Origin of the sequence: Prosthecobacter sp. (assembly GCF_044378005.1) — a bacterium.
Taxonomy (GTDB): Bacteria; Verrucomicrobiota; Verrucomicrobiia; order Verrucomicrobiales; family Verrucomicrobiaceae; genus Prosthecobacter.
Map to the genome: position 1 here is coordinate 1 of NZ_JBILYB010000029.1, position 51,443 is coordinate 51,443.

General features: G+C 59.3%; 50 protein-coding genes. 3 read left to right on the forward strand and 47 right to left on the reverse strand.

What is annotated here, in order from left to right:
- From AC6FTP_RS08290 to AC6FTP_RS08505, 44 genes are all read right to left on the reverse strand, one after another.
- Positions 1–292: glycosyltransferase (locus AC6FTP_RS08290; RefSeq protein ID WP_497206440.1), on the reverse strand; the 292-nt coding region annotated here is incomplete at its 3' end.
- On the reverse strand, positions 289–921 hold the full coding sequence (locus AC6FTP_RS08295; RefSeq protein WP_497206441.1) for a class I SAM-dependent methyltransferase: 633 nt from the start codon (positions 919–921) through the stop codon (positions 289–291). The genes AC6FTP_RS08290 and AC6FTP_RS08295, both read right to left, overlap by 4 nt.
- On the reverse strand, positions 918–2,108 hold the full coding sequence (locus tag AC6FTP_RS08300) for a glycosyltransferase (RefSeq protein ID WP_497206442.1): 1,191 nt from the start codon (positions 2,106–2,108) through the stop codon (positions 918–920). The genes AC6FTP_RS08295 and AC6FTP_RS08300 overlap by 4 nt, the downstream gene beginning before the upstream one ends.
- On the reverse strand, positions 2,108–3,898 hold the full coding sequence (gene asnB, locus AC6FTP_RS08305) for an asparagine synthase (glutamine-hydrolyzing) (protein ID WP_497206443.1): 1,791 nt from the start codon (positions 3,896–3,898) through the stop codon (positions 2,108–2,110). Before asnB ends, AC6FTP_RS08300 begins: the two co-directional genes overlap by 1 nt.
- Positions 3,899–3,902: 4 nt before the next feature.
- The gene (locus tag AC6FTP_RS08310) at positions 3,903–5,015 is read right to left on the reverse strand and encodes a glycosyltransferase (RefSeq protein ID WP_497206444.1); all 1,113 of its coding nucleotides are present in this window, start codon (positions 5,013–5,015) and stop codon (positions 3,903–3,905) included.
- 30 nt (positions 5,016–5,045) lie between these two features.
- On the reverse strand, positions 5,046–5,243 hold the full coding sequence (locus tag AC6FTP_RS08315) for a DUF5989 family protein (protein ID WP_497206445.1): 198 nt from the start codon (positions 5,241–5,243) through the stop codon (positions 5,046–5,048).
- 17 nt (positions 5,244–5,260) lie between these two features.
- Positions 5,261–5,701 carry an SxtJ family membrane protein gene (locus tag AC6FTP_RS08320; protein ID WP_497206446.1) on the reverse strand — a complete coding sequence of 147 codons (441 nt, stop codon included), beginning with the start codon at positions 5,699–5,701 and terminating at the stop codon, positions 5,261–5,263.
- Positions 5,702–5,722: 21 nt separating this feature from the next.
- Positions 5,723–6,787 (reverse strand): SGNH/GDSL hydrolase family protein, encoded by a 1,065-nt coding sequence (locus AC6FTP_RS08325; protein ID WP_497206447.1) that lies wholly within the window; start codon positions 6,785–6,787, stop codon positions 5,723–5,725.
- A 2-nt stretch (positions 6,788–6,789) separates the two neighbouring features.
- The gene (locus AC6FTP_RS08330) at positions 6,790–8,634 is read right to left on the reverse strand and encodes a carbamoyltransferase family protein (RefSeq protein WP_497206448.1); all 1,845 of its coding nucleotides are present in this window, start codon (positions 8,632–8,634) and stop codon (positions 6,790–6,792) included.
- Between the two features lie 8 nt (positions 8,635–8,642).
- Entirely contained in the window at positions 8,643–9,746 is a 1,104-nt protein-coding gene (locus AC6FTP_RS08335; RefSeq protein WP_497206449.1) for an SGNH/GDSL hydrolase family protein, read from the reverse strand.
- A 47-nt stretch (positions 9,747–9,793) separates the two neighbouring features.
- Positions 9,794–11,221 carry a hypothetical protein gene (locus tag AC6FTP_RS08340; RefSeq protein WP_497206450.1) on the reverse strand — a complete coding sequence of 476 codons (1,428 nt, stop codon included), beginning with the start codon at positions 11,219–11,221 and terminating at the stop codon, positions 9,794–9,796.
- Between the two features lie 98 nt (positions 11,222–11,319).
- Positions 11,320–12,519 carry a glycosyltransferase family 4 protein gene (locus tag AC6FTP_RS08345; RefSeq protein ID WP_497206451.1) on the reverse strand — a complete coding sequence of 400 codons (1,200 nt, stop codon included), beginning with the start codon at positions 12,517–12,519 and terminating at the stop codon, positions 11,320–11,322.
- Positions 12,520–12,536: 17 nt separating this feature from the next.
- Positions 12,537–14,231: an asparagine synthetase B family protein gene (locus AC6FTP_RS08350; RefSeq protein WP_497206452.1), complete on the reverse strand. Its 1,695-nt coding sequence runs from the start codon at positions 14,229–14,231 to the stop codon at positions 12,537–12,539.
- 14 nt (positions 14,232–14,245) lie between these two features.
- Entirely contained in the window at positions 14,246–15,274 is a 1,029-nt protein-coding gene (locus AC6FTP_RS08355; RefSeq protein ID WP_497206453.1) for a CgeB family protein, read from the reverse strand.
- Positions 15,274–16,467 carry a glycosyltransferase family 4 protein gene (locus AC6FTP_RS08360; RefSeq protein WP_497206454.1) on the reverse strand — a complete coding sequence of 398 codons (1,194 nt, stop codon included), beginning with the start codon at positions 16,465–16,467 and terminating at the stop codon, positions 15,274–15,276. Before AC6FTP_RS08360 ends, AC6FTP_RS08355 begins: the two co-directional genes overlap by 1 nt.
- On the reverse strand, positions 16,464–17,234 hold the full coding sequence (locus AC6FTP_RS08365; RefSeq protein WP_497206455.1) for an FkbM family methyltransferase: 771 nt from the start codon (positions 17,232–17,234) through the stop codon (positions 16,464–16,466). Before AC6FTP_RS08365 ends, AC6FTP_RS08360 begins: the two co-directional genes overlap by 4 nt.
- Entirely contained in the window at positions 17,231–19,336 is a 2,106-nt protein-coding gene (locus tag AC6FTP_RS08370; protein ID WP_497206456.1) for a glycosyltransferase, read from the reverse strand. Before AC6FTP_RS08370 ends, AC6FTP_RS08365 begins: the two co-directional genes overlap by 4 nt.
- 16 nt (positions 19,337–19,352) lie before the next feature.
- A complete protein-coding gene (locus tag AC6FTP_RS08375) occupies positions 19,353–20,201 on the reverse strand; it encodes an FkbM family methyltransferase (RefSeq protein WP_497206457.1) in 849 nt (282 codons plus the stop codon).
- Entirely contained in the window at positions 20,201–21,520 is a 1,320-nt protein-coding gene (locus tag AC6FTP_RS08380) for a glycosyltransferase (protein ID WP_497206458.1), read from the reverse strand. The genes AC6FTP_RS08375 and AC6FTP_RS08380 overlap by 1 nt, the downstream gene beginning before the upstream one ends.
- Before the next feature lie 27 nt (positions 21,521–21,547).
- Positions 21,548–22,360 carry an FkbM family methyltransferase gene (locus AC6FTP_RS08385; protein ID WP_497206459.1) on the reverse strand — a complete coding sequence of 271 codons (813 nt, stop codon included), beginning with the start codon at positions 22,358–22,360 and terminating at the stop codon, positions 21,548–21,550.
- On the reverse strand, positions 22,357–23,301 hold the full coding sequence (locus AC6FTP_RS08390; protein WP_497206460.1) for a hypothetical protein: 945 nt from the start codon (positions 23,299–23,301) through the stop codon (positions 22,357–22,359). Before AC6FTP_RS08390 ends, AC6FTP_RS08385 begins: the two co-directional genes overlap by 4 nt.
- Before the next feature lie 42 nt (positions 23,302–23,343).
- Positions 23,344–23,982 carry a methyltransferase domain-containing protein gene (locus tag AC6FTP_RS08395; protein WP_497206461.1) on the reverse strand — a complete coding sequence of 213 codons (639 nt, stop codon included), beginning with the start codon at positions 23,980–23,982 and terminating at the stop codon, positions 23,344–23,346.
- Positions 23,983–24,026: 44 nt separating this feature from the next.
- Positions 24,027–24,893: a class I SAM-dependent methyltransferase gene (locus AC6FTP_RS08400; protein ID WP_497206462.1), complete on the reverse strand. Its 867-nt coding sequence runs from the start codon at positions 24,891–24,893 to the stop codon at positions 24,027–24,029.
- Positions 24,894–24,902: 9 nt separating this feature from the next.
- Positions 24,903–25,082, reverse strand: a complete 180-nt coding sequence (locus AC6FTP_RS08405) for a hypothetical protein (protein WP_497206463.1) — start codon at positions 25,080–25,082, stop codon at positions 24,903–24,905.
- Between the two features lie 4 nt (positions 25,083–25,086).
- Positions 25,087–26,250: an MBOAT family O-acyltransferase gene (locus tag AC6FTP_RS08410; RefSeq protein WP_497206464.1), complete on the reverse strand. Its 1,164-nt coding sequence runs from the start codon at positions 26,248–26,250 to the stop codon at positions 25,087–25,089.
- Positions 26,247–27,257 (reverse strand): acyltransferase family protein, encoded by a 1,011-nt coding sequence (locus AC6FTP_RS08415; RefSeq protein WP_497206465.1) that lies wholly within the window; start codon positions 27,255–27,257, stop codon positions 26,247–26,249. Before AC6FTP_RS08415 ends, AC6FTP_RS08410 begins: the two co-directional genes overlap by 4 nt.
- Positions 27,254–28,216, reverse strand: coding sequence for a glycosyltransferase family 2 protein (locus AC6FTP_RS08420; RefSeq protein WP_497206466.1), 963 nt, complete (start codon positions 28,214–28,216; stop codon positions 27,254–27,256). The genes AC6FTP_RS08415 and AC6FTP_RS08420 overlap by 4 nt, the downstream gene beginning before the upstream one ends.
- Positions 28,213–29,124: an FkbM family methyltransferase gene (locus tag AC6FTP_RS08425; protein WP_497206467.1), complete on the reverse strand. Its 912-nt coding sequence runs from the start codon at positions 29,122–29,124 to the stop codon at positions 28,213–28,215. The genes AC6FTP_RS08420 and AC6FTP_RS08425 overlap by 4 nt, the downstream gene beginning before the upstream one ends.
- Positions 29,121–30,317 (reverse strand): DegT/DnrJ/EryC1/StrS family aminotransferase, encoded by a 1,197-nt coding sequence (locus AC6FTP_RS08430; RefSeq protein WP_497206468.1) that lies wholly within the window; start codon positions 30,315–30,317, stop codon positions 29,121–29,123. The genes AC6FTP_RS08425 and AC6FTP_RS08430 overlap by 4 nt, the downstream gene beginning before the upstream one ends.
- 2 nt (positions 30,318–30,319) lie before the next feature.
- Entirely contained in the window at positions 30,320–30,877 is a 558-nt protein-coding gene (locus AC6FTP_RS08435; protein ID WP_497206469.1) for an acyltransferase, read from the reverse strand.
- Between the two features lie 53 nt (positions 30,878–30,930).
- Positions 30,931–32,028 carry an acyltransferase family protein gene (locus AC6FTP_RS08440; protein ID WP_497206470.1) on the reverse strand — a complete coding sequence of 366 codons (1,098 nt, stop codon included), beginning with the start codon at positions 32,026–32,028 and terminating at the stop codon, positions 30,931–30,933.
- A complete protein-coding gene (locus AC6FTP_RS08445) occupies positions 32,028–34,220 on the reverse strand; it encodes an NAD-dependent epimerase/dehydratase family protein (RefSeq protein WP_497206471.1) in 2,193 nt (730 codons plus the stop codon). Before AC6FTP_RS08445 ends, AC6FTP_RS08440 begins: the two co-directional genes overlap by 1 nt.
- An 11-nt stretch (positions 34,221–34,231) precedes the next feature.
- A complete protein-coding gene (locus tag AC6FTP_RS08450; RefSeq protein ID WP_497206472.1) occupies positions 34,232–35,764 on the reverse strand; it encodes an oligosaccharide flippase family protein in 1,533 nt (510 codons plus the stop codon).
- A gap of 25 nt (positions 35,765–35,789) precedes the next feature.
- Positions 35,790–36,464: a CmcI family methyltransferase gene (locus AC6FTP_RS08455; protein ID WP_497206473.1), complete on the reverse strand. Its 675-nt coding sequence runs from the start codon at positions 36,462–36,464 to the stop codon at positions 35,790–35,792.
- Positions 36,461–37,669, reverse strand: a complete 1,209-nt coding sequence (locus AC6FTP_RS08460; protein ID WP_497206474.1) for an ABC transporter ATP-binding protein — start codon at positions 37,667–37,669, stop codon at positions 36,461–36,463. Before AC6FTP_RS08460 ends, AC6FTP_RS08455 begins: the two co-directional genes overlap by 4 nt.
- Before the next feature lie 17 nt (positions 37,670–37,686).
- Positions 37,687–38,436, reverse strand: coding sequence for a class I SAM-dependent methyltransferase (locus tag AC6FTP_RS08465; protein WP_497206475.1), 750 nt, complete (start codon positions 38,434–38,436; stop codon positions 37,687–37,689).
- Positions 38,436–39,233, reverse strand: coding sequence for a TylF/MycF/NovP-related O-methyltransferase (locus AC6FTP_RS08470; RefSeq protein ID WP_497206476.1), 798 nt, complete (start codon positions 39,231–39,233; stop codon positions 38,436–38,438). The genes AC6FTP_RS08465 and AC6FTP_RS08470 overlap by 1 nt, the downstream gene beginning before the upstream one ends.
- The gene (locus AC6FTP_RS08475; protein ID WP_497206477.1) at positions 39,227–40,372 is read right to left on the reverse strand and encodes a glycosyltransferase; all 1,146 of its coding nucleotides are present in this window, start codon (positions 40,370–40,372) and stop codon (positions 39,227–39,229) included. The genes AC6FTP_RS08470 and AC6FTP_RS08475 overlap by 7 nt, the downstream gene beginning before the upstream one ends.
- 21 nt (positions 40,373–40,393) lie before the next feature.
- Positions 40,394–41,416 (reverse strand): glycosyltransferase family 4 protein, encoded by a 1,023-nt coding sequence (locus AC6FTP_RS08480; RefSeq protein WP_497206478.1) that lies wholly within the window; start codon positions 41,414–41,416, stop codon positions 40,394–40,396.
- Positions 41,413–42,339 carry a class I SAM-dependent methyltransferase gene (locus AC6FTP_RS08485; protein ID WP_497206479.1) on the reverse strand — a complete coding sequence of 309 codons (927 nt, stop codon included), beginning with the start codon at positions 42,337–42,339 and terminating at the stop codon, positions 41,413–41,415. The genes AC6FTP_RS08480 and AC6FTP_RS08485 overlap by 4 nt, the downstream gene beginning before the upstream one ends.
- A 4-nt stretch (positions 42,340–42,343) precedes the next feature.
- Positions 42,344–43,171, reverse strand: a complete 828-nt coding sequence (locus AC6FTP_RS08490) for an ABC transporter permease (RefSeq protein ID WP_497206480.1) — start codon at positions 43,169–43,171, stop codon at positions 42,344–42,346.
- Complete coding sequence (rfbB, locus tag AC6FTP_RS08495; protein WP_497206481.1) at positions 43,168–44,181, reverse strand: dTDP-glucose 4,6-dehydratase; 1,014 nt, start codon at positions 44,179–44,181, stop codon at positions 43,168–43,170. The genes AC6FTP_RS08490 and rfbB overlap by 4 nt, the downstream gene beginning before the upstream one ends.
- Positions 44,182–44,189: 8 nt before the next feature.
- The gene (rfbA, locus tag AC6FTP_RS08500) at positions 44,190–45,077 is read right to left on the reverse strand and encodes a glucose-1-phosphate thymidylyltransferase RfbA (protein WP_497206482.1); all 888 of its coding nucleotides are present in this window, start codon (positions 45,075–45,077) and stop codon (positions 44,190–44,192) included.
- Positions 45,078–45,083: 6 nt separating this feature from the next.
- Positions 45,084–46,826 carry a carbamoyltransferase family protein gene (locus tag AC6FTP_RS08505; RefSeq protein ID WP_497206483.1) on the reverse strand — a complete coding sequence of 581 codons (1,743 nt, stop codon included), beginning with the start codon at positions 46,824–46,826 and terminating at the stop codon, positions 45,084–45,086.
- A 230-nt stretch (positions 46,827–47,056) separates the two neighbouring features.
- Here AC6FTP_RS08505 and AC6FTP_RS08510 point away from each other — a divergent pair, with 230 nt between their 5' ends.
- Both AC6FTP_RS08510 and AC6FTP_RS08515 read left to right on the forward strand, forming a co-directional pair.
- The gene (locus tag AC6FTP_RS08510) at positions 47,057–47,305 is read left to right on the forward strand and encodes a glutaredoxin family protein (RefSeq protein ID WP_497206484.1); all 249 of its coding nucleotides are present in this window, start codon (positions 47,057–47,059) and stop codon (positions 47,303–47,305) included.
- Complete coding sequence (locus AC6FTP_RS08515; protein ID WP_497206485.1) at positions 47,302–48,549, forward strand: phospholipase D-like domain-containing protein; 1,248 nt, start codon at positions 47,302–47,304, stop codon at positions 48,547–48,549. Before AC6FTP_RS08510 ends, AC6FTP_RS08515 begins: the two co-directional genes overlap by 4 nt.
- A gap of 72 nt (positions 48,550–48,621) precedes the next feature.
- On the opposite strand, the gene AC6FTP_RS08520 is transcribed toward AC6FTP_RS08515, so the two are convergent.
- From AC6FTP_RS08520 to AC6FTP_RS08530, 3 genes are all read right to left on the reverse strand, one after another.
- The gene (locus AC6FTP_RS08520) at positions 48,622–49,044 is read right to left on the reverse strand and encodes a hypothetical protein (protein WP_497206486.1); all 423 of its coding nucleotides are present in this window, start codon (positions 49,042–49,044) and stop codon (positions 48,622–48,624) included.
- The gene (locus AC6FTP_RS08525) at positions 48,959–49,234 is read right to left on the reverse strand and encodes a c-type cytochrome domain-containing protein (protein WP_497206487.1); all 276 of its coding nucleotides are present in this window, start codon (positions 49,232–49,234) and stop codon (positions 48,959–48,961) included. The genes AC6FTP_RS08520 and AC6FTP_RS08525 overlap by 86 nt, the downstream gene beginning before the upstream one ends.
- Positions 49,235–49,301: 67 nt before the next feature.
- On the reverse strand, positions 49,302–50,276 hold the full coding sequence (locus AC6FTP_RS08530) for a C-terminal binding protein (protein ID WP_497206488.1): 975 nt from the start codon (positions 50,274–50,276) through the stop codon (positions 49,302–49,304).
- Between the two features lie 58 nt (positions 50,277–50,334).
- Here AC6FTP_RS08530 and AC6FTP_RS08535 point away from each other — a divergent pair, with 58 nt between their 5' ends.
- On the forward strand, positions 50,335–51,219 hold the full coding sequence (locus tag AC6FTP_RS08535; RefSeq protein ID WP_497206489.1) for a GH25 family lysozyme: 885 nt from the start codon (positions 50,335–50,337) through the stop codon (positions 51,217–51,219).
- Positions 51,220–51,443: the final 224 nt, after the last annotated feature.

A 51,443-nucleotide genomic window follows, 5' to 3' on the forward strand; every position in this document is an offset into this window, starting at 1 on the left:
GCTTCAACTCCACTTCAAAACCCACGCCAAGGACATAATCCGCATCAAGCGCCAGCACCCAGTCGGAGCGGCAGGCATCCACGCCGAAGTTCCACTGCGTCGTGTGATCATCGAAGGCGCGGACTTCAAAGCGCACATTCGGAAACTGCGCCGCGATCTCATGCGTAGCATCCGTGCTGCCGCTGTCCAACACCACGACTTCACGCGCCCAGGTCAGCCGCGCCAGTGTGCGCGACAGATTCGGAGCCTCATTGTAGGTGAGGACGAGGGGCGTGATGTCATCGAGCTTCATGCCTTGGGTTTGTCCACACTGACGATCATGGTCATCCACAGCCAGGGCAGACGTCCGGCACCACGAAACTGCATGTTTTGAAAACCAGCCTCGGACAGCAGCTTCCACAGCGTCGCGCGGCTCCAGAGCTTGATGTGGCCACCATCCCAAAGCGGGTCCCAATGCTTGTCCCAGCCGCCGGTGAGGGCGATGGCGAGGTTCTTCAAGTAACCGTGATAAGGCGTGGTGCAGATGAACCGACCGCCCGGTTTCAGCGCGGCAAAGGCACCCTTCACATAAGGACGCGGTGCGTAGAGATGCTCCACGACCTCCGTGCTCACGATCACATCAAAGGGCTCCACACCAAGGTTCTCCAGGATGTGGTCATCGGCTCCCATCACCTCAAAGCGAGCGCCTGGATGCGAACGCCGCGCGATCTCAATGCCCGAAAGACTGAGGTCGATGCCCGTGACCTCGCAGCCCTTCGCAAGGAATTGCCCGCAGGTGTAGCCATTGCCGCAGCCCACATCCAACACACGCAATCCCGGCTTGATCTCACCCACGAGGTCAAAGACATGCGGCATGAAGTGGCGATGCATGTGGGATGCCTGGGAATCGTGAAACTGGTAGTCGCTGCCTTCAATGCTCATGCGTGATTGGTTTGGGAAGAGGAAAGTTGATCGTAGAGCTTCAGCAGTCGCACTGCCATGACTTCGCTAGAGTAATTTTGCGCCGCCGCACGCGCACTGGTGGAGAATCTGTGCCGCAAGCTGCCATCTTTGATGAGTCGCACGCATTCGCGGGCAAGAGTATCAGCATCATCCACGGGCGTGCGGATGACTGCGTCACGGCAAACTTCATCGCAAGCGAGAGCCACGCCTGGAGTCGTCACGCAGGGCAGCCCCGCAGCCATCGCCTCAAGAAGGGCGATGCCGAAATTCTCCGAACGCGATGGCAGAACGAAGAGATCAGCACCAGCCAGAGCCGCCAGCTTCCGTGTGCCCGATACATGCCCGGTCCAAATGACCGACGGCTCGATGCCAAGCTGCTTCGATTGTTGCTGCAATGATTGCTGAAGCGCCGCATCTCCATCACCAGCCACCATGAGCAGCGTCTCCGGGCACTCGCGATGAACCTTTTCAAAAGCCTCCAGCAGGACGGGCAGCCCCTTCTTTTCATCCAGACGCGAGAGAAACAAAATCACCATCTTCCCCTCTGCCTGCGGCCATTCACGAGCCAGTGCTTCACGCGGTGGGAGTGAGCTGAAGCTCGTGAGATCAATGCCCAGCGGCAACACCACAGGCGGCGGAGTTAGCCCGAGAGGCGCAGCTTCGGCAGCTTCCTGATCACTCGTGTAGTGGATGGCCGCCGCGCGATTCAGCGCAGGTTTGTCGAGCAGGCCAAAGGACAATGCCTTCACCCAGCGGCGACGATTCTTCATGCCCCAGGCATTCAGCACACCGAGCGGACGCACGATGTAAGGCACGCGAGCCAGTCTGGCAGCCAAGGCTCCAGCCAGTGTGGAGAAGGAGAAGACGGTGTGAATGTGGACCACGTCATACTCCCGCGCATGACGGCAAAGCCAGCGCAGCAGTGGCAGCGAGACTTTATAAAACTCCGTCTGCTTCGGGAAGTAGAACACGCGAAAACCATCCGCATGAGTCACGGGCACACCATGGGTAACGCCACTGATCCGACGACCCGTGCCATCATCATCCGTGCATGCCACATCCACACTCACGCCAGCCTGCGCCAACCCACGCGCCATCTCAGGCAGCGCCTTGCTCGGTCCGCCCTGCGAGGGCGAGAGCGATGGGATGACATGCAGGACCTTCATCAGCGAATCCCCAGACTCTTGAGACAATGCTGGAGCACAAAGACGCTCCACTTCTGATACCAGTTCGGCATCGAGACAGGCGCACCAGCCGAGGCTTTTTTGAAAGCATCCCCCCACTCGCTGCCGAGCCACTTTTGATACGGGAAGAGAAATCCCCGCTTCTTCTGATTCACCACCCACTCCGGCACCTCCGGCACGGCATCCGTCAGCAGCGCTTTGTGTCCGCGCATCCGCTGTGCCGCTGGGATCTGAGTTACCTGCTCCACAAGCATTCGGTCCACGAAAGGCACCCGCAACTCCAAGCCATGTGCCATACTCATGACATCGCTGTCACGCAGAAGCTGGTTCCGCATGTAGCGGGTGAGTTCGAGTTCGCTGATGCGGTTCGCTGTTCCCGGTTCGCTGTTCTCTGTTGTCTGATCCAACTGAGAACTGAGAACTGAGAACTGAGAACCACTTCCCGAAATCCACCGCGTGAGAACCTCCGCCTCCCCCTTCGAGAAAATCCCCCTAAGCGCGCCAAACGCATCCTCCACCGCCCCTGGAGAACGCAGGAAGTCCGCCAGCCGACGATGCTGCGGCTTGCCATACGGCAGCAGGCCCATCATGCCGGGAAGCCGCCGCAGGATGGGATGCCAGCGGAGCATTTTCGGGATCTTCGTAAAGCTGGAGTAGCCGCCGAACAGCTCATCGCCCCCGAGACCACTGAGCACGACCTTCATGCCATGCTCTCGGGCCAGCGAGGAGACGGTGAACGTGTTCAATCCGTCGATGGTCGGTTGGTCGAGGTGCCCGAGGAAGCGCTCGAAGAGCCCACGCGCCACGCCAGCATCCAGCCGCATCTCATGATGCTCCGAGCCGAAATGCTCCGCCGTGCGTCGGGCGATGGCGCTCTCGTCCGCCGCCTCGTCATCGACGGCGATGGAGAAGGTGCGGATGCCCTGATGCCCGGTCTCATTCGCTAAAGCCAGCAGCGCTGTGGAGTCGATGCCACCGCTCAGGAAGATACCCACCGGCACATCACTGACGAAGTGATGCCGCACGCTATCAATCAAAGCCTCACGCGTGTGAGCCACGGGATCTGCGATGGCGGTGCTGAAGTTGAAATCGAGCTGCCAAAATGGTCGGCACACAGGCTCTGCGTTCGGTTTCCATATCACGAGATGCCCCGCATCCAGCATCCGCACCTCATTCACCAAAGTCATCGGCTCCGGCACCGTGCCTGTCTCGAAATAGCGCTGCACAGCGGCGGCATCCAGCGTGGGCTGGAAGAGGCCGCTGGTGGTCAGCGGTCGCAGCTCAGACGCGAAGGCCAGCGAGCCTGCCGCTTCATGAAAATAGAGAGGTTTGATACCGAGCGGATCACGCGCCAGCAGCGCCTGCTGCTTGTCCTCATCCCAAATACAGAAGGCGAACATGCCGCGCAATCTCTCCACCATTGCCTCGCCTTCATCTTCATAGAGGCGGAGCAGCACCTCCGTGTCGGATTGGGTGCGGAAGCTGATGCCGCGACGCTCCAGTCGAGCACGCAGCTCGCGGAAGTTGTAGATCTCCCCATTGAAGCAAATGGCCCGCCGACCATCACGGGAAACCATCGGCTGATGCCCCCCCGGCGAGAGATCGAGAATGGACAGCCGCGTATGCGCCAGCCCGATACTGCCCTTCGAATTCAGCCAAAGCCCCGAGTCATCCGGCCCTCGATGATGCAGCGCGATCTGCATCCGAAACAGCCGCTGCCGCAGCACATCCGCGTCAGGAGAGCTTTTGAGGATGCCAGCGATGCCACACATGAGTTTAGGAGGGTAGCAGCTCGCGCAAAGCCTGCTGCAAGTAGCCACGGAAGGCTTGCTGCCCGTAAAGCTTCACCACTTCACGATGCAGCGTCTCCGGCTCATGCAGCCAGGGTTTGTCATGCTGACGGCGGAAGAAGCTCAGAATGGCGGATGCAATCTGGGCGATGTCTCGCGGCGGGACGATGAATCCAAGCCTGCCGTGGTCGATGGCCTCAGGTGAAGCGTCCGCATTTCCGACGAGGCATGGGCGACCACAGGCAAGGGATTCGAGATAGACGATGCCGAATCCTTCGCCTGTGCTCGGCATGACATAAAGATCGGCAAGGCGGTAGTGGTCGGCGAGTTCGGCTTCGGGAATGAAGCCGGTGAAGGTGACGTGCTTCTCCAGGCCCAGCTCAGCGCAGAGCTGGCGGAGACGCGGCTCATCGTCGCCACGGCCACCGATGATGTAATGCAGATCAGGCAATTCGCGGACCAAGGATGGCATCGCCCGCAGCACTTGGTCCTGACCTTTGTAGCGCTCGCTGGCCGAGAGTCGTCCTACGGTGAGGATGACGGGCTGATCTGGCTTCAAACCATAGCGCTGGAGCAATGCAGCTGACTTCGGCCCTGGGGTGAAGTTTTCCTCACGAAAGGTATCTGGCACGACACGCATCCGAGACATGGGCACGTGAGCCTCTCGGTGGATGACATCACGAGTGAAAGCACTCACTGGCAAAATGCCCGTGGCCTGACGAAGAGCTGCGCCGAAGCGTCCGCCCATCAGTCCCCATGTCTCGATACCATGCGCGGCGGTGAGACAGGGAATGCCGAGTCGGGTGAGCGGTGCCAGCGCCTTCATGAAATGCGGATGAGTGGCGAAGATGAAATCAGGTCGCTCTCGCAGCGCCCACGCAAGTCCAGCAGCGGCAAAGGCGAGTGTGTGCAGTTTCCCACGCCAGCGACCAAAGGCATGAAGCCCGGTGTCTGGGTCGGACTGCGCATCGTTCTTGCTGAAGATGCGCAGTCGAGCCTGCGGGTAGATCTCACGCAGCGCCTGCACGCAGCAGGCGGAGTAATGCTGGATGCCTCCAGTTTCCTCGATGCCGCTGACCCAGAGGTGGATGGATTTCATGCGCTGCCGGATCTGCCAGTCATCACTGGATCAGAAGAGCGTGTAGATGAATGGAGCTGCTGCGGTGCCTCCGAGGATGAGGAGGAGGCCGATGCTCAGCAGCACGAGAAGCAATGGGATGAGCCAGAATTTTTTGTTGTGCTTCAGGAAGTGGACGAACTCGGAGATCAGGCCGGATTGGCCGGACTTTCCAGCTTGTTCGAAGGCGTTGTTTTTATCTTCACTCATGGCGGATGGCTTGGGGTTTAGAATTGATGGAAGTAGCGGCGGGGATCGGTCGGCTGACCGGCATCGAGCCAGTAGGTGGTGGCTTCTTTGTCGAGAGTCTTGCGGATGGGCTTCTTCCCGCAGGCTCGGAGGATCAAGCCGAGACCGGTGACAAAAATGTAGTAAACAGCAGAGAGGATGACATTCCCCATCACGAGGCCGATGCAGCAAGCGAAGCAATACCACACGACATAGAAGGGCCGGGCGATGACGGGCAGGATGAAAAACAGCACCCCCAGGCCTGCACCGATGCCAGCAACTTTCGCTGCGGTTTCCAGATGCCATTCTCCAGAGCTGTATCTGCCGATGATGAGCCAGAAGAGCGCAAGGCACGGGAAGCCGATGATGAGGCTTTTGCCGAACGAGCGACGCTCGGCAGTGTCGGGGTTCCAGTTTACTTCTTTGAATGGATTGATCACGGTTGGAAATGTGGGCGGAGTTTAATCAGAACGCAAGGCAGCGAGAGGCTCAAGTAAGGGACTGAGATGAGGCCAGGTGATGTCGGCAAAAAGGGCGTGGCCTGCTTCATTGAAATGCAGATCCACGGGAATGCGGAAGGGGGCGAGGTCACCTTTGGCGGCGGCTTTCAACTCAGCAGACATGTCCACGAAGGGCACACCGAGGCTGGCGAAGAAGGCCGGTGCGGCGGTGACAAAGGCGCGGTTCATGTCGTCTTCTTTGTCTCCGATCTTTGGCGACCAATGAACCTCGCCGAGACCGACGTTGATGACGATGAGCTTGGCTTGATGCTGCTGGCACCATCGATTCAATCGAGTGAAGAGCGCCTGGGCTAGGCGAACTCCATCGGTGACAGCTTTCTCATCGGGTGATGCGGCTGGAGCAGACTCGTGTCCAGCATTGAGGGCTGCACGTCGGGCAAGTTGGAGGAGGTGGCAGTGCTCCAGCATCCATTGATAGGCCGGCAGCTTTCTGACGATCTGCTTGAGCAGTCGCTCGGAGTTTTGGCGTGGTGCTGGCTTGAGTGTGGCTTCATCCTGCCAGGTCCAAAGTCCACCTTCTTGGCTGCGGCGGATGTCATCGAAGTTCAGAAAGACGACGACGGCTCTGGGAGCCAAGGTTTGACCAAACTCCTCGACGAATGAGACATACTGCGCCGTGCCCCAGCCTCCGGCACCGCCATTGAGGAACTCGCAGTTCTTGGCGCGTGCGGCGAGCTGTGAGACGAAGCATCTCTCCTCTTCCACGAGCCAGCCGAAGGTGTATGAGTCGCCCACGCAGAGAACGCGAGGCTTGCCATGGCCGAGAGGACCTCCGCGCAGGTGTTGATCATTGATCCGGTAGCTGACGACGCGCTCGCCAAACTGATGCTGGGCGACTCGGCCTGCGTCGTTGATGCGGTTTCCTGCGGGTGAAGTGACACGCCAGGCGCCGCTGAGGTTTTGCGGAGCGATGCAGCGCACGGCGAACTCGCCGATGAGTAGGGCGATCACGAGAGTCACGGCAACGAGTGCCGCCTTCGCGATCATGGCGCGGACTTTGCCCATGTTTAATCCAGACTGAAGCTCTCCATGTACTTCTTCCGCGTCGCTTCATCGAGTTGCGGCTGGTCTTCGCGAAGCAGAACGGCGTTTTCCAGCACGAGTACATCCATGTCGCAGGCGAGGAAGCAGCGGTAGGCGTCCTCGGGCGAACAAACGATGGGCTCGCCACGCACGTTGAAGCTGGTGTTGATGATGACGGAGCAGCCGGTCTGGCGCTTGAACTCCTTGATGAGGCGATAGTAACGACCATGGCGCTCTTCATCCACGGTCTGCACGCGGGCGCTCATATCGACATGGGTCACGGCGGGGATGGTGGAGCGCGGGACGTTCACGCGCTTGCGCAGATCAGGGTCCTTCATGAGCGCGGCCTGCTCGGGCGCGAGATCGATGTGCAGTTCCTTTTTCACCGGAGCCACCATGAGCATGTAGGGGGAGTCGCGATCATGGTCAAAGTAGTCCTGCACATCTTCACGCAGCACGCAGGGGGCGAAGGGGCGGAAGGACTCGCGGAACTTCACACGCACGTTCATCTGCGACTGCATCTGCACATTGCGCGGATCACCGATGATGCTGCGGCAGCCAAGTGCTCGCGGGCCGAACTCCATGCGCCCCTGGAACCAGCCAACGACTTTGCCTGCGGCCATGTGGCTGGCGACGTTTTGAAGAAGCTCGGGCTCGGCCTCAAAGTAGGTGTGAGTGATCTTCCGCTCATCAAGGAAGGCGCGGACCTCGGTGTTCGACCATTTCGGGCCGAGGAGTGAGCCTTTGATGGAATCCCGTCCGCCGGGTGAGCGCGGGTTGTCCAGCAAATGATAGTGAGTGAAGAGCGCCGCACCGAGAGCGCCACCAGCATCACCGGAAGCGGGAGTGACGAAGATGTCCTCAAAGATGCCAGAGCGGAGCAGTTTGCCATTGGCGACGCAGTTCAGCGCGACACCACCAGCGAGGCATAGATACTTCGCCCCAGTGAGTTCTTTGGCATGACGCGCCATGCGCAGGACAGCTTCTTCGGTGACTTTTTGCACGGAGGCGGCGAGGTCCATCTCACGCTGGGTGATGGCGCTCTCGGCCTTGCGGGCAGGGCCGCCGAAGAGTTCGGCGAACTTGTCGCAGGTCATGGTGAGGCCTTCGCAAAAGCTGAAATAGCTCATGTCCATGGCCATGGAGCCGTCGGCTTTGAGGTCGATGAGTTTCTCCAGGATGAGGTCCGCATACTTGGGCTCACCATAGGGGGCGAGGCCCATGAGCTTGTACTCACCGGAGTTCACGCGGAAGCCGCAGAAGTAGGTGAAGGCGCTGTAGAGCAGACCGAGCGAGTGTGGGAAGTGCAGGGCTTTGATCAGCTTGATCTTGTTCCCCTTGCCGTGGCCGATGGTGGCGGTGTCCCACTCGCCCACTCCATCAAGCGTGAGGATGGCGGCTTCATCATACGGCGATGGGAAGAAGGTGCTGGCTGCGTGGGACTCGTGATGGCTGGTGAAGGCGATGGGCTTTTTATAGCGGCCTTTGAGCGCCTTGCGGATCTCGCGCGGGAGATGGAGTTTTGTTTTCAGCCAAAGCGGCATGGCCATCATGAACGAACGCAGCCCGGCAGGTGCATAGGCGAGGTAGGTTTCGAGCAGGCGGTCGAACTTGAGCAGCGGCTTGTCGTAAAAGACCACGTAGTCGATCTGCTCCGGCGTGAGTCCAGCCTCGCGCAGGCAGTAATCGACCGCATTCGTGGGGAACTCGTGGTCGTGCTTGATGCGGGTGAAGCGCTCTTCCTGCGCTGCGGCGACGATGTCACCATCGACCACCAAGGCGGCGGCACTGTCGTGATAGAAGGCGGAAATACCGAGGATCGTAGGCATGGGAAAAATCAAGGAGCGACTGGTGCGCTCGACTTCGAAGCAGGGAGGGAAAGAAGGGTCTTTTTCAACTCCTCGGCCATCACATCAGCACCCAGGCTGGTGACGTGGACGCCGGAGGAGATGAAGCACTCTTTGCGTTTCGGATGAGCTTCGATGACAGACGCGGCATCGCAGACGGCGACGCCTTCTTCACGCGCGATCTGAGCTACTCGCTCGCGCCATTCACGAATGCCGAAGCGCTTGTACCAATCGTTGTCGCCATTGTCGCCAAAACGAAGGACCACAGGCGTGGCCCCTTGTTCACGGATGAAGGCGATGTAGGCGCGGAGGGAGTGATCCAAATTCGCCATGACATAGGGATGCTGGGAGGGGTGATTCACCGGACGCTCCACGATGTCTTCGACGTGGTAGGCGGCGGTCGCCTGCTGCTCGAACATGCGCTTGATGTAATAATCCCAAACACGGACCAAGGCGCTGTTGCGCTTCCAGAAGCGGGCTTGGTCGAGTTTCTTCGCGGGCTCGCCCCACTTCTTCTCCTTGAGCAGGCGATCCAGAGCCCCTGGTTCGTTGTTTTCAAACTGCTCCGCCGACATGCCTTCGTTCACGCCGGTGAAGATGACGACGACATCAGGTTTAAGCTGTGGGATGACCCTCTTTCCCAGAATGAACTCATGGCAGAGGGAGAAGCAGATTTGTCCGCCATTAAGCACCTGATCCTTCTCGTGGCCGGAAAGCTGACGGAGCTTGTTTTGCAGCACCGTGGGCCAGGCGTCGTCCGTTTCGAGATTGTAGCAGAACGTGGTGGAGCCGCCTGAGCAGTAGATGCGGGTGGAGCCTGGGGGCTTGACGTCCGGCACGTCCTCACGATTACGCAGGCCGAAGTTATTGAGGATGCTGTTCGAGTTGTAACCGTGAGGCCGATGAGTAGCACCGAGCTCCGCGTCCCCCACGTAAATACCGTAGCTCTTGCCGGGCACGCCATGCTTCATATGCATGACCACCCGAGCGGCGATCTCCCCAGCGAGGAGCAGCCCGACGATGATGATGGCAATGGCGGCGGCGGCAAAGAGGAGTTTTTTGCGCAGGGTCAGGATTGGAGCTGTACGAGACATGGTGAAACGGGCTGCCACGCTTGGGCGCGGTCTGGGTATTGGGAAAACTAGGCTCGACGCGAGTGGCCACGCCTCACCGCCCAGGGACGGGCAAGAGGAGGAGTTCCTGCCCGGGCGGCATCCTCGGCCGTGGTGTAATAGGCAGCGAAGAAAACCCGGTGAATGGCAGTGACGAACACAAAGGCGGCAGCCATGCTCGCCACAGCAGTGGCGACGTTGCCCGCGACATTGAGCAATCCTGTGGCGGGCAAAAGCCACCGCCCAAAACTCCAGTAGTCTCCAGAGGCGAGGTATTGCCCGGCGCGCAGATCAAACCAACGCAACATGAACCCGATCACGAACACGCCGGTAAACACGCACCAGCGGCCATAATTGATGAAGAATTCCATGATGTGCCCGATGCCCACGCTGGTTCCTTTGGGGAAGGTCAGACCTGTGAAGTGAGCCACCATGCCGCTGGAGCCCGCCATGCTCGGTTTGTCCGGCCATAGAACACGCGGAATCCACGCGGTGGCGGCCACCCAGAGGGTGTATCCCCTGGCAAACTCAACTCTCCCGCGCCCAATGTAGCCCGCACTCACGCCGACGAGATGATTTTGATTCAGCCGAATATCCAAGGCCTCCAGATGATAGTTGTTCGTGAGATCCAACAGTTCGAAGTTAGTTGCCAGATTGGCGATCTGATCAAAACGCGAAGACATCTGCTGCTGGCTCCACACCGATTCGCGGATGGCATTGCGTTCGCGCATGTAGTTCACATAGACGGACATACCGCCATACATGAAAAAAAAGAGCACCACAATGGCCAGCCACCTGGGACGGTAGAAGGACATTACAAACATCCAGACCGTAATCACACTGGCCGTGCCGAAACTCATGAATCCGAGGAAAATGAGGGTGATGAAAGGGAAGGCGATGGAGGAGCCGATCAGCCACCAGTAAAAGCGCACACGATCCCCAGCTATCCACGCCTGCCAGCAAGCAGCGCAGACAGCCACCATCGAGAGTGACACTCCCGATGAGCCGATACTGCCAAGACTTGGGATCAAGCGCATCACGGGGGTTAGCACAAAGAAGAAAAGAAGAGACATGACCAGGAGAGTCCCCGGTAGTTTCGAGTTGATGACGGGCATCAGGCGCAGCGCCTGAAGACGAACTTTGGTGCCGATGCATGGAGTCGCAAAAAACCAACTGAGCACGAGCCCAAGCAATCCAATGGTGGTGATTTCAAAGCCCATCTGAGTCGCCTTCAGAGAGGCTTGATTGTCGATCAGGACTTGAGATTTTGGCTGATAACCCGGCATGGCATAGGCGATGGCTCCAGGCACATAAAGGAGCGATGTCGCGAAAGCGTAGCAGAGGGGCAGACCCACTCCAGGCCGCTTGCTGTACCATGTGGCCAATAGCAGGATGAAGCTTAAACCTGCCCATATGTAGAGCAGCGTTTGGAGGGATTCCTTGGAGATGGGGAGCATCAGGAGAAAATTGGGAAGATGCGGACGGTACGGGTTTGGCGGGAAAAGGGCAATCTGCTTTTCCCGTGCTCTAATCGAAATAGGACGGGGCAGAGTGCTCAGACAGACCGTCCGTGACTGCTGCCGACCTGTCTGCAATGCTGCACAAAATCTGCCGCCGCATCCTGCCAGTCACGCGAATCAGTCATAGGGTCTGACTGGCACAGCATGTCGGCGGCTTCGGATCTGTGAGACTCGATCCAGCAAAGTTTTTGCGCCAAGGCTGCGGCATCTCGAGCGGGAAGAATCCAACCACCCTCACCATCACGCATGACATCCGCAGCACCGGAATTCGGGGTGGCTAGCACGAGCAATCCTGCCGCTGCAGCCTGGGGAAGCACGGCAGCGAGGCCTTCTTCGATGGAGGGCAGGACAAACACATCCGCCCAGGCGTAGTGATCCTGCAATTCACTTTGGGAAACTCGCGGGATGAACTCGATTCTCCCTCGTGCTTTTTCAGCCAAGGGTGCCGCTTCATTGGCCACCGTGCCGACGAAGCGAAACTGAAAACGATCCTGCGGCAGTGCATCAGCCATCGCGACGAGGTCGAGAGCGCCTTTGCGATGGGAAAAGGTGCCCACGTTCAGCACTCGCAGAGGTGCACCGGAGAGCAGCCTCTGCTGCCGTGCCTGAACGATTCCGGGTGTGGCGGCGAAGTCAGCCACATGCACGGCGGAGACCATGAGCCGCACTTTTTCTGGCGGCAACCCGGCTTCGAGGAAAGTCTGTCTGGAGAAGCTGGAGAGGACGATGATGGCATCAGCGAGAGCATACTCGCGCTCCTCCCGGCGCATGATGGCCTCACTGGGTTTGCCGATGGCGCATCCGGTGCGGGCCTCTTCCTCATGCAGGAGATGCCATTGCTTTCGGATGTGCGTGGAACCACGAGCCACGAGCCGCGCTCCGGACACACGTTCACGCTCCAGATACTCTTTGGACACACTGCTCCAGGTGTAGGTGGCATCCCAGCGCTCAGCGGTGAGACGGCGTGCCAGCCAGGAGCCAAACCAGCCATGCATGAGCCCATCGAGACCGGGCACCTTCTCGAAAAGACGCAGCCTTTCAGCCAGACGCACCGCCATTCCATGCAGGGGAAACCCACGCACCCGTGCTGCAGGAATGCCGAAACGAGCAGCGATAAAGGCCGGATAGTTGGTGAACACCGTCACGTCATGCCCCAGTTCCAGCAGGCCCGCCGCCAGACCAAAAGCATGAAAGCGCCCATGGACGCCAATGCCGATTTTGAGCAGCTTTCCCATCAGTGTTCCTGACTCACTCAGAGGCGGTTACGAGTCTTGAAACGGCTCCACGCCAGGAGCTTCCATACCACAGGGAAATGCTGGAAGATTTCACGGGCAGTCCAGGCTGAGGCTTTCTTGCAAAGGACTGGTGGCAAGTGCTCTGCGAAGCGTTCCTGACTTTCCACGAGGATCGCCTCCCGCAGGCCGGAGTAGTTCGCCACCAGCCAGAGGTAGCGCAGATTCATGGTGAAGCCGAGCTTCGGACGCTGGACGAACCAGGACGGCCAGCCATGCAGCAGGCGCTTGAGCAGAGGCTTCAGCACCGGGTCCACCGCCAGCATCGAGTAGGGCAGACTGCGTGCGTAGGATACGAGATCCCAGTCCAGTAGCGGGCACCGCATTTCCACACCCTGCTCAGCCGAGGCCCGGTCCACTTTGGTGAAAGAGTGCCCCACCAGATGGTCCGTGGACATGGATCGGCCCCAGGCACTCATCCATGACGGCAGTTCCGGCCCGCAGGGGACATGAACACCACAGCTTGCATCCGGGTCGGCACTCGCCGCCATCTCCTCATGAAGCCAGCGTTGCGGAGTCGAATAACCGAGGAAAAATTCATCGCCCCCCTCTCCAGAGATCAAGATCAGGCTATGATCAGAGACCGCATGCACCAAACGCCACAAGGGGAAGAATGAGATCATGCCCAGGGGCTCATCCTGAATGTCGAGACAGTCGATGATCGACGAGGAGAGGGCGCGGAGTTCAGGCCTGATGACCTCGATCTTCTTCCCGAGGCGCCAAGCTGCATAGCGCGCATAGCGCTCATCATTGGTGAGCGGCACCAGCGCCCCCAGCGTCAGCACCTTGAGCGGTCTCTCCAGTCCTCCGCGCCTTTCGATGCGGGCGGCCATCATCGTCACCACCGTGGAGTCGATCCCTCCTGAGCAGAGCACCGCCGGGCTGGGATTGTCCTGCAGGCGACGATTCACCGCACGCTCCAGGAGACCGTCGAGAGTTCGCACCACTTCGTCGAAATTCTCCCCGTCATACACTCGCTCCGGCTTCGGGCACTGACGACGGCGGCTGACTTCGTTCCCTGCCCAGTCCAGTTCCACGATCTCTCCGGGCAGCACAGGCTTCACCTCTTCCCACACCGCTAGATCCGGGCGAATAAAGCCTTCTCTCCAATAGCTGTCTGCCGCCACCTGAGACACACTCCGAGTACCTCCACAGACGAGCGACATCGCCTGAAGACTGGAGCCGAAGCAGACCTGCCCCTCCCACCTTGCCAGATAGAGCGGCTTCTTCCCCACGGTATCGCGGGCCAGCCAGATCCGCCGGGCTCGAGTGTCCACCAGCGACAGGGTAAACATGCCTTTCAGCAGGGAAAAACCCTCCACACCATGCAGCGCGTAGGCCGCGAGAATGACTTCCGTGTCAGACTCGGTGCGGAAAGGGTAGGCCGCGAGTTCACGGCGCAGTTCGCGGAAATTGTAGATCTCGCCGTTGAAGATCAGTACGAGCCCGCGCGCTTCATCCAGCATCGGCTGAGTCGCTCGCGGGTCAGAGTCCACGATCGCCAGCCGGGTGTGCAGCAGCTCGACTGCCTTATCCTCCGAGCGCCAGACCCGGTGCGAATCAGGCCCACGACGGCCTAGAAAATTCAATCCAAGTTCAATGTCTCCTCCCGAGCTGGAAGTGGCGGTTTTGATTCTACCGAGGATGGCGCACATGAGTAAAAGGGGGGCTAGACAAGGCAAGGCGTCAAAACATGACGGATGACTTCAAGCCTTTCAGCATATGTATTGCCACAGGACACTACTTTTTGACGAGCTTTTTGACGTAGAAACTCGCACTCTCCATCTGTCATGGCCAGCGCCACACTAGCCCTGCCAGCCAAATCAGCCACTTGAGTAAAGTAGAACACCGCGTCCCCGTCCGGGCCGTAGAGCACCTGGTGATCCGGTGTGTCCTCCACCAGCAGCAGACCTCCGATCGCCGGCATCTCGTAGCTGCGCATCGAGTGCCCGTCCCGGTTCGCCCGGCGGACGAGGCAGAGATTCGCCCCGGCAGCAGCCACGATCTTCCGGCAGGTCTCCGCATCCGCATGACCGTGAGCGTAGGCGGCCAGATCGGGCTGTTCCTTCCAATATCCACCCCACAATCCGACCGGAACCCCGGCCTGGACGAGGGCACGCACCATCGCCACCCGGTCAGCATCCGCTCCGCCGATGAAGGCCACCAAGCCAGACCACCGACTTCGCTCCTCAGCACTGAGGCTCGCCGGAGGATGATGATCTTCCGGTGCATAGGCAAAAGGCAGATAGGACAAGCTTTGCACCCAATGCGCCCGCAGGTCGGCCTCATTGGCATGTCTCGGCGTGAAGACATGCCGGTAGCGCGGCAGTGCCCGCATGAACCACGGGGCGCGATGCTGGCGATTCCAAGGATCATCCGTCAGGAAATTGGCCACCGGAATACCCAGCGCGGCGATCTCTTTCAAAGCCGCCTCACTCACCGGGGCGATGCCTGTGACGAGCACCCAGTCAGGCCTGAACACCCGGCAGCGCTCGACCACCGCTGCACTAAAAGCGCCGAGCCGAGCAGGGCGATGCCCCAGCAGATGCCAGCAGGCGCGCCGCACCCAGACAGGGGCCGCATAGGCCTCGGCGAGGTCCATGAGCACCACCTCCCAGGAGAGGCTTTTCGCTGCGTTCAGGAAATGCAGCCCGACATGAGTCGGCTGTGGATTCCCAATGATGAGGAGGCGCGGCATCAGGGTCTCGATTTTTTCGTCACCAGCGCCCATGCCTGATTCAGGCCCTCAGCCGCATTGGTGATGGTGTAGTGCCCGACTTTCTCGCGGCAGCGCTGCCGCACAACGCTGCGGTCTTCCAAACTCCAGAGGGCGCAGCGCACCAAGGCGGCAGCGAGAGAACGACCATCTCCTGCCCGACACACCTCACCCGTCTCACCAGAGATCACCAGATCAGGCGCACAACCCACCGCATCACTGACCACCGCAGGCACACCGTGATGGAGGGCATCATTCACCACGAGGCCCCAAGTCTCCAACTCAAGACTGGGCAGCACCAAAACATCCGCCGCGTGGTACCAGGCACTGAGCCCAGACTGATTCACGAAGCCAGTGAAGTGGCAGCACACAACGGGAGCCTGCGCACAGTCCGTCTCCAGTGCTTCACGCCGCTCTCCCGCGCCGACGAAGACCAGATGCAGCCGTGCACGCAAAGCCTCGGGCAAGGCCCGGATTGCCGCTGGCAGGAGATCCACCCCTTTGCGCAGCGAGAGCTTCCCCGAAAACATCAGCACCCACGCATCATCGGGGATCCCTGCACTCCTCCGCGTCTCCGCGCGCAGAGTGGCACGCACCTCTTCCCCCGTCTGAAAAGCACTCGCATCCACGCAGTAGGGTGAGCGGATGAGACGGTCCGCAGACACACCGAGCCGCTGATAATGCCTGAGCGAGTTCTCACCCAGGTAGAGGCATGCTGCGCAGCGCCGGTAGAGACGGCGCAGCATCACATCCCGCAGCAGCGCACGCCACCACACACGCTTCGAGTGCGGCGCATCACTCGTCTCACCACGGAAGATCAGTGGCACCTTGTTTTTCATCGCCCAGCACAGCGCGGCACGATCCAGCGGATGATGATATCCCAGCGCCAGAAGTGCCGTGGGTTGCATGGCGTCCAACGCCGTCTCCAGTCCAGAAGCAGTGACACTTTCATAGTCAGCCGCCGCAGGCTGGAGCACCTGAGAGGGATAGCCCGCCAGCAGGTCCGCCTCCCACTGGAAGGATGCACCGAACTCCCGGTCCCGATACCCGCGCACGCTGAAGTCACCGCCGTAAATGACATGCAGCGGCACCCCACCGACTTCGTGGGCATAACGCCAAACCGGCGCGTGATACTGCACCGGATGCGTTTCGACGATGGTGAGTGAATGCTTCACTGCGGGATGGCGTGGAGGGTACCCCAGACGCCCTCGGGGTCAGGCCAGGGGCTGTCGAGATGCGTGATGGGAGAGCCATCGACACGCTGGATTCGGTAATTCCACCCTATCAGAAGGCGAGCCACCTCCATGTCCTGCTCGGGATTGTGGAGTTCCACCACGAGATGCGGGCGAAACCTGGCAATGGTCTTCTCTGCACCTTTGAGTAGGCGGCCTTCTGCACCTTCGACATCCACTTTAATGAGTCGCAATGAAGCCACTCCATTCCCCTCCATCAACTCATCCAGAGTCAGGCATGGTACGCTGATTTGAGTGCCAGCACTTTGGTCATGCGTTCCGCTGACATGGCTCGTCTTCGAGTTTTCCCCGAGCACAAAAGGGATCTCCCCCGCCCTGTCGAGCAGGCCACAGGCATGTATGCTGACTTGACGGAGTTGATTCCGATCGACATGCCAGCGCAGCTCCTCCACGACCTGCGGATGTGGCTCAAAGGCGTGAACCCTGCCCGTGGCACCCGTGAGCTTCGCGAGATAGAGAGTATGGACACCCCAGTTTGCCCCGGCATCCACCACCGTGTCTCCAGGCCTCACGACGGCGGCATAGATACGCTGGTTATCCTGTTCGTTGCCGGAGTAAAGTGCCGCCAGCCCCGTGTTGTCACTGCACTTGAACCACATGCCCTTCATCGGGCCGGTGAGGATGCGGTGGGCCGTCCCTGGACGATACCAGGTGGTCGAGAGTATTTTTTTGATAAGACCAAAGATCATGAGCTTGAGGTAGAGTCCGGTTGTTGCTGGATCAGTGCCAGCACAGGTGCGAATTGCTTTTCATAGTTCCACTCATCCCTGACGAGTCGATGTCCGCGCAGGCCCATTTCAGCCACCTCTTCGCGGTGATCGGCCATCCAGCGGAAGACATCGGCAAGACGTGCCGCGTCATTGATCGGGCAGGTCTTCGCGCAGCCCGTTTCGACGTACATCCGCTCCCACTCAGGGTCTGGTGGCACGATGAGGGCGATGCCCTGACTGAGATAATCAAAGGGCTTGTTCGAGGCACCCGCCATGTGCTGCATGTTAATGTCACCCTCATGAATGCGCAGCATGCAGAGGCCCACATGACACTCGGAGCCCAGACGCATGAGGTCTGCACGCTGAGGGATGGCACCCAGATACTCAAAGCGGTCCGCCACGCCGAGTTCCTGGGCTCTGGCGGCCAGCTTCTTCGCATAGTCGAGATGTCCGGCAGGCAGGTATCCCATCAGCCGCACTTGCACATCACGGCCACTGGCGGCGATGGCCTCCAGCACATAGGTGCCAAAGCGGTCGGGGACGATGGAGCCGTGGTAGAGTACCTTGAGGGGGCCGCCCATGCTTCGTGAGGGCATCACGGCGGGCACTTCATCCTCACCGGGGCAGTTCCAGACACAGAAGCTCTGTCCACACGTGTCCGTAGCCTGAGTGAAAGTGTCCAGGCGCTGTTGGTTCGGCAGGATGACGATGTCGGCACCACGCCCGAGCTGGAGGCGGGTGCGCAGCACATGCCTGAGGATGCGCGACTCCTTCATCATCCCCGGAGTTGGCGAGTCGTGCTCATGGTAGATCACCCGGCAGCGGGTCAGACGACGGATGAGTTCTGCCGCAGGCGTGGACAATGCATCCGAGGCATAGATCCATTGTGGACGCCAGCGCAGGACCCTCACCAGACACCAGAAGGTGAAAAAAACGTAGTGCAGCTTTTGAGTCAAACCCGGCTCCCGGTATTTGATGCGCCGCACATGCACACGCGGATGTGGAGCAAATTCCAGACTCACTGGACCGCTGCCCGTCAGCCCGCAAAACTCCACCTCCCAGCCTTCACGCGCAAACATCCGCGCGCTATGCTCCAGAGGCGGGTAGGAGCCTGGATTCGTGTATTGAATGTAGAGCACGCGCCGCCCGCGAGACCCTGGCGTGACTTGCAGTTTTCTGTCTCCGGCGCTGCAGTTCTCCTCCGCCAGTTGGAACCGCTGCTCCTGACAGCGGTGATGGCGCCAGACCTCCAGCATCGAATATCGCCGTTTGTGCGGGTGGTAGGAGATGGCGTTTGGAAGACTCTGGGCCAGCTCACGCAGCAGGACACGATAGGGGATCTCCTTCCGATGCCGCAAGACATGGCGCAGGGCTCGCACCCATCCCCAGGGCTGGGCGATGTATGGGAAGCGCAGGTAGGCCAGCAGCACTTCATTGCGAATCCATGGCAGCACCGTGTGCTCGTGATCCGCGTAGGGCCGGTCATGCCAGGCACGCATCCAAGGGCAGGAGAGGATCTCGAATCCGGCAGCATGAATCTGCAAAGACAGGTCCGCCTCTTCGACTCCATAAGCTGCCGGCACCGGCACGTAGCCGGGCAGTTGCAGATAGTGTGAGCGCCGGTGCACCGAGGCGCTGCCCTCAAACGAGCGTCCGGTCGATGCCTCCCACATCGGTCCCAGCACAGGCTTCTCCCGCAAATAAACTGCCGGGGACATCACAGCGACCCCAGGGAAAGCCTCCATCACCCTCATCGCCTGGGCGAAGTACTCGCGGTCCAGCGGCCAGGAGTCATCATCGAAACTGGCAATGATCTCACAGGCTGCCTCGTGAAACAGGCGATGCCTCCCGCCTCCAGGCCCCAGATTTTCCGTGGACGTGATCACCCGCACACTGACCGGAAGCCCCTGATAGACTTCTGGCGGCACCTGCCAGCCGCCATCCGCATGGACCAAGATTTCCTGCGGCAAGGGAACACAGCCACAGACGCGACGCAGTGTTTCACGCAGGGAGTCGGCATTTCCATACGCGGGTATGGCCACTGAAACGGGCACTGTCATCATTTCAGTCATCTTTGACATTCTTCATCTAAGTTAATCAGTTCGGTGTTGGCTTGAAGGCCACAAACTCTGCGCCGCCGCTCGTCTGCACAGGATGGGGATTCCGCTCTCCTCGAGCCCAGTCCTCCAGAGGCACGGTGATGTATCCCAGCTCATGCAAAAAGCGCTGCGCATCTCCTGGCACGGCCAGCGCGTTCGACTCCGCCCAGTCATTGAACTCAAAAAAGATGACCGGAGCTGGGGTCATCGCGAGCAGACGGCGCGCACCCCGGAACACACCCAACTCGAAGCCCTCCACATCCACCTTGATCGCATCCACCCGCGCCAACCCCATCTGCTCAGCCGCATCATCCAGTGAGATCGACTTCACCACCGCCGCGCTGCTGCCAAAGCGGTTCGCCAGAGAACCCATGCCAAACTTTGTCTCCGGCGCATCAAAGAAGCTCATCTCATCGCCTGAGCGTTCGGTGACGGCACGGTGAAACAGCATCAGCCCCGCGCTCGGTTGAGCCTGAGCATTCCGCTCCAGGCAGGAGAAAATGCGCGGAGACGCCTCAAAGGCTGCCACCCTGCCTCCGGGCACCAACCGATGCGCCGCCAGCAGGGAAAAGAACCCTACATTCGCCCCCACATCAAAGAACACCCCGTCAGGCTTCAGCACCTGAGAGAGCGCGCGGCACAGAAGTGGCTCATAGGTGCCATTCACGAGCAGGCTGGATGAGATCGGCTCACGCAATGAAGGAACGACAAAGCGAAACCCAAGCGCCTCGACCTCCGCTTCCCCCTGAGGGGCCAAACGGTCAATCAAGAGGCGTACCAGCCTGGACTTCCCAGGCAACGAGGCAGGGATCAATCGCAGGAGACGCAGGTAGGAGGAAGCTTTCATCAAGGAGCAGCAGGCAGTGAAAATGAGGGTGAAGTGAGATCGCGATAAACCTGATCCATCTGATGAGCGACCTCTCTCATCCGTGGCGGCACACTGACACCGCTGCGCAGCTGAGAGAGGCGTGTGGGCTCATCCACCAAGCGCTTGAGTTCATGAGCCCAGGCCGCGGCATTCCCAGGCTCGATGAGTAATCCATCCCGCTCATGCGTCACCCATTCAGCGACGCCTCCCAGGCGTGATCCAAGCACTGGCACTCCCGCTTCGAAAGCTTCAAGAACCACGAGCGGACCTGTCTCCAGCCAGATCGAGGGCACCGCCACCGCATCATAAGCGGACATCGTGCGCACGACATCGTCAGAAGAGACCGGAGGGTGAAGATGCACACGAGAGTCCAACTTCATCTGGTTCAGTAGAGGATTCATCGCCGCCTCCGCGCCCTCAGCACTGATCAAATGGCAGTGCAGTTCGAGTTTCAATTCCGACACTACACGAAGCGCCTCGACGAGCACCTGAAGTCCCTTCGTCCGATCCAGCCGTCCAAAAAACGCCACCCTCAAAGTCGCCCCCTCTCCGCGTCTCCGTGTCTCCGGATCTCCGCGTCTTCCCCCACCCGCCAGCCCATGCCTCACCACGTTCAAGCGCTCCACAGGCACACCATTCCGCAGCATCACTTCACGGCCCCACTGGCATAGAGCTACCACCCGCGTCATACCGCCAAGCCACTGATGCACAGCCGATGTGCGCCGCTGCATGAGAGGCCAAATGCGGAAAGGCACTCGCGCACTCAGCGCCTGAGCCGCCGGGGAAGCCACGGCCAGAACCCAGGACATCGGCTTGCTCACCCCCAAACCATGCAGCGTGCAGGCCGCACAGCGTAGCGGTGTCATCACCCCATCACAGGGCACTGAACCCCAACGCATCAGCGTGCCACGCCCGCAGGCCAGTGTCGGTGTGTGATAAGTGTACACGCAAGGAATGCCTCGTGCCCGCACCGCCTCCAGCCAGCGCACTGACACCGCCGGGCTGTAGGCGTGAAAATGAACTGCATCCGGTGTTGTCACATCCAGCACCTTTGAAAAAGCCACCGCAGACGCAGGCTCACCCGCCCCATAAAGCATCTCCTGAGTCATCTCTGAATCCATCGACACCCGATGCACCGGCACCCCATCCACAATCTCCGACGCATCCATCTCCCCCGGAGCAGCGATCTCATTTTCCCACCCCAACTCGGCAAGCTCACGCATCAACGCCCGCACATACACCTCCGTGCCACCGCAAGCCGCTGGATACCAAGTAAAGGGAACGTGGAGCAGCCTCACTCGAACTGTGGAAAACCCAACATCAACTCAAGCCGGAACAGCCAGCACATGGCCATACTGAACGATCCCCTCAACGGGCGAGCCATCCAGATGCGTCACCGCATAGCCGCAGCCGCGAAGGAAACTCAGCAAGCTCTCAGAGCTGCTGCCGCAGAGATGCCAGTTGTAGGGATGAACCTCGATCACGATCAGCCGCGGACGACGCGCAGGATCACGAAGCAGCCCGGTGCCACCACGCAGAGCAGCCTCCTCGTAGCCCTCGATGTCCACCAGCACCACATCAACCCGCCGCCCCTCACTGACACGATCCAGAGTCGTCATCACCACTTTCGGAGCCTCACTACCCTCCTCCGCAGGCCGCGCCACAGACTGCATGTCCTGGCTGTGCCACTCCGCCTCGCCTTCGCGATCTGAGAGTGCTTTGGCGATCACCTGAACGATGCCTTCCAACTGATTCAGCCGCACATGGGCACGCAGCACCTCCGCATTTTCCGGATCAGCTTCCACCGCCAGCACACAACCGCCAGCGCCTGCACGTTTGGCAAAGGCGATGGCGTAAAGACCGAAGTGCGCCCCGATGTCCACGATGCAATCCCCCCGCTTGATTCCCGGCAACACCCGCTTCCACACTTCCGGCTCATAGACTTCGGGCAGTGCCCGCCACTCCGGCAGGACACGGACCTCATCCATACCATTGATGACTCGCACGAGACCGCCAGAGCCTGCGCTCAAAGTGACCGCTCTCTGATAAAGCGGACGCAGCAGGCTCCAAAGCGGACTTAAATGCTTCAACCCTGGCAGATGCCGGACTCTCGTTGAGATGGATTCGATCAGATTCATAACGAAGAGGTAGGCGGAAGCGTTTTTGCCAGATGAATAGAAAACCTCGCCGCCGCTTCCGGTTTCAAATGGACCGGGTCGGCAAAATCATCCGAAGTTAAAGACCACTTCAAGGCGCTCATCACGGTCACTCCAGCCTGCTTTAGATGTTCCGCACGGGCAGTCCGGTAGTCCTGCCAGCGCTCGTCTTCTTCACACACAGCCACACGGTCTGAACTGAGCGGCATCTCCATCACGACAAGTGAAGAACCATGCTGGCGACATGCCGATACGATCCTGCGCAGCCCTGGAGAAAAAGGCATCTGCGGCTTTACTATCCCACGCATGACCTCATGTGCGGCCTCACGCTCGCTCTCCAGATACGGGTAGAACTTAAAATCACCCTCGTGTCCATCGGCTGTGGACTGCACGGCTGACATCCCGATCTCCCCCAGACTTCGGCGTAATTGCTCAACACGCACCCACAGGTTGGCTCTTCTCACCAGCATCGGCATGTAGCGCGTCAGACGCACCTTCAGCGACTCGGCAGTGGATAACTGATACACCTGCTGCGCACGCTCATGCGGCACGAAGTAGATCAGGTTCATCGCCCCGGAGAGGGAGGACCACGTAGGTGCTCCATTCCCTTCCAGATGGAGATCGTGGAAGCCCAGCACCACCTGCTTCACCTTGTTCCCCCTTGCAAAAAACTCCTCCAGCAGCAGGCACTCCTCCTCCGCGGACACGCCTCCGAGCGCCAGCTTCAGCACCCTCGCTTCAGCAAGTCCGGCGGCAGCAGCATAAGCTTTGGCATCAAAGCTCCGCGCCATCGTCGAGTTCCCCAAAAACATATGATCAAAATCACCGTTGGCAGGCAGGCCACGGATCAGTTCCTCGCCCTGTGAGCGCGCCAACTTTGCGACAACAATATTGAATGCCAGCACCACGATCAGCGCTGCCACGAATACTCGAAGCCATAAGCCTGCGCTCATTCTCGTTCACTTTTACTCTTTTCGCGCCAGCACCCACACTAGCGCAGTGTAGGATGGCCGCTGCATCGAAACTAGGATGTTCCATGGATGCCACTTAGCTGTTGGCACTTCCCGTCTTGTCCACCCCATCACATTAAACATCGGATCGAAGAGACTTCCCGCCCCTTCGGAGATTACCTCAGCAGCCCCACACATTTTTGCCAGTTCACCGAGGCCTTCCGGTGTGTAGCGCCAGTAGTCTCCGGGACCATGGTAGGGTGTGCGGAAACAGGTTGTGTGCAGCACCCAGCCCCCAGGTTTGGTCACACGCAGAGTCTCCTTCATTGCAGCCGATGGCAGCCCTTGGATATGCTCGAAAACCTGATCTGAAATCACAAGCTCAAAACTATTGTCGGGGTGAGGGAGATTGAGAATGTTCACCTCAGGATAGTTGGCTTCAGTGATATCCGTGAGCTTCGCCCCCATAATCGGTAAAAGATGACTAGAGTGGCTGATTGAAAGCACGGGGCCCTTGAACTGAAGGCCGCTGCATGCCGCCTCAATGCCACGATACATGCCATGCCTGGAAAAGCTGCGTTTCTTGGCAAACCCAAGCGTTGTCAGGTGGTAAAACAAGGTGCCGAAGGATTCGATCAAGGAGCGCATTTTCATGACATCAAGTGGGTTGGGAGGTTGAAATTGAAATGATTATCAAGCTATTCTGGCCTGCGGATAACAAAGAAAAATCCATGATCGGATACATCACGCCGCTCCTGGGTGCTCGGATCCCATGTGGCCAACGAATCCACTGATTCATCCGAGGTCGTGAGAAAAGGACGTTCACCTGCTACATTCACCACGAAATCATCAGTCAACAAGACGGGATGCACACGTCCCCAGGATTGGTGAAATAGACCGGGATGCCGCTCGCGAAAGCCGCGGCACCCATTCGGGGTATGCGCCACGACAAGCCCGCCTGGCCTCACCAAAGCCAGTTGATCACGCAGCGAAGCAGCCGGGTCAGGCACGTGCTCCAATACATGACAAGAATACACCATATCGTATCCACCTCCCAGGGATGTCAGCGATGAATGAACCTCCACGCCCAGACGGGCTGACGCCTTCGCCCTAGGTTCCGAAATCTCAAAACCCACCGCATCAAAACCTACCTGCTTGAGTTGCCAGGTCAGGTAACCCCAACTCGCTCCATAATCTAAAATGCGCGCCCCTGGCTTCAGCCCGAGCGCAGACAACGCTTTGATTTGGTGGCTGAAATCCTTGTCGCTTCCTGCAAAGCCGCTCCTCATCAGAGCTGACAGTTCATCATCACCTGGGCACTCCGTCGTCAGTCCAGGTTCCACATACTCATTCTGGTAAAACGCGGCCATGCCGGTCGAATCCTCGGTCGGAAATCGGAAGAGCATCCCACACTTCAAACATTCATGCAGCGTATGGAAGTACTTCCTGTCGATATTGGATGAAGAGAGTGTGCCACAGCAGGGGCAGACGGATCGGCTGGTAAAGCGTCCCACCAAACCGCTTAGCCAATAGCTGGCCTTCACCCGCAAAGAATAGTTGCTCATTTGGATATGCTAGAAGTCGATATAGATAAATTTCGAGGTCTGTCCGCCGAAGATCAGGATGATCACAAGCAGCAATCCCCACCAGAGACCAAGAACCAACTGGAACCAGCCGTTCTGAAGCAGAACGTGCTCCAGATCGCGGCTCCCGCCGATCCTTTCCAGCCACTCACATATGCGTCTGAGTTTCATGACTTCACCCCAAGATCACTCGTTTCATCCACAGCAGCGCCGTCGGCAGATCCATGGCAAAGAAGGCCCAGCCCAGATTCACACTGACGAAGGTAAGCACGGTACTGGCCGCGTTTTTCCATGCTGGAGCCTCGCTTGTGACAGGCCGACATGCACGCCACAGGCGATGAGTCACAAGCAGCAACCCATGATACAGGCCCCAGACGACGAAGTTCATTGATGCTCCGTGCCACAAACCGCTGATCAGCATCGTCAGCAGGATGTTCCGGCAAATCAACGGCAGCCGCACGCGTGAGCCACCCAGCGGAATGAAAAGGTAGTCCACCAACCAGCGGTAGAGGGAGATGTGCCAGTGCGTCCAGAACTCGGCGATGTTCCGCTGAAGGTAAGGCCAGTCGAAATTCTCCTTCACCCGAAGGCCAAAGAGCCGAGCGGACCCGATGGCGATGTCCGAGTAGGCGGAGAAGTCCGCATAAATTTTGATCCCGTAGGAGAAGATCCACAGCAGAAGCGTCCAACGCGGAGCCACGGCCACATCCGCCGCATTCAGATGATCCGTGAAGGTCGTCAGCAGATCGGCAATCGCCAGCTTCTTCGCCAGTCCGGCCAGGATGCGAGTGATCCCGTGCAGCCAATCTCCGCTCATGTCCTGCGAGGGAGCGCGCAGCGTCTCCAGCCAGTCCTGGAAGCGCTTGATTGGCCCCGCCACCATCGTTGGGAAAAACAGGAAGAAGCTCACATACTCGAGAAACGTCCCGCGCTCCGTTTTGCCGCGCCAGCGGTCCACTGCGTAATGAATGAACTCGAAGGTGAAGAAGGAAATGCCCAGCGGCAGAAACGCGCCGCTCCATCTGAACTCCGAAAGCCCGGCCAGCCCGACCCCAAAGTTCCAATACTTGAAGGCAAATAGTATGAGCAATGCCAGACCCACGCCCGCCAGGCACCAGCGTGATCCTTCGCGGTACAACCTGCTGAAAGCTGCCTCCCATAGAAACAAACCCAGACAAAGCGCCCCAGCCCAGCCCCCCACAGCCGTGACCGAAAACCAGACGAAGAAGATCGCCCCAGCCAGCACGAGCAGCCACTGACGTGCCACGCCTGTCAGTAAACGAAAGCCGAACGCCGAGACGGCCAGGAGCAGGTAATACTCGGGCGTGTTGAAGATCATGTCTCATGCCTCAGCCTCCGTGTCACCCAGGCCTGCCGCCATCCATCCACCGGACGGTCGAAGTAGCGGTAAAGTACAACCGTCACCACCAGCATGGTCAGCCACTGCAAAGGCAGGGAGGCCGACTTGATCAACATCGATGCACCGCGCAGCCATTGCTCAAAAAACACATCCACGAACTTCTGCACCAGATACAGCGGGTAGGAGGCAGCTCCCAACGCACGATCCCAGGCGTTCGAGGGTTGAAGGCAGGAGGCAAGCGCCGCTGGAGCCCCGAGCAGGGCCAGCACACCATCGCGCCCATCATGCAAACCGAGCATCCACGGGCAGCCGAAAGTCATCCCCGCACGATCCAGCACAAAATACACGCACACCGCCAGAAGCCCTGCCGCAAACAGACCGAGTGAAACCTTCGCCAGCATCGGTCCTGGACGCCATCCAGTCACTTGCATCATCATTCCAGCACCGAAGAAGCCCATGAATTGCAGCACCAACGCAGGCCAAGGATGAATGGAAAAGGAATACATCGCTCCCAGCGCTAAACAGCCCAGCCAGCCTGCCAAGGCCGGGGCTCTCCGCCATCCCGGCATCAGCATCAGAAGCAACGGAGCCAGCAGATAGAACTGAAACTCGTAGTCGAGTGACCAAGCTGAAGTCAGCAGGCGGTAGTTCGTAGCCGATCCCAGTAAAAGTGCCGCATGCATGATCCAGCCACCTTCACTCATCAGAGCCCACTCCTCCGCCGTACAGCGTTCCGTCAGCCAGGCGATCAAGAGCGTCACGATGTAGCAAAACCAGTAGATCGGCAAAAGCCTCCAGGCCCGGCTCACTACAAAGGTAAGATATGCAGCTTTCGTTCGCACATATCTTTCCTGCCACATCCTGGCGATCCAGTAACCACTCAGGATGAAGAACAGCAGCACTGCCGACTTCCCGATCGGCGGCCCAGCCGTGTGGGAGAAAGCCACCAGCCCCGCCAGCATCATGCGAAAGGCCCCGGGGCTCATGCTGCCATTCTCCTTTTCATTCCGAGATAAAGGCGGGGTGATAACAATGTGGCCAGCCAGAGCCTTGGAAGTTCAAAGTTAGTCAGCAGCAGTTTCGGGTCATGACACATCGCCGCCCCGAGACAACGACGGGCATCCTTCAGCATACCGAACCCAAAATACTTCACCCCTAGCATTCGATACTGTCGGGCAAACACCTCCGCCTTCAGCCGCCCATGGCTTGGGCCAAAGTTCTCCTTCGCAAAGATCTCCTCCAGATTCAGAAAGGTGATCGTCTCCCCATACTTCTGGCGGATCATGTCCTTGTGCATGTTCCCCGGATGCAGGCGGTAGTTCGCCAGCACTTCATCCACGAAGGCGAAGTCCCACTTGCGAGCCATGTTCAGCGTCCAGTACCAGTCACAAAAATTCCGTCCCGCAGGCACCGGCAGTACATCACCCCATGCCTCCCGACGAGCGATCATCGTCGCCGCCGGGATGAAGTTGTCATACATCAGCGGCACCAGCTCACGGGTGATGGCCGGACGCCCTTGGCGGCGGGATGCCACCTCGGCGGTTCCACCGTTGAATCGGCCCTCCTCATCCATGAAAGCCACATCACCATACACCAGCCCCACGTTTGGATTCTCGCGCAAGACCGGCAGTGTCCGCTTCAGGTACTGCGGGCAGTATTCATCATCCGAGTCGATGCGGGCGATGTAGCGCCCACGCGCTCTCGCCATCGCGATGTTCACTGAGGCAGCCGCATTTAGATTCACTTCATTCCGCAGGTAGATCAGCCTCGGATCATCGAAGCTGCGCACCACCTGCTCCGTGCCATCCGTGGAGCAGTCGTCGATGACGATCACCTCCATCGTCGGTGCCTCTTCGAGAGTAAAAATGGAACGCAGACACGCGGCGATGTAGCGCTCCGTGTTGTAAGCGTTGACGATGATGCTGAGTTCCGGCGGCTCCATCATGATCCCGTCTCCACGCTCAGGAAACAATCCCGCCAATGCGTGGCGGTGATGCGTCCCGTGCGCTGCAATCCTTCCGGTGTGATCGAGTGTGCTTGATAACCCAGTTCGGACAAAATTTTCACACCATTGAGTTCCGCTTCAAACTCCGGCAGCACCTCGATCACCAGATCGGGCTTCCATCGAGACAGCACCGGAGCCAGAGCCTCCAGCACCACCGCCTCGAAGCCCTCCGTGTCGATCTTCACAAGCACACGCTGGTGATCCTCCAGCAGTGTGGAGAGCTGATCCGCACCGATCACCGTCACGGCGGACTTCTTCACCGTCTGGGAAAACTGACGGGCAAAGGACTCCACGAGCGAGCCATTCGTCAGGTGCCCCTCGGGCTCAGTGAAGAGGGCAAATCCTGAGTCCTTGCCGACGGCACAGTTAAAGACCTGCACGTTATCAAGATCGTTGCGTTCCACATTCTCCAACAGCCGACCAAACACCTTCCGCGAGGGATCAAAGGCATACACCTTGCCCCGCCCGGCCATGCGTTTGCCGAACCAGCAGGTGAAGACGCCGACATTCGCGCCGATGTCCACCACCGCATCGTAGCGCGAGATCACACTATCGAGAAAGTCAAAGACCTCATGCTCGTAGGACAGCTTTCCGCCCAGCACTGCTTCAAAGTCGAACTCCCCCTGATGAGGATGCAGCCAGAGCTTCACATCACCCGCCAGAGTGACTTCGCGGGCAGGCAACCGCAGCGTTCCCCAGTCAGCCGAGCTGAGTGAGTTCAGCACCTGCTGGCGTCTGAAGAGCGGCAAAGCTGACGTCAGATGATGCAGCATCCCGAGATAGACACGCGCACACCATGGAAGGCGTGAAAGCAGGTCGTGAAAGGCACTGGCGAGTGATTTGATCATGCGTGTTGGGCTTCAAGAGCGGCCTTCACTTCAGCAGTTCTGAACATGGCAGTTTCGAAGATGCGCCCGATCACTGCGATCTCAGCCTCACCCACTGCTGTTCCCGTGGGCAGCGCCAGCACCGTTCGGGTGAGGATCTCGGTGTTCGGCAGACGGTGGCCCGCATCCGGCTGGAGTGTCTGATAGGGCTCCATGCGATGCACACCAGGATAGAAATACTTCCGCGCCATCACGTTCTCGGCGTGCAGCACCGCCACGAGTTCATCACGGCTGAGTCCAGCCTGCGCCTCATCCACCTCCACGATCACATACTGGCAGTTCGGCTCCGTGGCAGGATCGTAGCGATATAGTCTCAGCCCAGGCAGCTTCGAGAGCTGAGTTTCATAAGCCTGCCAGTTCGCCCGATTACGCGCGATGATCTCCTCCAGACTCTCCAGGCAGGTCAGTCCCATCGCTGCATTGAACTCATTCATCTTCGCGTTGGTGCCCAGCGTCACCACTTTGTCATAACCCGCGAAGCCAAAGTTCCGCATCAAACGCAGCCGCTGGGCGAGGTCATCGTCATTCGTCGTGATAGCCCCACCTTCGCCGCTGTTGATGAACTTCGTGGCATGAAAACTAAACACCTCTGCCGCGCCAAAGTGACCGACCTTTTTCCCACCCAGGCTGGTGGAAAAAGCATGCGCGGCATCGAAGAGGATCGGCAGACCATGCTTTGCCGCCAGGGCCTCCAGTTTAGGCGTGGCCTGGCACGCACCCCAGAGATGCACCGGCATGATGGCCACTGTCTTGTCTGTCAGGCAGCCCTCCACGCTTGCCGCAGTGAGTTGATGCGTCGTGAGATCCACATCGGCAAAAACCACGGTGCATCCACACCAGGCCGGCACATGCGCCGTAGCCACAAAGGTGAAGCTGGGAACGATCACCTCTCCTCTGCGATCTCCCACCACCGCGCGGAAGGCGAGTTCGAGGCCGATGGTCGCATTGCTCACCGCGATCACATGGCGCACGCCGAGCAGTTCCTGAAGCCGCGCCTCGAACTGCTTCAAGATCACGCCATCATTCGAGAGCCAGCGCCGGTCCAGCGCTTCTTCGGCGAGCTGGAGAAAGCGGCGCTTGTCGCCGATGTTCGGCCTGCCGACATGCAGCGGCTGGTCAAAGGCGGGCTTCCCACCGAGGAGAGAAAGAGTCATAGTCACGGAGGATTGGAGACGGACGCCTGATGAATCTGTGCCCGATGCTGCGTCTCTAATTCCAAGAGCTTGCGCTCACGAGAACGGATAAGTTTAGCTGGCACCCCGCTGTAGATGCCGAAGGGCTCACAGTTCTTGAGAACCAAAGCAAGCGCACCAACCGCAGCGCCTTCACCAAGAGTGACACCTGGGAGAACCACCGCCCCAGCACCAATGATGCAATGCCGCCCGATATGCACAGGACGATGATCTACCTTGGTGAACTCGGCAGGCACCATCGGGTTCGTCATCGCATTGCCGGTGTAGTCATCGCTGCTGGAGTAAACCGCGACACGGGAGGACAGGCCCGAGTAGTCTTCCATTTCGATTTTCTCCTGTCCGATCAGCGAGCAAAAGCAGGCGATGTGGATGAAACTGCCAAGGCGAATACCCGCAGCACCAGCCGAAAGAATGCAGAAGTCATCAATGCGCACATGGTCGCCGATATGAATGCGTGAGGCTCCATAGATTGAGGCCTTTTCCGAGATGAGCACATTCTGCCCCAGCGAGGCAAAGCCCATCTGTTCGAGCTGGGATGGTTTAAGGAAGCCCATGGAATGAAGTAAATAATTGGCTACGAAGCCAGTGCCTGCACGCTGCGTGTCACACGCGCACGACGGAGCCGCTCGAAGGGGCGCTCCACCACGATCACGACCAGGATCGCAGAGATGATGCAGGCCGCAGCTATCAGATTGCCATCATGAATCCCCGCGTGATGCGTCAGCAATCCCTGCACGGGCAGATGCAGGAGATACAGCGGATAGGAGATGTCACCGATCAAGCGGTCGCGACGATTGTCCTTCGTGCAGGCAAACATCCATGGCAACGAAGCGGCAACGATGAGGAATAGAATAGGCTGCGGCACATGCTCGCCATACCACGGGTAAAAGCACACAAGCGCCCAGTTTAGGCCGACCAGCAGTCGCGGCCAGACTTTCTTGTCAGCTCCTGCTACGTCCAGTTTCCACCGGCGATAAAGCTGACATGCCCAGATGCCAGTGATGAAAAAAAGTAGCTGTGCTGGGAAGAAGAAATAAGGATAACGCCCCAACGAATGCTCGATCCAAAGACGGCAGGTCAGTGATATGAGGAAAAGGCCCACGAGCCAGAACCAACGGAAGCGCACAAGGAAAGGTACCAGCAGATAAAACCAAATCTCGGTGCCAATGGACCACGCAGCTCCGAGTGTCCGAAAGGAGTGCATCCAGGTCATCCCACCTTCGGTTTCAGCCGGTGGATTCGAAGGGAACATGAAGCGCGCTCCCTCGGCAGCAGAGTAGTAGCAGTTGGAAAAAATGTCAGTGCCCACGAGCAGCCAGTTCGTGGCGATAAGCGACAGCTTCACGCTCCATGACATCGTCGCATAAGTTTCCATCCACTTGTTTCCAGGAACATGATCAATGACAATCCATGTGAGAAAACAAATAGCCCAGAGCCCCAGCGTCACCGCCAAAAAGGCCGGGTAGAGCCTCAGCGCACGGTTGCTGTAAAAGAGCATTAACCCTCGTGCCCCAAGTCCATAACGTTCTCCCAGAACCAGCGTCATGTAGAAACCTGAGATCATGAAGAAGATCTGCACAGCCACATCACCAGGATACAAAGTGCTGCCAAGAATCGCCGAGCCATGACTGGCGACGACTGAGAGGGCTAGGAGAATGCGGAGAACTCCCATCAGCTTGGTGATTGAACTTCCTCCGTCATAGGCAGGCGCTGCGTTTCACGCAGCCACTCGACACAACCTACCTGCCCATCGGTCAGAGACACGAGCGGTTTCCAGCCGAGTTGCTGGCCAGCCTTGGCTGAACTCAGGCGAGGTCCGGTCACGCCAAAAATGTCTGCCGTCCATGCCGCAGGCTGCGGACGAGCCGCTGCTGGCTTGAGAATGTATTCCACTGACGGGCGCATGGCCTGCACTCGCTGATGAGACTGCGGAAAAAGTCGGGTGAACTGTTCTTTCAACCATCCCAGCAGCGGATGCGCAGAGATCTCCGCCATCAGTCCAGGGGACATCAAAACGGCCCTGGCCACACTGCCCAACGTGCTGCGCCGCTGCGCCACCTGAGTTGTGGGTGCCTTCGTGTCCACTTCATGAATCCTGTCCAGCCAGGGCTGCACCATCGGAGTGAAGAACTCCCGCCAAGTCGTCTGTCCATCCACGATCAAGAAATCCTGTGCATGTGCCTCGGTGCGCGATGCTGCGAGAATGGCAGCATCCACGAGATTGCTCACATGGACGTAGTTGCACGTTCCCTTGCCGCCATCGAACCAGGCAAAGGTGCCCGCTTTAGCCATCTCAGACGCAGTGGCGCAGAAGAGCCCACCACGCGGGCCATACACCGCACCCGGAGCGATGAGGCTCACCCGCATCTTCTTTTGCGCACGGGCAAAGGCCAGCGTCTCCGTGTGCATCTGCGCTTTGGATTCACCGTAGTCGGCGAGCGCTGGGCGCATCGGGCTGGACTCATTCACGTCGCTATCGTATGCGCCCCAAACACTGCCAGTGCTGAAGACGACCATACTCTCCACGCCCTCGGCTTCGCAGGCGAGCAGCATGTTTCGCGTGCCCTCCACGGTGATCTTTGCGGTCTCGGCACCACCGGTGCCGTAGGCCAGATGAAACACATGCCGGGCACCGCGCACCACCTTGCGGCAGCTTTCCAGATCCAGCAGATCATAGCGCCGAAGACTGACTGGATAGCGTGCCGCATTCGCCGCACTGCGGAAGCTGCGCACCGGCACCACAATCTCTGTCATTCCCAATTCGGTGAGCCGCTCGATGAGGTGACCGCCGACGAAACCTGTGCCACCCGTGACGACGACAGGTGCGGCTGGCAGCTGCGGTCTTGCATGAGATCCGGCATCGACAGCCCTCGGCTTCTGATAAGCCCACTCGATGAGTTCCTGCGCATGTGCGGCCTGGGAAGCAGTGACTAGAGACTGGGAAGCGCCATCGACTCCGCGCAGCGCACGGTCAAAGAGCCAGAACTGCTCCACGAAGCAGGCATCAAACGTTAGCTGCCAGTCACCGGAAGCGAAGGCCTGTTGCGGTTTCACCTCAGCCTGGATTTGTCCGTCGCTGGAGATCCAATGAGCAGCCGTGACATCTGACTTGCGCATCTCCAGCACACCACGAGTGCCGACCACCCGCAGGGCGTTTTTTAACGCATGAGTCCAGGAGATGCGCAGCGCCACGGGCTGACCTTCCTGAGTTTGCAGACGGTAATCGCAGTTCACCTCCACACCGCCCATGGCATCGTCGTGATAGTCGCGAGGTTCGAGCTGACCAAAGAGCCACTCCAGGCAGTCGAGGAAATGCACTCCCATGCCGAGAAGCACGCCGCCTTGGTCTTTGCGGAAGACAGTGTCCGTGTCCGAAGGCCAGAGGAAGACGCCGCCATCTTCAAGTTCGATGCTTTGAATCTCTCCCACCATACCCGCCGCCAGCCCCTGGCGCAGAGCCGTGAGACTGGGCAGGTAACGGCGCACCATGCCGACGAAAATGGGTTTGCCGCAGTGCTTCGATGTCTCATCCAGCTCGCGGCATTGTGCGGCAGTCATGGCGAGAGGCTTTTCACAGAGCACCGGCAGTCCCGCTTTCAAAGCGCGCTGGCTGGCATCGAAATGCAGACTGTTCGGCAGGGCGATGAGCACCGCGTCATGGTCAGTGACCAGAGCGCCGCCGAGCACTTCCTCGTATCCAGCACTCAGCACCCGGACTTCGGGAAATCTCCGCCGCACCTCGGACGCGTTTTTTTCAAATGGCTCCACCACCGTGCAGCCGGACAGCCAGCCCAGCACCCGCAGCGCTGGAAGGTGACACTCGGTGACAATGGCACCTCCTCCTAAAATGAGCAGTCTCATCATGTTTGATCCAATCAGGCGGCCTGCCGTTTGAGCCTGCCGAGCAGACGCCCCACGAGGGGAATCTGGGTGAGATGACAAAGGCGGCGATAGCCCCAAAAGCACGACGCCAAAAACACCACGGCACCAGGAACGAATCCCCAAGGTGCAGGAACGAGCAGGAAGCCAGCGCCAGTCATTCCCAGCGCCAGAAACCCGAGGCCGATGACCTGCCAGGCATCACGGCTCCAACGGAAACCCGTGAGGCTGCGGGCAGCACTCAGATTCACCAGAGTGAAGACCGCGAAACTGAGAATGGTGGCATAGCCGCAGGCATTTAGACCCAGCCGGGGAAGCCCAACCCAAAGCGCCGTCAGTTGGGCCAGAGTGGCGGCCACATTCGTCCACAGAAACCGTGAGTCCCCGTTTGCCATAAGCAGGAAGCTCAGCGGCCAGGAGATCAGCCGACCAAAGACACCCACAGCCAGCCATTTCAACAGCTCGGCGGCAGGTCCGAAGTTCGAAGCATAGAAAACTGGCATCAGCAGCGGAGCAAAACAGATCGTCCCCACCACGCCAGGAATGCCGATTAGCAGCGCCACGACGGTCTGCTCATTCACGAGGCGGTTTACCGTGCCCGAATCGGAGACCGCTGCGCTCAATCGAGGCAGGAAATCCGTGCCCATCGCTCCGAGAATGTAACCCGCATAAAGCCCTGAAAGCCCCTCTGCCGCCTGGAAGAAGCCGAGTGCGGATTCATCCAAGGAACGCAGGATCAGGACTCGTTGCAGATAACTACTGATGCTCACCATGAACCCGAGCACAACCATGGTCCCACCGAAGCGGAAAAGCCGCCCCGCAACCTCACGTGAGTAGCTGGCAGATGGATCAGCGTAGCTCTGCGACAGTTGCCGCGCGAAGTGACGAGTCAGCAGCCACTGCACGACGGCTCCTGCAATCAGCGCTGGGACGATCCCTCCCTGCCTCCACATGGCAAAGCAACTGAGACTGACCACCGTGCCCACCAATCCACCGACGACATTGAGTTTGGCAAGACGCCCGATCTGCTGAGCGCTCTGAATCAGCACCGCATCACAAGTCGTCAGCATGGAGCACATGACCATGCTGGAGAGACACAGGATGGAGAAGGCCTGGGCTCCATCACCAAAGGTGAGGTGCGAAACCGGAATGCAGAGCGCCGCCAGAGCCACGGTGCCGCCGATGCCAAGCCAGAGGCTGACACGCCGGAAAGTCGCCACCGCCGTCTTCAATCGCAGTTCATCACCACTGCCGCGCGCTTCAGCGATCTCGCGGACGCCGCTGTAATTCATCCCCATGCCCGAGAGTGTGGTCGTCATGGAAATGATGGACTGAAACATGCCCATCAAACCCAGCCCGCCCGGCCCCAGCAAAAGAGCCACACATTTCACCCGCACCATGCCCAGCAGCACATTGATGGCCGTGGCACCGCCGAGCAACGAAGTGGCCTTCAACACGCTGCGGTAGGAGCGGCTGGAGTCCACCGCACCGTCCGTGCTCGAGCTGGCGCATGTTGTCGGATCAGTCATTAGGCCTAGATTCTCTGATCCAGAATCATTTCCCTCTCTTCAGCCAGCCGAGTGGGTGGTGGGTGATGGGGAATTTTTCGCACAGGATAGTGTCCACCCGGAACTCGGGATGCACGGCGAGGAAGCTCTGGATCGCGGGCAGCGGACCGGGACGGGCGGCGGCGAAGCGCGGCAGGGTGTCGATGACGCCGTCCTGCACATGGAGGTAACTGCCCGACGTGACGAAGGCATGGTAATGGGCGAGTTCACCCGCGACGTGGGCCTCGGAATGGTCGCTGTCGAGGATGACGAGCACGGGGCCGGAGGCGGAAGCAACGGCGGCACGCACCTGGGCAAGGATCTCTTCGGAGGTGGAACTGCCGATGAGATATTTGATCCGCGGATGGCTGTGGTCGTGGAGCTTTTCGACATCGACGGTGATGATGGAACCCTGGTTCATGAGGTCCATCAGGTGGGCGTAAAAGAGCGATGAACCGCCGCGATTCGTGCCGGTCTCGATGATGAGAGAAGGGCGGACACTGGAGATGACCTCCTGGATGATCCAGAGGTCGGCGATGTTCTGCCAGATGGGATTGCCGAGCCAGGTGAGATTCCCGTAGTTGCCCGTGCGGTGGACGAACTCGTCATCCATGAGCCGACGCAGGAAGGCGGGGCAGAGTCTGCGCAGGAGACTCCCGCAGAGTTGTGAGAAGGCGATCATGATGGGGTGGGTGCCTCCGTGCCGAAGGTCCATGTAGGCTGGATTTTGCAGGGGCCGACGATGCTGGCATCCAGCGGGCTGGCGTTGGGCTGAGGGTCCTGAAAGGTGAAGGCAAGGGCATGTGCCCGATGCTGAAGGGGAACGATGCCATCATTCAGCCAGACGGAGAGAGTGTACTCTCCGGTGAGCAACGGAGCCTGACGAAGCACAAACGTGACGCTGCCCGAGCAACTGGCAGTGAGCGGCGTGGGCGCAGGATGCATGAGGGTGTTTGACCCAAAAATGGGCGCACCACCCAGGGTGTAGAAGACGAGGCCGATCTCCGGTCTGGAGATGGGACGGGGCGAGGTGAAGGAGACCTGGATGTGAAGTTCGCCGAGCGTGAGTGCCTCACTGTCGATCTGGATGCTGGTCACGGCGGGGCCTGAGGTATCCGTGAACTGGGCGCTCATGCGTCCGGCGTCAGAAAGATAACGAGTGATGACCTCGCCAGTCGCACCTGAGGCGACAAGACGCCCCCGGTCGAGCAGCATGACGGAGGAAGCGAGCCGCCGCACGATGTCCATCTGATGACTGACGAGGATGACGGTGCGCCCTTCGGTGACGACATTTTCGATGCGACCGAGGCAGCGCTTTTGAAACTGCGCATCTCCGACCGCTAGCACTTCATCAATGATGAGGATCTCGGGCTCCAAATGAGCGGCGACAGCGAAGGCAAGCCGGACGCTCATGCCGGAGGAGTAGCGCTTCACGGGTGTGTCGAGAAAGGCATCCACATCGGCAAAGGCGACGATTTCATCAAAGCGGGCGCGGATCTCAGCGCGAGTCATGCCGAGGATGGCACCGTTCAGATAGATGTTTTCTCGGCCAGTGAGCTCCGGGTGAAAACCGGTCCCGACCTCCAGAAGTGAGGCCACACGCCCATTAAGCACGAGCCTCCCCGTGGTGGGCTGGGTGATGCGGGAGAGCAGTTTCAGCAGGGTGCTCTTTCCAGCGCCATTCCTGCCGATGATGCCGAGCGTCTCGCCCTGCCGGACCTCGAACGAAAGATCCCGAAGTGCCCAGAAGGAATCGTCTCCCGACTTCGAGCGGCTTTTCCTGAAGCAGTTCATGACCGTCTCGCTCAGTCGCGAGTAGCCGGCAGAGGCGGAGCCAAGGCGGTAAGCCTTTCCCAGTCCAGTGGCGGTGATGACGGGCTCTGACATGCTGTGTGCGAAGTGGATCAGATGGCAGGGCGCTGCGCCACGGCGAGAAGTCCGATGCTGTGGTCAATGGGCATGGGCTGGTGGTCGCGCCGCACGGAGTCCTGCTGGGTCAGGTGGTCCAGAAGTCCGTCCCAGGCGGCGAGATAACGGCGCACCATGGATGAAAGCAGCCGCAGGCTGAAGCTGGCGAGTCCGCTGGATGCAGATGAAGGTGTGGTCAGCATCTGGGTCAGCATGAAGGCCACGGCACGCCTGCCGCAGGTGAGTCGCGTGACGACGACCTCGCTGAACCCGGCCTGCTTCAGCGTCAGCGAGAGGCCGTCCGCCGTCCAACGCCAGTAATCGTGAGGGCAGCCATGGTCCGGGAAAGTGCCGTGAGTGGAAAGGAGAAGCTTCCCACCCGGACGCAGAAGCCGCAGCGCCTCGGCCAGATAGGCGGCGGGGTCTGCCACATGCTCCAGCACCTGGGTGGAAAGCACGAGGTCGAAGCTGGCGGAGGAAAGTTCAGGGAGGCGGCTGTCTGAACGAAAAGCATGGTCAATGTCCGGCGTGCCCGCGAGGTCGGCACGCACATAGCGGACAGCGTTTGGAAACAAACTGCGGTAGGGCGAGCCGCCGCAGCCGTAGTCGAGGATGTGCAGCGGGGCATCGGTGCGGTGCTGCTCCAGCGCCTGACGCAGGTCCGCGAGGTGGAGGTAAAATTGATCCCCCGGCTGCGGATGCAGGCGCTCGCGCACATAATTAGGCATGGCCAGAGATCTGTCCATCAGGCGGAAGTGCGGCGGGGTTTCACCCAGACGCGGCCCGTTTCATCCACACGGTGCAGGAGGATAGGCTCGGGGCAGGAGGCTAAAAATTCATCCACAGCGCGGCGGGCTCCCTGCCAGCAGCCGTAATCGTCCACGATGATGACGCCGCCGGGCGTGACGCGCTGATAGAGATGCGCCAGTTCATGACGCGTGCTCTCATACCAGTCGGTGTCCAGCCTCAGCAAAGCGATCCGCTCCGGCAGGTGTGCAGGGATGGTCTGCTCAACCGGCCCGGCAATGAAGTGCATCTTTTCCGCAGGATAACCGGTCTGGGAAAGTGTGTGGCGCACGTCCTCCAAAGAGGCTTCCGCCCATAGCACGCTCTGCGCGCGTGGAGTTGTGTCGGCGGCGAGAAGCTCGCGTGCCGGAGTGCCCGAGTGATCGCGGTCCATGTCTCCAGGCTGAGTCATGCCGGTGAAGGTGTCATAGAGCCAGAGCGAGCGCGAGGTTTCCGCATTCTCCATCAAGGCCCGCGCCACGAGCGCCATGCTGCCACCGCGCCAGACGCCGCACTCCACAATGTCGCCCGGAATCTGCCAGCGCTGGAGATACTGCACTGCTTGGAGGAGGGCGTAGCGCCGCTCCACACCTGTCATGGTCAGGCCGTCCACGGCACTCAGACGCGCCATGTCGTCCGCAGAGATGTCAGGGCGTGCCTCCGCACGATGTGCCGAAGCGGCGGCAGGAACTTCATGCCACGCCTTCCGCCCTGCATGAAGCACAGCGGCGAGGGCATGTCTGGTACGTTTCAGCATGATGTCCGAGTTCCTCCGCTCATGCTGGTTTCACAGAGACTAGCAAAGAGGTTCTCATACTGCCCCAGGCAGTGCTCCATGCTGAAACGGGCGAATGCATCCGCCGCACCCAGCGCTAGTTCAAAACGCGCCTCGGAATGCGTCAGTGCGAGCATCTCAGCAGCGAGATGGTTCACATCCGCACGTCCATCGGCGGCGAGCGGCACGAGCCGACCAGCGCGCCAGATCATGTCAGGAATGCCACCGATGTCCGTGGCGATCACCGGCTTGCCGCAGGCGAGGTATTCGATGATCGAATTTGGCAGGCTCTCCTCAGGCAGGCAGGTGGGAAGCAGGCCGACATCGAAGCCACGCACCCAGCGCTCAGGTTCGTTTTGCTGCCCGGCGAAGATGATCCAAGGCTCGTTGATTTCGCGCCGCAATTCCTGAAGACAGGGACCGTCACCGATGAGCACGAGTCGGATGGGTTTACCCGCCTCTGCATGCAATCGACGCGCGGCAGTGATGAGTTCACGCCAGCCTTTGTCCGCCACGCCACGCGCCACCATGCCAAAGGTGACGCCATCAAAAGGTTCCAAAGCCGTATCCCCGCCCGCAGAGCCCCTGTATCCATAAGGAATCGTGGTGATGCGGCAGCGCGGATGGAAGCCGAGAGTGTGGGCAACTCGTGCATTTGCCTCTGCCGGACAGACCAGGGCATCGAGCCTGCGGAAGATCACCGCATCCGCCACGGGATCAGGATGACGCGTGTCACCATGATCTGACTTCGTGATCGGAAGACGAGTTTGCTCAAAGGCAGCACAAACCTGACGGGCGGCAGGCATGAGCTGTGCATTCACGATGTCGAAACGGTGCCGCCGATGCAGTGTCCTCAACCGCTGCGTATGCAGGGCCATTTCGGGATCGAAGGCTGGGAAGCGCTTCTGAATCATGAGGGTGAGTTTATAAAACACCCGGTAAGTGAACGGGGTGAAACATGCGATGCTCTCCACTGACAGTCGCTCCGGCAGACGTGCGAGCATGGCTGGGTCAGAACAGCGCAGCGCAGGGATGTAACAGGTGACCTCATGGCGTCCGTGCAGGGCAGTGACCAGATTCGTGAAGAACTTCTCCGCCCCGCCCATGGCAAGGCTGTTCATAGCCATCAAAATGCGCATCGGTCACGCTGCCTGCCGGTAAATCTCCGCCGTCTCCTTCGCAACGATTCGCCAGTCATGCTTCAGCGCATGAGCACGCGCTGCGCACCTCATCTCCTGCTGACGCGAAGGGCTTCCCACCAGATCGCGGATGGCTTTGACCGTGCCGACCACATCACCCGCAGCGCTAAGCATGGCACATTCATCCGTCACATACTCCGGCACTCCGCCCACCCGCTGACTTACCACAGGAGCTCCGCAAGCCATGGCTTCGAGCAGCGCATTGTTCGCTGTGGCATTCTCCGGCAGATGAAGGAAACACGACGCGCGGCGGCTGAGTTCCAACAGCTCGGCATCACTGACTCGAATGCGGTAGCTGACATTCCCTAGTCCGGCGAAGTGGTGCCCTTTGTCCTCAGGTCCGACGAAGACGAAACGAATCCGGCTTTGATCCTCGAAGCATTCAGCCACGGCTCGCATCTGCGCATAATCCCGGCGCGTGCCGCCAACGGCCAGTACCATGAACTCCTCTGGCGCATCAAGACTGGCGGGCATGAAATGATCTACATCCACCCCGTGCCGCACGACATGCAGCCTCTCCGAGGGCACCCGGTGCTGGAGAAAGTAGGCACGCTGTGTCTCGCTCATGAGCAAGATGGCTGCAAAATGACGCATAGTGGATGGCCTGCGGATGACCTGCGGCAGATCGTCCGGGCATTGATGAAAGGTGCCGATGAGGCGCAGGCCACGCGAAGCGCGAAGATCGAGGAATGCGAGGTCGCGGTCACACCAGAGGAAATGCACAAGCTGGCCGGACTCCACTGCGAGGCGCTGACGGACAGCCTTTTCCACCGCGAACGAGCCGCTGGTACACCAGCGTGAGAAGCTGAATCTACGACGAACTCGGGACCACAGTCTCGGAAGTCCACTGGCAGTTTCCTCACGGGCCGCACACACCTTGTCAGCATCGAGATAGTCGGCGAGCACATGATAACCGGAACGGTGGGCGAGGATGTCATCCTGGGACCAGGCGAGTAGCGGCCTCATGCGCGTTGCATCCAAAAACTGCCGCCAGCATTGGCAAGCAAGGCTGGCAATGAATCTCTGAAAAGCCCAGGAAACTGAGCGGCTGCATACCGATTGAAGGCGCGAACCTTCAGATCTGGATTGCCGATCAGAAGCGCACGCAGAAAGAGAGACTCGTTCCATGCGCGCCCTTCCTGAAACCAGTCCATGGGATAGGAACCAGGGTAGAAAATGTCGTGGACATGCACCCAGACACCGGGCTTCAGACGCGGGATGACTCTCAGAAAGAGAAAGGCCACATCGCTGCCCGCTTTCGCCACATGGGATGAGTCGATGAAGAGAAAATCTCCGGCCTCCAGCGTGTCGAAGATTTCCATCGGCATGAATTGCACCGGCTGACGATGAAGCGTGATGCGTCCCATGCCCTGCACGGCGAGCAATTGCTCCAATCGCTGCGGATAGGGTTCGATGCATGTGATCTCGCATTGGCCTCCCATTTGCTCCAGCGTGTCGAGCATCACTGCGGTAGAAAAACCTGATCCGACTTCAATGATCCTCCGAGGCTTCTCACGGTGCATGAGACCGCTGAGCAGAAAAGCATCGGCCAGAGGGAACCAGTCATTTTGCGAGTGATAGCGCCAGCCCGGCTGTGCCTGCTCAGGGAATGAAAGGCGCGGCTTCTGGGCGAGCAGCTCCACATAAAGCGCTCGCTGCTCATCGGGGTGAAGTTCAACATGCTCCCAACATTTCTCATCATCGTGCGGCAGAAATTCGGCAGCAGGATTGGTGCTCTCCAAATCGAGAAGAGGCGAGTAAAAATGGCCGGGAGGAAACAGGCTGGCACCACGGTGATTCGGATAACAGCGCAGCCAGCAGCGTAGAGCGCGTGATTTCAAAAACCGCCATGGGTAGGTCGGATGAAACAAGGTGCGCAGCGGTGGCATGACATCAGATCACGTCGGCAAACGTGCGCTCGGTATGGCGGAAGTATTTGATGCCAACCACCAGGAAAAGAAGACTCAGCACGGAGGAAAGAGCGAAGCTGCCCCAGTGCATTTCCGTAGTGCCGAGGATGGCCCAGCGGAAGCCATCAATCACTCCGACGATGGGATTGATGGAAACGATGATGCGACCGGTGTCACCAAAGCGTTCCTGGATCGCCGACGTGCTGTAAAACACGGGTGAGACGAACTGCCCGAACTGCACCACGAAAGGGATGATGTAGCGGAAGTCGCGGTACTTCACATTCAAGGCCGTGAAGAGAAGACCGGGACCCATCGCTGTGACAAAGGCGAGCGCAGTAAACAATGGCAGAGCACACAGACGCCAGGTCGGCATGATGCCATACCAGATCATCAAGCCTGCGAGGATGACCAGGGAGATGGCGAAATCGACAAACGCCACGACCACAGCGCTCGCGGGCAGGATCATGCGGGGGAAATACACCTTGGAGATGAGGTTGGCATTCCCCACGAGGCTTCCTGCTGATTCACTCAGTGCACTGGAAAAGAAGAACCATGGCAACGTGCCCGCGCAGACCATGATGGCGTAGGGCACGTCATCGCTGGGCAATTTTGCAAGCGTGCCGAAAATTCCAGCACCGATCAAGATGGAGAGTAGCGGACGGATCACCGCCCAGGCGACTCCGATGACGGTCTGCTTGTAACGGACAAGAATGTCACGCCAGGCGAGGAAACCAAACAACTCCCGGTAGCGCCACAGATCAGCCCAGTATTGCTGTGAAGCGCGACCGGCTTCGATGACGAGTTTGCTCATGCCATGATCTTGCCCGTGACGGCTTCCGCCCAGGCAATGTTGTTGAGATACCACGCGACGGTTTCGCGAATGCCCGACTCAAAGGTGTGTGCCGGTTGCCAGCCGAGCTCTCGCTCGATCTTCGAGGCATCAATGGCGTAGCGGCGATCATGGCCGGGACGGTCTTTGACAAAGGTGATCAGCGAGCGAGAACCACCTCCGAGCTCCGGCTTCATCTCGTCCACGAGATCACACATGAGCTGCACGAGATGGAGATTCGCCTTCTCATTGAGGCCTCCGATGTTGTAGGTTTCACCCGAACGACCTTGATGCAGCACGAGCCAGAGAGCCTCGACATGGTCGCCGACGTAGAGCCAGTCGCGCACGTTCATGCCATCGCCATAAACCGGGATCGCTTTGCGTGAGAGAATGCTCTGGATGACCACTGGAATGAGCTTTTCGGGGAACTGATAGGGACCGTAGTTGTTCGAGCAGTTCGTGATGACGGTCGGCAGGCCGTATGTGTGGTGGTAAGCTCGCACCAGCATATCGCTGGAGGCTTTGCTGGCTGAGTACGGTGAGTTCGGCGCGTAGGACGTCGTTTCCGTGAAGAGCCCAGTTTCGCCAAGCGAGCCATAGACTTCGTCGGTGGAGACATGATGAAATTTCACCCCTTCCCTGCCCTGCCAGTGATCGCGACAGGCTTCGAGCAGATGGAAGGTTCCGACGATGTTGGTTTGAATGAAGTCACCCGGCCCCGTGATGGAGCGATCCACATGCGACTCCGCAGCGAGGTGCATGACGTGGGTGATGTCATGCTGCTTCACGACACGGATGACGGCGTCTTTATCACGCAGGTCAGCCTTCTCGAAAACGTAGCCAGGATGCTCCACCCCCGCGAGATTTTCGAGATGCCCGGCATACGTCAGGCAGTCGAGATTCACGATCTTGCGCACCTCGGGCTGTTTTGCCACAAGGCGAACGAGGTTCGACCCGATGAAACCAGCTCCACCTGTAATGAGAAGGTTCATAGTTTGAATCAAGCGGCGCTCAGGCCCACCCGGCGGACTTCACCGGCTAACCCGGCCAGGTAGTCACGATACTCGCAGTTCGGCATTGTGGAGACCAGCACCTCGAAGTCTTCGATTTTCAGAAACCCGCGATGCAGCGCAGCCTCCTCAGGACAGCCAAGCTTCATCCCCTGACGTTTCTCGATGGTCTGTACATACGCAGAAGCATCATGCAGGCTGCTGCTCGTGCCCGCGTCCAGCCAGGCTGTGCCACGGCTCATGCGCACGACGCGTAGTTTGCCACGCTGGAGGTATTCCTTGTTCACGTCCGTGATCTCCAATTCACCACGCGCAGACGGCTTCATCTCACGCGCGATCTGCACGACGCTGTTGTCGTAGATGTAAACTCCGGGCACGGCGAAGTTGCTACGCGGCTGCTTGGGCTTCTCCTCCAAAGAGATCGCCTGACCTTCTCGATCAAACTCCACGACGCCATAACGTTCGGGATCAGTAACGTGGTAGGCAAAGACCGTGGCACCACTTTGGAACTCACTAATGGCGCGCGGGAAAGCGTCACCGCCGAAGAATATATTGTCTCCGAGGATGAGTACGACCTGATCCTCACCAATGAAATCATCGGCGATCAAGAATGCCTGGGCGATACCAGCAGGTTTCTCTTGTTCTCGATAGTCGATGCTGATGCCCCACTGCGTGCCATCGCCGAGCAACTGCTTGAAGCGTGGCAGATCATGTGGTGTGGAGATCAGGCAGATCTCACGAATGCCCGAAGCGATGAGTACGGTGAGCGGATAGTACACCATCGGCTTGTCATAGACCGGCTGGAGTTGCTTGCTTGCCACCTGGGTCAGCGGATACAGCCGTGAACCGGCTCCGCCTGCGAGAACAATGCCTTTCATATCAGTTCAGCGTGTGACCATCCAGTCGTTGAGCACCAGGACATCCATCTTCGTGCGCAGGAAGCAATCCAGCGCTTCCTGAGGGCGACAGACGACGGGTTCATTTTCATTGAAGCTCGTGTTCAGCACCATCGAGACACCCGTGATAGCTTTGTAGGCGCTGATGAGACGGTGATAGCGTGGGTTCGTCTCCTTGTGTACCGTTTGCAGGCGGCCAGAGCCGTCCGCGTGGGTCGTGGCGGGCACGAGAGCACGCTTCTCTTGCCGCACTTGGAAGACCTCCATCATGAAAGGCACATCATCATCCTGCTCGAACCACTCGCTCACATCTTCACGGAGAATGCTGGGAGCAAAGGGGCGGAAGGACTCTCGGCGTTTGATCTTCAGATTCAGGATGTCCTTCATGTCGGCGCGACGCGGATCACCGAGGATGCTGCGATTGCCCAGCGCTCGTGGCCCCCATTCGAGGCGGCCTTGGAACCAACCGATCACCTTGCCTTCCGTGATAGCCGTAGCGGTGGTCTGGCAAAGCTCGCCTTCATCTTCAAAGCGCCGCACGGTGCAGCCCTCGGCCTGGATGTCGGCAGCGCGTGCTTCGAGCAGCGCCTTGATCTCCGCTTCGTTGGATTGCGGCCCGACATAGGCGTGATCCATCACAAAGCGCGGCGTTTTCTCCATCTGCCTCGCCACGACAAACGCCGAACCAATGGCACCGCCCGCATCACCGGCGGAGGCGGGCAGATACATGCGCTTGAAGGGCGAGTTCAGATAAACCCTGCCGTTCGCCACCGAGTTCATGCCGCAGCCACCGGAGAGGGCGAGGTTGGTGCAGCCATAGCGCTTGTGCAGCGCATTCAGCATCGCGAAAAAAGCCTCCTCATACATCGCTTGGGCGCTGCGGGCCATGTCGCGGTGCTTCTGCTCCAAGGCTTCACCTTTCGCGCGCTCGGGGCCGAAGAGTTCCTCCATCGCTTCTTTGCGATACAGCGTGCCGACCTCAGGGCAGCAGTCGTCCCAGGTGTAGTGGACGTCGTCGCTGTGATGGCGGAAGTATTTCAAATTCAGCCGGTAGGTGCCATCGGGCTGGATCTGCACGATCTGGCGCATCTGCGGCAGATACTTCGGCTCGCCGTAGGGAGCCAGGCCCATCACCTTGTATTCATCGCCATAATACGGGAAGCCCAGGAACTGCGTGATCACCGTGTAAAAGATGCCCAGCGAGTGCGGGAAGTACACGCGACCGTCGATGTCGATCTGATCGCCATGGCCCATACCCCATGCACTGCTCGCGAAGTCGCCGAAGCCATCCACCGAGAGACATACCGCCTCGTCAAAGCCTGACACCAGATACGCCGAAGCCAGATGCGCGAGGTGATGCTCCACCCGATGCACCTGCGCGCGCAGCGTCTGGCCCGGCATCGCGCTTTGCAGTTGGTCTTCAAAGCTCGCGGCCCGACGAATATTGCCGAGACGCTTCATGATGAGGCCCAGACTCGGCCTCTTGCGCAGCACATACAGCGCACGGCGAAGATTGTTCACCTTCGGGTTCCGATTGATCGCCACATGATCCACATCACTCAGCTTCAGACCCGCGTCCTCCAGACACCAGCGGATGGCCTCAGTCGGCATGCCGGACCAGTGTTTGATCCGGCGGAATCGCTCCTCCTCCGCCGCAGCGATCAGTTTCCCATCCACCACCAGCGCGGCAGCGGAGTCACCGTGATAAGCATTCAGTCCGAGTACAATCATGAGTCAGGAAATCCGGGCACGCTGCCGCCATTGGTCATCTTCTTGTGAAGCTCCAGAAAGCACGGTGCAGAGGTTGGTTGAGGCCCTTTTTTCGGATAAAGGGAGCGGGACTCTATCACGCTGAGTATCAGCGCAAAGCATAAACTCGTGCGCAAATGTTCGATTGACACACCCCTCATGTTGACGGCCTCGGTAAGATACCCGACTACCCCGAAATCCTCCCTATCCCCATGCAAATCCGCCTCTTCATCAAACCCGGCTGCCCCTGGTGTGACGAAGCCATCGACTGGCTCGCCTCCCACGGCATCTCCTTCACTACCCTTGATGTCGTTCGCGACTCTGCAGCCCGCGCCGAGATGCACGCCCTCACCGGTCAGACCAAAGCCCCCAGCATTGATGTCGATGACCACATCCTCGCCGACTTCGGGGCCGACGAACTCGAAGCCTGGTGGGCCAAGATGAAGTTCCCCATGCCGTGAGCCCCCGCCGGACCAGCTTCGCCCTGCTTTTCGGGCTTCTCCTCAGCTCCTGTGCCACCGGCAGGTTGCAAAAAGTCCCCTCCCAGCCCGCCGCCGTCACCTCCCCGGCCTTCGCCGCCGAGGTCAGCAGCCTCACCGGCCAGAGCTGGACCTCCGGGAATAGCGTCCGCACCTTGCCGAACGGCGGCAGCTTCATCCCCGCCATGCTCAGCGCCATCCGCAGCGCCCGGCACACCCTCACTTGGGAAAATTTCGTCGCCGTGGATAGCCAGCCCGTCGCTGACTTCACCGAGGCCTTCATCGAGCGGGCCAAAGCAGGCGTCCAGGTCCGCATCCTGCTCGACCACTACGGCTGTAACACCTATGGCAAAGCCCACCTCGCCGCGATGTGCGCCGCCGGCATCGACCTGCGTTTCTACAGCCCCTGGCGGCTGCCAAATATCCTTCTTTACAACCATCGCACCCACCGCCGCATCCTCGTCGCCGATGGAAAAACCGGCTTTGTCGGTGGTGCCGGACTCGCTTACGCCTGGGACGGCCACGCCGAAGGTCCCCACCGCTGGCGCGACACCATGTATGAGCTGCGCGGCCCCATCGTCGCCCAGCTCCAGCACGCCTTTAATGACAACTGGCAGGAGATCACTCACCAGCCCGTCACCGGCTCCCACCACTTCCCCGCCCTGCCAGCCGTCGGCACCCTCACTGCCCAAAGCATCCTCGGCGCGCCGAAAAAAGGCCCCGACACCATCGGCAGCACCTTCTTGTTAGCCATTCGCGCCGCACGAAAGAGCATCGCCATCTCCCACGCCTACTTCATCCCAAACCGCCCGATCATTGATGCACTCTTCGAAGCACGGCGGCGCGGTGTCCACATTGAGCTTCTCGTCCCCGGCAAACATACCGACATGCCCATGTGTGCCTGCACCACCGCCCCACTCCTGCGTCGCTTCATCCAGGCTGGCATCGAAGTCCGCGAATATGAAGCCTGTATGATGCATGGAAAACTCGTCGTCATCGATGACCACCTCAGCATCATCGGTTCAGGCAATATCGACCAGCGCAGCTTCTTCATTAACGACGAAAATAACGTCCTCGTCCTCAGCCGCAGCTTTGCCAGCGAGCAGCTCGCCATGCACGCCGAAGACAAATCCCGCAGCCGTCTTTTAAAGATGGAAGACCTCCGCCAGCCTCTCGGGCAAAAACTCAAAGGATGGCTCGGGCGGCGAGTGCAGCATCAGTTGTGACAGCTTTGAAGTTGGCGATGCAATGCCACGCCTAAATTGCAGTCTGAGTGGCGTTTGACGCACAAAATCCCCTTACTCCTTGCCAAAGAACTCTTCTTCCTTCCGCAGCGCATTTACTTTCCAAGTCTCCGGGTAGAATCGCACGATGCACTTCGGGCGGTAGCCTTCGAGCATGAGGTCCATGTTAAGTTTGATCTGCAAACCGCTGCTGCCGGGTTCGACGGGGATTTTCTTCACTTCGAGAATGCTACCGGTTTTTCGGTCATTCACGGGATCGTAGGTCATCAAGGATTCGCGAGCGACGGCAAGACCGCCGCGAGGCTCGGTGGGCGGCAGGCTGCCGTCTTTCGGTGGCGGGGCGTTGGGGTCTTTGAGCGTGAGTTCGTCGAAGAGTTTGGGATCGACATTGCTAAAGAAGGTGACGGTGACGAGTGGAGGCGATAGCGCTCGAGTTGATGCGCTCCATGAGTTCCAGCCACTGAGGTGTGTCTTCAAAGCCGATCTTGGTAGAGAGATTGTCGATGCGGAAGTCACCCTTATGCACAGCGGCGTCGTGGCATTTGAGGCAGTGCTTTTCCAAATAGGCCTGCACTTTCGGATCGAGCGCAGACGCGGCGCTCCACGCTGCCTGAGGAGCAAGCGTGAGAGCGGTGGCAAAGCAGGTGAAAAGATGGCGGTCCAGCATCGGCGAGTCTCATTACGAACCAAGGTTGAGGATCATGCAGTACCCCCGAACTATCGAGGGGACGCGCTCACCCGACTCCATTCACGACATTTTCCAGGCGCTGCCCAGTCACAGCAGCGAGTGCAATGCGGGCGGAGGTGCTGCGCATCTCGATCTTCGATTCGACACTGCAAAACGCGGCGTGGCAGGTAGCGATGAGGTTGGGCGTCGCAGCTTCTTCGGCGGTGCGCAAAGGCTCGTCTTCAATGACGTCGAGCCCGGCTCCGGCGATGCTACCGTCCCTGAGAGCCGAGAGGATGGCGTCTTTCTTGATGATGGCTCCGCGTGCCGTGTTCACGACGAAAGCGCCATTCTTGAGCACCGATAGCTCGCGCTCGGCAATGAGGTGTTTGGTTTCGGCATTCAGGGGGCAGTGAAGAGAAAGCATATCCGTTTGAGCCAGAAGTTCATCGAGCGTGCGAACCCGTGTGATGCCGACAGCTTTGTCCGCGCCGTTGGGCAAATAAGGATCATGGAAAATGACGCGAAAGCCGAGAGCCTTTGCCCGCAATGCCGTCGCAGTACCGATACGTCCGAGGCCGACGATGCCAAACGTGAGTGTACTTAGACGACGGAGTTTGGGACCGATCCTGATGTTCCAGCCGAGCTGTTTGGCTTCCTGATCGAGCGGGATGATTTGCCGACAAAGCGTCATCGCCAGTGCGATGGCATGGTCGGCGACCTCCTCGGTGCCGTAGTCGGGCACATTGCACACGGCGATGCCGCGCTCGCGTGCTGCGGCGACGTCAACGCTGTCGAAGCCGACGCCGTTTCGGATGATGGCGCGGCAGTTATTGAGTTTGGCGATGCCTTGAGCCGTGAGTGGCATGTTGTGCCAGATGATGATGGCGTCAGCAGTGGCGATCTCATCATTCAAGTCGGCATCGGTGTCGCAGAGATGGCGCGTGACCTTCGCGGCATGGCCGATGATGTGTTTCTCGATGGCAGACTCCGCATCGCCCTGCGGGGCGGTGCGCCAGTCGATAATGGCGATGTGGGGCATGGTGGGATTCGGGAGTTCTGGTCAGCGTTGGGATTTGGTGCCATGATCGCCGCACCAGATGAAACGATTATTTCTCACACCTCTCGCTTTTATCCTCGCCCAATGCGCAGCGCCGCAGCCCGGCAGCACTCCGGGCAGCCTGGCACCGACAAGTTCCTGGGGCATGCCGCAGATCATCAATGTGTCGGCCTACGATCCGAAGGAGCGGCAGCGTGAAGGTCGTGGCTTCTCGGAGCATGATGTCTCCGCGCTGCGGGCGAATGGAGCGAGCGGTCTCATCGCTCGTGCGGGCAAAGGCGGGAACCTCGATGAGAAATGCGCTAGCTTCCTCTCCTCCGCAGATCGGGCGGGATTGCTGCCTGGAGTTTACTACCGAGTGCAGCGCCACGTCGATGCGGTGACACAAGCGGATCAGTTTGTGAACCGCGCCTTGTCGCTGGCACGCAGCCGCACTTGGAATGCCCCGGCGCTGCTGCTGTGCGGGGATTTCGACGGCGATCTGTCACTCTCCGCCATTCTGCGTTTCATGGATCGTGTGGAAAGCCGCACCGGCGTGGTGCCGGTGGCGTATTTGGAGAACAGCACGCAGCTAAAGCAGACGCTGAGCCGTGCCGATGCAGCCACGAAGGCCAAGCTGCGCCGCATGCCCTACTGGCTCGCTTTGTATGCGCATGATAGCGGCGCAGGGCCGGTGTATCCCGCACCGGGCAATCCGAGCGGTCTCGTGGATCAATACGACGTCTGGTCAAACTGGACGATGTGGCAATACGGCGGCGTGGACTGGCAGGGCGGTCGTTCGCGGCCCAAGGTTTACAATCATGGGCGCTACCACTTCCCGCTCTACTTTGGCAATCTTGATCGACCAACTGAACGCAATGTCTTCAACGGCTCGCAGGCCTCGTTGCAAAGCTTCTGGCAGCGGCACGGACTGCGGCTGCGCTAAACACAAATCCCCGAGCAGCATGAACCTCCTCACCAAAATCCGTGGCGATTCCGCCGCCCTCCCTCCTCGTGCTGCGGGCAAAGCTGTCGCACTTGCCTTTGTCGGCGGCTTTCTAGGCGGTGTTTGAAAACCCTCAACAACCGTATCTGAGCCAGTCGATGATGGAGGCGAATTGAATGAGGGAGAGGAAGTGAAGGGCAAGCTTGTCGCGCCTTGTGCTTGAG

Coding starts and splice junctions, on each gene's coding strand:
- AC6FTP_RS08470 (WP_497206476.1), bottom strand. CDS start 39,233: ATGCTGAAACGTACCAGACATGCCCTCGCCGCTGTGCTTCATGCAGGG.
- AC6FTP_RS08455 (WP_497206473.1), bottom strand. CDS start 36,464: ATGATCGCCTTCTCACAACTCTGCGGGAGTCTCCTGCGCAGACTCTGC.
- AC6FTP_RS08370 (WP_497206456.1), bottom strand. CDS start 19,336: ATGTCAAAGATGACTGAAATGATGACAGTGCCCGTTTCAGTGGCCATA.
- AC6FTP_RS08465 (WP_497206475.1), bottom strand. CDS start 38,436: ATGGACAGATCTCTGGCCATGCCTAATTATGTGCGCGAGCGCCTGCAT.
- AC6FTP_RS08385 (WP_497206459.1), bottom strand. CDS start 22,360: ATGAATCTGATCGAATCCATCTCAACGAGAGTCCGGCATCTGCCAGGG.
- asnB (WP_497206443.1), bottom strand. CDS start 3,898: ATGTGTGGCATCGCTGGCATCCTCAAAAGCTCTCCTGACGCGGATGTG.
- rfbB (WP_497206481.1), bottom strand. CDS start 44,181: ATGAACCTTCTCATTACAGGTGGAGCTGGTTTCATCGGGTCGAACCTC.
- AC6FTP_RS08440 (WP_497206470.1), bottom strand. CDS start 32,028: ATGGGAGTTCTCCGCATTCTCCTAGCCCTCTCAGTCGTCGCCAGTCAT.
- AC6FTP_RS08395 (WP_497206461.1), bottom strand. CDS start 23,982: ATGAAAATGCGCTCCTTGATCGAATCCTTCGGCACCTTGTTTTACCAC.
- AC6FTP_RS08355 (WP_497206453.1), bottom strand. CDS start 15,274: ATGCCGCGCCTCCTCATCATTGGGAATCCACAGCCGACTCATGTCGGG.
- AC6FTP_RS08345 (WP_497206451.1), bottom strand. CDS start 12,519: ATGGGAAAGCTGCTCAAAATCGGCATTGGCGTCCATGGGCGCTTTCAT.
- AC6FTP_RS08535 (WP_497206489.1), top strand. CDS start 50,335: ATGAAACGATTATTTCTCACACCTCTCGCTTTTATCCTCGCCCAATGC.
- AC6FTP_RS08510 (WP_497206484.1), top strand. CDS start 47,057: ATGCAAATCCGCCTCTTCATCAAACCCGGCTGCCCCTGGTGTGACGAA.
- AC6FTP_RS08530 (WP_497206488.1), bottom strand. CDS start 50,276: ATGCCCCACATCGCCATTATCGACTGGCGCACCGCCCCGCAGGGCGAT.
- AC6FTP_RS08430 (WP_497206468.1), bottom strand. CDS start 30,317: ATGACTCTTTCTCTCCTCGGTGGGAAGCCCGCCTTTGACCAGCCGCTG.
- AC6FTP_RS08295 (WP_497206441.1), bottom strand. CDS start 921: ATGAGCATTGAAGGCAGCGACTACCAGTTTCACGATTCCCAGGCATCC.
- AC6FTP_RS08350 (WP_497206452.1), bottom strand. CDS start 14,231: ATGTGCGCCATCCTCGGTAGAATCAAAACCGCCACTTCCAGCTCGGGA.
- AC6FTP_RS08435 (WP_497206469.1), bottom strand. CDS start 30,877: ATGGGCTTTGCCTCGCTGGGGCAGAATGTGCTCATCTCGGAAAAGGCC.
- AC6FTP_RS08490 (WP_497206480.1), bottom strand. CDS start 43,171: ATGAGCAAACTCGTCATCGAAGCCGGTCGCGCTTCACAGCAATACTGG.
- AC6FTP_RS08525 (WP_497206487.1), bottom strand. CDS start 49,234: ATGCTGGACCGCCATCTTTTCACCTGCTTTGCCACCGCTCTCACGCTT.
- AC6FTP_RS08505 (WP_497206483.1), bottom strand. CDS start 46,826: ATGATTGTACTCGGACTGAATGCTTATCACGGTGACTCCGCTGCCGCG.
- AC6FTP_RS08445 (WP_497206471.1), bottom strand. CDS start 34,220: ATGATGAGACTGCTCATTTTAGGAGGAGGTGCCATTGTCACCGAGTGT.
- rfbA (WP_497206482.1), bottom strand. CDS start 45,077: ATGAAAGGCATTGTTCTCGCAGGCGGAGCCGGTTCACGGCTGTATCCG.
- AC6FTP_RS08450 (WP_497206472.1), bottom strand. CDS start 35,764: ATGACTGATCCGACAACATGCGCCAGCTCGAGCACGGACGGTGCGGTG.
- AC6FTP_RS08475 (WP_497206477.1), bottom strand. CDS start 40,372: ATGAACAGCCTTGCCATGGGCGGGGCGGAGAAGTTCTTCACGAATCTG.
- AC6FTP_RS08485 (WP_497206479.1), bottom strand. CDS start 42,339: ATGCCACCGCTGCGCACCTTGTTTCATCCGACCTACCCATGGCGGTTT.
- AC6FTP_RS08480 (WP_497206478.1), bottom strand. CDS start 41,416: ATGAGGCCGCTACTCGCCTGGTCCCAGGATGACATCCTCGCCCACCGT.
- AC6FTP_RS08330 (WP_497206448.1), bottom strand. CDS start 8,634: ATGCCTACGATCCTCGGTATTTCCGCCTTCTATCACGACAGTGCCGCC.
- AC6FTP_RS08420 (WP_497206466.1), bottom strand. CDS start 28,216: ATGATGGAGCCGCCGGAACTCAGCATCATCGTCAACGCTTACAACACG.
- AC6FTP_RS08340 (WP_497206450.1), bottom strand. CDS start 11,221: ATGCTCCCCATCTCCAAGGAATCCCTCCAAACGCTGCTCTACATATGG.
- AC6FTP_RS08425 (WP_497206467.1), bottom strand. CDS start 29,124: ATGATCAAATCACTCGCCAGTGCCTTTCACGACCTGCTTTCACGCCTT.
- AC6FTP_RS08460 (WP_497206474.1), bottom strand. CDS start 37,669: ATGTCAGAGCCCGTCATCACCGCCACTGGACTGGGAAAGGCTTACCGC.
- AC6FTP_RS08335 (WP_497206449.1), bottom strand. CDS start 9,746: ATGTCTCGTACAGCTCCAATCCTGACCCTGCGCAAAAAACTCCTCTTT.
- AC6FTP_RS08410 (WP_497206464.1), bottom strand. CDS start 26,250: ATGATCTTCAACACGCCCGAGTATTACCTGCTCCTGGCCGTCTCGGCG.
- AC6FTP_RS08325 (WP_497206447.1), bottom strand. CDS start 6,787: ATGGGCAAAGTCCGCGCCATGATCGCGAAGGCGGCACTCGTTGCCGTG.
- AC6FTP_RS08310 (WP_497206444.1), bottom strand. CDS start 5,015: ATGAAATCCATCCACCTCTGGGTCAGCGGCATCGAGGAAACTGGAGGC.
- AC6FTP_RS08365 (WP_497206455.1), bottom strand. CDS start 17,234: ATGATCTTTGGTCTTATCAAAAAAATACTCTCGACCACCTGGTATCGT.
- AC6FTP_RS08405 (WP_497206463.1), bottom strand. CDS start 25,082: ATGAAACTCAGACGCATATGTGAGTGGCTGGAAAGGATCGGCGGGAGC.
- AC6FTP_RS08415 (WP_497206465.1), bottom strand. CDS start 27,257: ATGAGCCCCGGGGCCTTTCGCATGATGCTGGCGGGGCTGGTGGCTTTC.
- AC6FTP_RS08400 (WP_497206462.1), bottom strand. CDS start 24,893: ATGAGCAACTATTCTTTGCGGGTGAAGGCCAGCTATTGGCTAAGCGGT.
- AC6FTP_RS08375 (WP_497206457.1), bottom strand. CDS start 20,201: ATGAAAGCTTCCTCCTACCTGCGTCTCCTGCGATTGATCCCTGCCTCG.
- AC6FTP_RS08315 (WP_497206445.1), bottom strand. CDS start 5,243: ATGAGTGAAGATAAAAACAACGCCTTCGAACAAGCTGGAAAGTCCGGC.
- AC6FTP_RS08300 (WP_497206442.1), bottom strand. CDS start 2,108: ATGAAGGTCCTGCATGTCATCCCATCGCTCTCGCCCTCGCAGGGCGGA.